We start from the raw sequence: 42,344 nt of genomic DNA, 5'->3' as shown, positions 1-42,344 counted from the left end.
ATGGCGGGAGTGACGGGACTTGAACCCGCGGCCTCCGGCGTGACAGGCCGGCGCTCTAACCAACTGAGCTACACCCCCGTAGCTGGGACGCGGTGATGTACTCCACCGCCCAGCGGGTGTCAAGCAGCGCGAAGCCATGCCGATGCGTATTTTCCCCCTGATTTGCCTAAGGGAATGCGGAACCCGGACGTGACCCTGGGCCAGGGCCGGGAAACCTCCGGTAGCTCGCCCGCCATCCCTTGGCGGCGACTATGCGGCACAAGGTCTTAACGCTTTCGAAAGATTTGCGGCGCCCAGGCGGGAGAGGGCTGCCTGGGCTTGTCCGGGCCCCTGCGGCAAAGGCCGCAAGGGCCGCAGAGGGAGCAGTCGAGGCTCGGGAAAGGTGGTGGTGGGCGGTGACGGGATCGAACCGCCGACACTCGCGGTGTAAACGCGATGCTCTGCCAGCTGAGCTAACCGCCCGAAGAAACTGTGGCAGCGCCGCTGCCCGATCCGAAGGCCGCGGCCCTGCAGGCTTCGACTTCCGCTGCCCTGCCGGAAACCCAGGGTCGCGGCAGGAGCCCAAAATAGCACCGGCCGCCTCCGATGCAAGCGGGGCGGCCGGCAGCTTTTCGCAAGCTTGTGCTGGCGGTTTAGTTCACCGCGTCTTTCAGGCCCTTACCGGCCTTGAACTTCGGCTGCATGGACGCAGCAATCTGAATCGGCTCACCGGTGCGCGGGTTGCGCCCCTGAGAAGCAGCGCGCTTCGTCACGGTAAAGGTGCCAAAGCCGACGAGGCGCACCTCGTTGCCGGACTTCAAAGACTCGGTGATTGCATCGAAGACGCCATCGACCGACTTCGTCGCATCAGCCTTCGACAGACCCGTCTTATCCGCGACAACTGCTACCAGATCATTCTTGTTCACGTGGACCCCCTTCTAAACAGTAGGGATTAGGAAGTGCAGAGAGATAAAGAAAACCGCTCCGAGGAGGCCCAAATTGTAGATCGCTAAATCAGACACAGTCAACGTGAGAAGCGCAGAAATGCAGGGGTTTTAGCCGGTTTTGAGCTAAAGAACCCCCACAAATCAGCAAACGAATCGGCGATTTCCGAGTCGCGTCTAGTGTGTCACGACGCCCGAGCGACCGCCCTCGCCTTCCGGCGCCCGAGTCGCGCCAACGTCCTCGTCCGATTCGTTCCATTCGATCGGCGTGAGTTTTTCGACCAGCGCACGTTCCAGCACTTCGTCGACAGTCGAGGTCGGAATGATCTCCATACCGCGCTTGACGTTGTCGGGAATGTCGGCGAGATCCTTCTCGTTCTCCTTGGGAATGAGAACGGTTTTGATGTTGGCGCGCAGAGCCGCCAGCAGCTTTTCCTTCAAGCCGCCGATCGGCAGCACGCGCCCGCGCAAGGTGACTTCGCCGGTCATGGCGACATCGCGGCGCACCGCGTTGCCGGTAAGCACCGACACGATCGCCGTCACCATGGCCACGCCGGCGGAGGGACCGTCCTTCGGCGTCGCGCCTTCGGGCACGTGCACGTGAATATCCTTGCGCTCGAACAGAGTCGGCTTGATGCCGTAATCGACGGCCCGGCTCTTCACATAGGATTCGGCGGCCTGGATCGACTCTTTCATGACGTCGCCCAGCTTGCCGGTCGCCGTCACCTTGCCCTTGCCGGGCAGCGTGACGGCCTCGATCGACAGCAGTTCACCGCCCACCTCCGTCCAGGCCAGACCGGTGGAGACGCCCACCATATCCTCCTGTTCGGCCTCACCGTGGCGATACCGCGGCACACCGGCGAACTTGGCCAGGTTGCGGCGGTTGACCGCGACAACCTTGGTCTTGCCCATGGCGATCTCCTTGACCGCCTTGCGAACCAGACCGGCAATCTCGCGCTCGAGGTTTCTGACCCCGGCCTCCCGGGTGTAGAGGCGGATGAGGTCGCGCAGCGCCTGCTCTGAGATCGACCATTCCTCCGGCTTGATGCCGTGGTCCTTCATCTGCTTGGGAATCAGGTACCGCACCGCGATCTGCGTTTTCTCGTCCTCGGTATAGCCGGGGATGCGGATCACCTCCATGCGGTCGAGCAGCGGACCCGGCATGCGCAGGGTGTTCGCCGTCGTCACGAACATCACGTCGGAGAGGTCGTAGTCGACCTCCAGATAGTGGTCGTTGAAGCTGCTGTTCTGTTCGGGATCGAGCACCTCGAGCAACGCCGAAGAGGGGTCGCCCCGCCAGTCGGCGCCCAGCTTGTCGACCTCGTCGAGCAGGAACAGCGGGTTCGACGACTTCGCCTTCTTCATGCTCTGGATCACCTTGCCCGGCATCGATCCGATGTAGGTGCGGCGGTGACCCCGCACCTCGGCCTCGTCGCGCACGCCGCCCAGGCTCATGCGCACGAAGTTGCGCCCCGTTGCCTTGGCGATGGACTTGCCCAGCGAGGTCTTGCCGACGCCCGGCGGTCCGACGAGGCAAAGGATCGGGCCCTTCACCTTCTTCATGCGCTGCTGCACGGCCAGGTACTCAAGGATGCGTTCCTTGACCTTCTCCAGGCCATAGTGGTCGGCGTCCAGGATCTCCTGGGCGTTGTTGATGTCGCGCTTGATCTTGGTGCGCTTCTTCCAGGGGATCGAGAGAATCCAGTCCAGATAGTTGCGCACCACGGTGGCTTCCGCCGACATCGGGCTCATGGAGCGCAGCTTCTTCAGCTCCGCCATAGCCTTTTCGTTGGCTTCCTTCGAGAGCTTCGTGGACTTGATGCGCTCCTCGATCTCGGCCAGTTCGTCACGGCCGTCCTCGCCCTCGCCAAGCTCCTTCTGAATGGCCTTCAACTGCTCATTCAGATAGTACTCGCGTTGGGTCTTCTCCATCTGCCGCTTGACGCGGTTGCGGATGCGCTTCTCCACCTGCAGGACGCCGATCTCGCCTTCCATGAAGGCATAGACCTTTTCCAGGCGGTCGCTGACGGTCTCGCTTTCCAGCAGCTCCTGCTTCTCGGGAATCTTCAGCGCCAGGTGGGAGGCGACCGTGTCCGCGAGCTTGCTGAAGTCGTCGATCTGATTGATCGACACCAGCACCTCCGGCGGGATCTTCTTGTTCAGCTTGATGTACTGCTCGAACTGCGAAACCACCGTGCGGGCTAATGCGTCCAGCTCGCGGTCGTCGCCGTCGTCGTCCTGGACAATTTCCGCGTGGGCCTGAAAGAAGTCCTCGGTATCCGCGTACTTGGTGATGCGCGCGCGCTGGCCGCCTTCGACCAGCACCTTCACCGTCCCGTCCGGCAGCTTCAGGAGCTGCAGCACGGTGCCGATGGTGCCGACCGAATAGATATCCGGCGGCGTGGGGTCGTCCTGCGCCGCATTCTTCTGCGTGACCAGCAGGATCTGCTTGTCGTCCTTCATCACGTCTTCGAGGGCGCGCACGGATTTGTCGCGGCCGACGAAGAGCGGCACGATCATGTGTGGAAAGACCACGATGTCCCGCAGGGGCAGGACCGGGAAGAGATTGCCGCGGGCGAGTTCCAACATAATACCTCTTATGAGATTACGAGCCGGACAGGGAGGGTTCCGGCAAACACCCAGAATGAACGGAGTCTACCGCATTTCGATTTAAAAATTGTAGATTCTGACCGGGACTTCAAGGCCCGGCATTAACCATGGTAATTCAGGCGCTTAGGCGCTGGTCCCCAGGTCTTCCCGACGATCGGTGTAGATGTAGAGGGGCTTCGCCCGGCCATCCACCACCTCACGGTTGATGACGATCTCCTCGACCCCTTCCAGGCTCGGCAGGTCGTACATCGGATCGAGAAGAATACTCTCCATGATCGAGCGCAGGCCCCGGGCTCCGGTCTTGCGGGCAATGGCCTTGGCGGCAATCGCGCGCAGCGCGTCCTCGGTAAAGTCGACCCGCACATCCTCCATCTCGAACAGCCGCTCGTACTGCTTGACGAGGGCATTCTTCGGCTGGGTCAGGATCTCGATGAGGGCGTCTTCGTCCAGATCCTCAAGGGTCGCCACCACCGGCAGGCGCCCGACGAACTCGGGAATCAGGCCGAACTTCAGCAGATCTTCCGGCTCCACGTCCTTCAGGACCTCGCCCGTGGCGCGGTCGTCGGGGCCGCGGACATCGGCGCCGAAACCGATGGACGTGCCCTTGCCGCGGCCGGCAATCAGCTTGTCCAGGCCGGCAAAGGCGCCGCCGCAGATGAACAGGATATTGGTCGTATCGACCTGCAGGAACTCCTGCTGCGGATGCTTGCGCCCGCCCTGAGGCGGCACCGAAGCTACGGTCCCTTCCATGATCTTCAACAGCGCCTGCTGCACACCCTCGCCCGACACGTCCCGGGTGATCGAGGGGTTGTCCGACTTGCGGCTGATCTTGTCCACTTCGTCGATGTAGACGATGCCGCGCTGCGCGCGCTCGACGTTATAGTCGGCCGACTGCAGCAGCTTTAGGATGATGTTCTCGACGTCCTCGCCGACGTAGCCCGCCTCGGTCAGCGTGGTCGCATCGGCCATGGTGAAAGGCACATCGAGGATCCGAGCCAGGGTCTGAGCCAGCAGGGTCTTGCCGCAGCCGGTCGGCCCGATCAGCAGAATGTTCGACTTCGCCAACTCGACGTCGGCCGATTTCGCGCCATGCGCGAGACGCTTGTAGTGGTTGTGAACCGCAACCGAAAGCACCCGCTTGGCATGCGCCTGGCCGATCACGTAGTCGTCGAGGACGGTGCAGATGTCCTGTGGAGTCGGCACGCCGTCGCGCGACTTCACGAGCGTCGTCTTATGCTCCTCGCGGATGATATCCATGCACAACTCGACGCATTCATCGCAGATGAACACGGTCGGTCCGGCAATGAGCTTGCGCACCTCGTGCTGGCTCTTGCCGCAGAAGGAGCAATACAGAGTATTCTTGGAATCGCTGCTGCTAGACTTGGTCATACCGCTTTTCTAGAGGCCAGTTCCGCACGGTGCCATGTTAGTCAAACGCCCCGTGCCCGCACAACGACAAAAACCAGCCCTGCCGGCTTCCTCGTACGTGCCGCCCGGCTTTCCGCCAACACGACAATTTGAGCCTAATTGTCAGGGCTCAACAATCCCTTAATGAAAAGGTTAACGTCCCTTCGCGCACCAACAATTTTGCCGATCCCGGCCGGACCAGGGGTCCGGTCTTTCCGGGGATGCCGGCGCGCGGGGCCGCGCCCCTAGTCGATCTTATCGGGATGGGAGGTCGCCTCCAGTTCGTCGCTCGGACGCTGGGAGACCACCTCGTCGATCAGCCCGAATTCCTTGGCCTCTTCCGGCGACATGAAGTTGTCGCGCTCCATCGAGGCCTCGACCGTGGCCAGATCCTGGCCGCAGTGCTTGACGTAGATCTCGTTCAGCCGGCTGCGCGTGCGCAGAATGTCTTCGGCGTGGATCTGGATGTCCGTCACCTGCCCCTGGTAGCCGCCGGAGGGCTGGTGGATCATGATCTTCGAGTTGGGCAGCGCAAAGCGCTTGCCCGCCGCCCCGGCCATCAGCAGCAGCGAGCCGGCGGAGGCGGCCTGGCCGATGCAGACCGTGTGCACGTCCGGGCGCACATACTGCATGGTGTCATACATCGCCAGCCCCGACGTCACGACGCCGCCGGGGGAGTTGATGTAGAAGAAGATGTCCTGGTTCGGGTTCTCGGACTCCAGATAGAGCAGCTGGGCGCAGATCAGGCTCGCCACCGCATCGTGCACCGGCCCGGTCAGAAAGATGATGCGCTCCTTCAACAGGCGCGAGTAGATGTCGTAGGCGCGCTCCCCGCGGCTGGTCTGCTCGACCACCATGGGGACCAGGGTGTTCATCACCGTTTCTTGATGCTTCATGACCGGATCGGACAGATAACTCATGGACCTTCCTCTGATGCGGGTGCGCCTCGGCGCAGCATGAACTCACTTGGGGTCGGCGGGCTGTGACGACAAGCTCACGGCGGGGCGGCGGCGATGCCGGCCCTGCCGCCCGCAGGCCCCGCCTTAAGAGGGTTCCTCGTCTTCCTTCGCCTCGTCGGCCGCATCCTGCGTTTCGGTTTTCTTGGCTTTGCTTTGGGATTTCTTCTGGGCCTTCCCGGCTGCCTTCTTGGCGGGCTTCTTTGCCTCTTCGGCCTGCTTCTCGGCCGCGGCGGCGTCTTTTTCCTCCTCCTCGCGCAGCTGTTCGGGCGAAACCTCCCGCTCCGTGACCTTTGCCAGATCGATGATGAAGTCGATCACCTTGTCTTCAAACAGCGGCGCGCGAAGCTGGGCCAGCGCTTCCGGGTTTGCCTTGTAGAACTCCAGCACCTGCTGCTCCTGCCCGGGATGGCGCTGGGCCTCCTGGAACAGAGCGCGGTTCACCTCTTCCTGGGCGACATCGATCTGATTGAGGCGGCCGACCTCGGACAGCAACAGACCAAGCCGGACGCGCCGCTCGGCGATGGTCCGGTACTCGCCTTTGATGGCGTCCTCGTCCTTGCCTTCGTCGTCCGGATCGACGTTGCCCTTTTCGCGGTCCGCCTCGACCTGGCGCCAGATCGCTTCGAATTCCAGATCGACCATGCTCTCCGGCACGCCGAAGTCGTGCGAGTCGGCGAGCTGGTCCAGGATCTGCCGCTTCAGGCGCATGCGCGAGAGACCTTCGTAGTCGGCACCCAGGCGCTCTTTCACCTTGTCACGCAGGTCCTCGACACTCTCCGCGCCCATGGACTTGGCGAGTTCGTCGTTCATCTCCGCCGGCACGGCCTCGCGGATTTCCTTGATGGTGCACTGGAAGACCGCCGGCTGGCCCGCCAGCTTCTCGTTACCGTAGGCCTCTGGAAAGGTCACGTTGACCTCGCGGGTCTCGCCGGCCTCGGTCCCGATCAGCTGATCCTCGAAGCCCTCGATAAAGCTGCTGGACCCCAGTTCCAGATGATGATCATCGGCAGCCATCCCGGGCAGCGCCTCGCCATGGACCGTGCCCTTGAAGTCCAGCACCAGAATGTCGCCCGCCTCCGCCTTGCGCGGCGTCTCCAGGGGCTTGGACTCCTTGCGCGCCGCAGCCAGCCGCTCCATGGCCGCCTCGAGATCCCCGTCCGGAACCGCAACGCGCAGCCGCTCCAGTTCGATCGTCGAGAAGTCCATCGGCTCGATCTCGGGCAGCAGCTCGATGGCCATGCTGTATTCCAGGTCCTTGCCATCATCGAAGGACACGATTTCGATCTTCGGCTGAACGGCAGGGCGCAGTCCCCGCTCGTTGAGCGCCTGGGCCGAGGAATCGGTCACGGCACGTTCCAGTACCTCGCCCATCACCGAGGGCCCGTAGCGCTGTTTGAGGAGCTTGATCGGCGCCTTACCCGGACGGAACCCGGGGATCTTGACCCGCGCGCTCAGCTCCCGAAGCCGCGCTTCAACTTTCTCGCCTATCTCTTTGGCGCCAATGACAACTTTGAAGTCGCGCTTCAAGCCTTCGCTGCTTACTTCCGTGACCTGCATAATCGGCTAGGCCTTTCCGAGCCTTGTCTTGAGGGGATAAATCCGAGAGGCGCCCGACGTGCCAGGCGGGGCAGTCTTACTCGCCGCCTCCAGCTGCTGGTGCGGGCGGAGGGACTCGAACCCCCACGGATCGCTCCACTGGTACCTAAAACCAGCGCGTCTACCAGTTCCGCCACGCCCGCGCTTTCCGCGGATCGCCGATGTATATCATCGTAGCCGGTCACGCAATAGCAAGCGCACCCCCCCGGCCACACAAAGGGGTGAGATATCCGCCGCTTCGGCGGTGGTGACGGCACCGGAAGGGCGATGTGGAGCAGGCTGATGGTTCGACGGGTGAAACCGGCACCGATAAACCGAAAGCCGGTTGAGGAGGAGCTAGGACTTGATGGGTTCGCAGAAGTGCTCGACGAAGGTCTTCATGCCCAGCACCCGCGGCCCGTCCTCGAAGGGCCGGTGGCCCGGCTGATCGATGCGCAGGTCGTAGCGCACATGCGGCATGCCGAGGATTTCGCAGAGCCCGATGACCGTCGCGGTCTCAGAACGGCCGCTGCCGTCGCTGTGACGGAAGATACGCCCCGCCTTGACGCTGTCCGGATTGGTGCCGCGACGCGAAAACAGGCCCCGCCGATCGCCCCCCAGCGCTCCGGAGAGCTGCTGCCAGAGACTGTTCGGACGAGCCGTCGTCGAGGTCTTATCCTGCCGCGTCGTAAGCATGTAAGGCAGATTAGAGCTAAATCTTTGACGTAGGATTAATGTCGCTCGCAGGCAGCCTTGCGGCATTTGGAACCGCCCGGGCTGATCTCATCAGGCCGATCCCAAGCCCTACCGCTAGGCGTCGTGCTTGACCTTGGTTTTGGCGCCTTTGTCGGCTTTGGGCTGTTCCGCGCTGCCGGCCTCGCCGCCGATCGACTCGCGGAAGCGTTCCGCGAAGCTTTCCAGCCCCAGGGTGCGGCGCTCTTCATACTTGGCGAGCCGGGCGCGCTCGACGGAGACCTCGTAGGTCACGTGCGGAATGCCGAGGGCATCGCGCCCCACGTCGATCACCCGCGCGGTTTCGACGATGTTGCCTTCATGGGCGCGCTTGTAGACGCTGCCGACCTTGATCTCGTCGGTGCGTGCCGGTTGTTTGAACCAATGCGCTGCAAGCATGATCTCAATACCTTTTCAATCAAGGCCACCCCCCGATAAGGCCAATCCTTGACCGTATTAAACCCTATAGTGCGCCCGCAGCCGTGAAGTTTTCGTTAACGAATGAGTCCGAACTATCTCAAATTATTGGATAAATCCCAACGATCCACAGCCGGCGAGGCACTGTAGAGCTCTCCCATCACATCCGGCAGCGCATCAGGCAGGTCTTCGGCGATCATGCCCGGGCCGAAAGTGGAGGCCGCCGCCGCGTGCAACCATACGGCGGCACTGGCTGCCATCACCGGCGCCATGCCTTGGGCCAGCAGGCCGGTAATCAGGCCGGCGAGAACATCGCCCGTGCCGGCCGTTGCCAGCCATGGCGGCGCAGCGCCGTTGATGACGGCCGGGCCCTCCGGCGCTGCCACGACGCTGTCGGGACCCTTCAAGACCACGACCGCGCCGCTGCGCGCCGCCGCTGCGCTGGCCCGCTCGAGCCGATTGCCCGCGAGGTCGGGGAACAGGCGGTGAAACTCCCCATCGTGCGGGGTCAGGACGGCAGCGCCGGCCGAGCCCCCGACAGCCGCAAACAGCCGCTCTGCCCTGCCCTCGAAGGATGACAGGGCATCTGCGTCCAGCACGACCGCGCGGCCCGCGGGCGCGCTCTCCAGCGCCAGCAGCGCGCGATCCGCGGTGTCCTGTGACACCCCGTTACCGGGCCCCAAAAGCACGGCATTTTTCCTCGGATCCGCCAGGATATCGGCGAAGTCCGCGGGATCGGTCAGCGGTTGCGTGATGACAGACGGGTTGGCCAGGGCATAGATCGGCAGGCTGTCCGGCGAGCATACAACCGTAACCAGACCGGCACCGACCCTGAGCGCGGCACGCGAGGCCAGTTGCGCTGCTCCGGTCATGCGCGCGCCGCCACAAATCACCGCATGGCCCGCCTGGTACTTGTGCGCCTCCGCTTTGCGCCAAGGAAAGGCGCGCGCCCACAACGCCGGCCCGTTCGCCCGGCAGCGGGGGGCAATGCCGTCGAGGACCGTCGCCGGGATGCCGATGTCGATGACGTGTACGTCTCCGCAGAAAAAGCGTGATGGCACAAGAAGATGTGCCGGCTTTTTGCGAAAGAACGTGATCGTCTCCAGGGCCTGAAAAGCAAGGCCGCCTAAGGGCGTCGCCGTGTCGCCGGCAATCCCGCTCGGCACGTCGACGGCGAAGACCGGCAGGCTGGCGTCCCGGGCCACCGCGGCCAGCTGCGCCGGCACGCCGCTCAGAGGTCGGTCGAGGCCCGCACCGAACAAGGCGTCCACCACCTGGGCCGCATCGTCCAGGCAGGTCTCCTCCAGGGGCTGGACCGCGCCCTCCCAGGCCGCGGCAGCGGTGCCCGCATCCCCGGACAAACGATCTTTCGCGCCTAGAAGCGCAAGACGTACAGGGACGCCGGCAGCCCGCAGATGGCGCGCCGCGACGAAGCCGTCGCCGCCGTTGTTTCCTGGGCCGCAGAGCACGGCGACAGGGCCGTCACCGGCCTCGTTGCGCCGTGCCAGCACCCTCGCCGCCACGCCGGCGCCCGCCCGTTCCATCAGCGGATAACCGCTGCCGATCTCCGCAATCGCAAGGCGGTCGGCCTCGTACATTTCCTGAACTGTCAAAACCTCCGCCGGTTCCCAGAGGTCAGCGTCCCAGGGGCCGTCATTAGCCGCGGCATCCTGACCCGGCAGCATCATCTCAGGCTCCACCGCGCCCCGCCGCCGCCGTCGCGGCGTCTTTGAGTGCGGCGACCCCGGCCAAGGCCCCCTCGCGCAGCAGGAGAACATCGATATCGGCCAGCACCAGATCGTAGCCGGCCCGATAGAGATCGGCGGGAGAGCGCTCTGGTGTCGGAATGCCGCCGAGCAGCCGCCCCTGCGCCTTGGCCGCCCGCTCGGCGTCTGCAATCGCCTCGCGGACCTGGGGGTGATCGGGTTCACCCATGAAGCCCAGGCTGGCGGAAAGATCGAAAGGACCGATGAACAGCATATCCAGCCCCTCGACCGCGGCAATCCCGTCGAGGGCGCCCAGCGCCGCCCGAGTTTCGATCTGGCAGATGACGAGGGTCGATTCGGCGGCATCCCGGACGTAGGCCTGCCAGTCCTGGCCATAGCGCGAGGCACGTACGATCGGCGCCGCCATGCCACGTACGCCCTTGGGCGGATAGTGGCAGGCCGCCACGGCGGCAGCCGCCTCCTTGGCCGAATTGACCGCCGGCACCATGATGCCCTGAGCTCCCCCGTCAAGCAGGCGCTTTACCCAGGCCGCGTCGTTGGCTGGCACACGCACCAAGGGCGTACAGGCGCTTGCCTGCATGGCCCGCATGATGGCGATCGCCGAGGCCGGGTCACCAGGGCCGTGTTCGCAGTCGATCATCGCGCAGTCATAACCCGCCGCCGCCATGATCTCCGCCGCTGCCGGGCTGAACAACTCCGCCCAGAATCCGCAGACGGCCTGTCCCGAGCGCATCCGCGCCTTCAGCGAAGCATCGCCGCTCATCATCCACTCTCCTGCCATCAGTCCCTACCGGCCAACTGGACTCCGGGACCGGTTCCATCGCGGCCCATCATAGTGACACGGCGGCGCCATCCAAGGACCCGCTTCCCGGTCGGCAGCTTGCCAGGAGAATCGACCGCGGCGCCAAGTATTCCGGTGCACCAGTTACTAAGAACCCCAGATTGCACCAGGCGAAGGCGCCCTTTCCCTGAAGGCGCCCAAATCACCGGGCCCCTCCGAAAGAGTTAACTCCAAAAGTCTGAATTCTTTATCTGGTCACAGCGATACCACAGACCTTATTATTGCCACAGAGCACCGACCGAGTACGTGAATCGACTTGGTTGCTCAGATAAATACTCCATTCCTTCCAATTATTATTATCTGAGTCTCAGTAATATTGATTCTGAGAAGCTTTTGTTTCACGTGAAACGCACTCAAAAAATATGGTTTACGAAATATTAAGAGAATTACTTTATTATTTCTTAACGAAAGGTTACCGGGCCCTTCCCCAGACGATCGGATGTGAGCAAGCCGGATTATGGAGCCACACCTGCCTTCGATCCCGCTGAGGACCTGCATTCCTGCAGGCGCCCTTGCGCTTTTGCTTTTTGGTCTGTCACCGGTTCCATCCCAGGCCGCAGGATTGGACCTGGTCATGGAAGACGGCGGGCTTGCCACCGGCGAGCTCTCGGCAAGAGTCAGCCTGGGCCCGGTCACGTTTTCGCTCGAGCATCGCGAGTACCTGGCTTACCTCAACGATGACGAGACGGCGCCGGACGATCCGGTGGCGCGGCGCAGCCGCCTGAACGCAGCCGGGCACTTCCAGGTGCTCAGCGGGTTCGCTCTGCCGGTCAGTTTCAGCGGCGCCTATGATCAGCATGACTCCGGCGAGCAGGCGCTGGACTTCGCGTTTTCCAGCGGCCTGGACCTTCCGGGCCTGCGGTTCGCGGCGGAACTGGAACTCGGCAACAGCTTCGGGGCCGAGGCCGAGCCGACGCAGAACCTGGAGGGTTCACTCTCGATTGGCTTCGACTGGCTGGGTGGGCGCCATTCCGGCCGTCTCGACTACGGCGTCGTGCCCAGGGGGGAAATCGCGGAACTGGCGCTGTCGTCGCAGCTGCCGATCGCGGCAGGGCTGAAAGCTGCCGTCGATCTGATCCATGATCCCACGGATCAGCTTTCCGAAGCCCGCATCGGCCTGGATCAGCGCCAGGGCCCCTTTGTGCTGTCCACGGAGTTCAGCACCAAAAGCGACGGGGCTTACGCACTCGGTTTCAGCTTCACCGTGGACCTTGCGCCCATCGCCCCGGCGCCGGAGCTGCGCCTTTCGACCTTACTGGCGAACCTGCGCGAGAACGTCCGCCGTGAAGTCGTCTCCGACAGCTTCGGCCTGCTTTCGCTCGGCGAAGGCCCCGACTGATCTCTCCCGGCTGATCTCTCCCGACTGATCACACCCGGCTGGCCTCGTCCAAAGCCGGCGTCTTTATCTCCGGGCTGTGTGCGGCCGCAGGAGCTTTCGTCTTTTGGGTGGCGAATTGGGGTGGCTGATGGGACTTGAACCCACGACCTCCTGGACCACAACCAGGCGCTCTAACCAACTGAGCTACAGCCACCACAGCAAGCTGCGCAGGGACATCGACCGGGGCTGGGGTGCGGCTTCGTCGGCACGTCCGTCATCGATCCCTCGTCTCGGATGCGCGTGTTTAAGCCTTTGACTGGGGGGCGTCAAGAGCACCGAAACGGAGCTGAGCCGCCGCTTGCGGCGCGCCACCGCCCTGCCCTGGAGCGATCCCGGAGAGCAGATCCGGGCGATGGAATTGCCGAAGGCGTTCCATCGGCCCGGTGAATCTGCTCTAACTCTCAAAAACAGGGCGGATTCACACGTCTTGCCGGGGCCATGGAGCGGTTCCGCAAGACACGATCCGCTCTGGTCTGCATCGCAAAAGCCAGACAGGAGAAGCGGAGATGCCCAACTTGGCCGCAGCCGTTACAAGGCTGGGAACGGAAAGCGCATTCGAGGTCCTCGCGCGGGCCAAGCATTTGGAACAGCAGGGGAAGTCCATCATAAATCTGGGCATCGGCCAGCCCGACTTCCAGACGCCCGATCATATCGTCGAGGCCGCCGTGAAGGCGCTGCGCGACGGTCATCACGGCTACACCCCGGCCAACGGCATTCTGGAACTGCGCGAAGCGGTCGCGGAGGACCTCGAGCTGCGCCACCGCGTCAGCGTCGACCCGGGCGAGGTTGTGGTGGTTCCCGGCGGCAAGGTCACCATGTTCTTTGCCGTGCTGATGTTCGGCGAACCGGGCGCCGAGATCCTCTATCCGAACCCGGGGTTTCCCATCTACGAGTCGGTGATCAACTTTTCCGGGGCCAAGGCGGTCCCGATCGCCCTGTCGGAGGACAAGGGTTTCGCCTTCTCCGCCGAAGCCGTGCTGGACTCCATTACCCCGCAAACGCGCCTGATCATCATCAACAGCCCGGCCAACCCCACCGGCGGTGTGACCCCGCGCGAGGAGGTGGACCGCCTGGTGGAGGGGCTGAGCACCCACCCGCAGGTCGCGATCCTGTCCGACGAGATCTACAGCCAGATGCTCTATGACGGGCGCGAGCATGTCAGCCTGCTGCAGTACCCGGAGATCCGCGACCGGGTCATCATGCTTGACGGCTGGAGCAAGACCTACGCGATGACCGGCTGGCGGCTCGGATTTGCAGTCTGGCCAGCCGGCCTCGTCGACGTCGCCACGCGCCTGGCCATCAACTGTCATTCCTGCGTCAACGCCGCCGCTCAGTTCGCCGGCCTGGCGGCGCTGCGCGGACCGCAGGACGCCGTCGCCGAGATGATGGCGGCCTTCGACGTACGCCGGCGCGCCATCCACTCTGCCCTCAACGGCATTCCCGGCGTCTCCTGCGTCGAGCCCGCCGGCGCGTTCTATGCCTTCCCCAACATCTCCGGAACCGGCGTGCCGGCAAAGACGCTGGAAGTCGAGCTCCTCGAAGACGCCGGCGTGGCCACCATCGCCGGAACTTCCTTCGGACGCTTCGGCGAAGGCTACCTGCGGCTGTCCTACGCCAACTCCCTGGAAAATATCCGCCTGGCGCTGGACCGCATCCGCCATCACCTCGAGGCCCGCCAGTCCGGCGCAGCCTGATCAGAAAACTCTCATGCTGCCTATTAATTGGGCAGAAAGGCGTCAATTCCCGCACAAGAATTGACGCGTAGGCCAACAAACCCCTGGGTACGGGCTGACCGTCCCCAATTGGCACGCCTCCTGCTTAAGCCGCGGGAGGGCAGAGGTTTGCCGGAACTTGTTCAGCACAGAGAGTGAGGCCCAATCACGCAATGAAAAAGATCGAAGCGATCATCAAACCCTTCAAACTGGACGAGGTGAAGGAAGCTCTTCACGAGGTCGGGATCAAGGGCATCACGGTCACGGAGGCGAAGGGTTTCGGTCGCCAAAAGGGCCATACGGAACTCTACAGAGGGGCGGAGTACGTCGTCGACTTTCTGCCCAAGGTGAAGGTCGAGGTCGTCTTGGAGGACGACTTGGTCGAACGCGCTGTCGAGGCCATCCAGCAGGCCGCACACACCGGCCGCATCGGTGACGGGAAGATTTTCGTCAGCGGTATAGACGAGTCGATCCGCATTCGCACCGGCGAGCGCGGCGCCGCGGCCGTCTAGCTGCAGCAACGCTGTCGGCCCGGGGGTTTCAGAGGGGCCCGGGCGACCGAATCAACAGTCCATCACAAGACTTCAGGAACGGAAGAACATCCATGTCAGACGTCAAATCCATCCTCGAGATGATCAAGGAAAACAATGTCGCCTATGTCGACTACCGCTTCACCGACCCGCGCGGGAAGTGGCAGCATCTGGCGATGCATGTCGACGCCGTCGATGAGGACGCGCTCTCCGAGGGCGTGATGTTCGACGGCTCTTCGATTGCCGGCTGGAAGGCGATCAACGAGTCGGACATGATCCTGCGGCCGGACCTCAGCACCGCGGTCATGGACCCTTTCTCCAACCTGCCGCAGCTGATTCTGTTTTGTAACATCGTCGAGCCTTCGACGGGCCAGCTCTATAACCGCGACCCGCGTTCCACCGCTGTGCGTGCGGAGAACTACCTGAAGGCCTCGGGCATCGGCGACCAGTGCTTCTGGGGGCCGGAGGCCGAGTTCTTCGTGTTCGACGACGTGCGCTTCGATGTCACGCAGAACCAGACCTACTACTTCCTGGATTCAGAGGAAGGTCCCTACAACACCGGCTCGATCTTCGAGAACGGCAACCTGGGCCACCGCCCGGGGATCAAGGGCGGTTACTTCCCGGTCCCGCCGGTGGACTCGGGCATGGACCTGCGCGCCGAGATGCTGAAGGTCATGGGCGAGATGGGTCTGGACGTCGAGAAGCACCACCACGAAGTGGCGCCGTCCCAGCACGAGCTCGGCATCAAGTTCGCGCCGATCGTCCAGGCTGCCGACGCTTTGCAGATCTACAAGTACGTCGTCCATCAGGTCGCCCATCACTACGGCAAGTCCGCGACCTTCATGCCCAAGCCGGTCGCGGAGGACAACGGCTCGGGCATGCATACCCACCAGTCGATCTGGAAGGACGGCAACCCGCTGTTCGCCGGTGACGGCTACGCCGGGCTTTCCGAGACCTGCCTGCACTACATCGGCGGCATCATCAAGCATGCCAAGACGATCAACGCCTTCACCAATCCCTCGACCAACAGCTACAAGCGCTTGATTCCGGGCTTCGAGGCGCCGGTGCTGCTCGCCTACTCGGCGCGCAACCGCTCGGCCTCCTGCCGCATTCCCTATGGCGACAGCCCCAAGGCAAAGCGTGTCGAGGTGCGCTTCCCGGATCCGACGGCCAATCCCTACCTCGCCTTCTCGGCGATGCTGATGGCCGGCCTGGACGGCATCAAGAACAAGATCCACCCGGGCGACCCCATGGACAAGGATCTCTATGATCTGCCCCCCGAGGAGCTGGCTGACGTTCCGACTGTCTGCGGCTCGCTGAGGGAAGCGGTCGAGGCCCTGGAAGCCGATCACGACTTCCTGCTTGCCGGCGACGTCTTCAGCCAGGACCAGATCGCCGGCTACGCCGAGCTCAAATGGGAAGAGGTGTACCAGTTCGAACACGCCCCTCACCCGGTCGAGTTCAAGATGTACTACTCGGTCTGACCGGCCGAGGATGCATCGCCCCACCCGGCGCCTGCATCAAAGCAAAAAAAGGGCCCCGCCGGAAATCCGGCGGGGCCTTCTCTTTGCCCGCGAAGAAGCGAGAAGTTAAAGAACCGTAAAGCCAATCGCGAAATCACAGAACAGCTTTATTTTCACCATATTTCTGCCGCCGAGAGAACACGCCGCAAGCACAAGAAAGACTGTAAGAAACCCGCAGTGATTTACAGTGCGGTAAAACAGAGATGCCCTCAACAACACCGGTTTGGCGCGGCTGCGTCATCGTCTTCTGTCTGACTCTCGGTCTGTTCGCTTTCCCGCGCTCGGCCCAGGTGCCTTGGATCACCACGGCCGAGGCACGCCCCATTCCGCCGCGCATCGCCATCGCGCCGGAACGCCTGAACCTTGCAGTGAGCGAAGGTCGCGCCGCCGTAGAGAGTGCAGACCGCGATGCTATCGGTCCCTGAGGTCCGCCGACGCGGAAGACAGGAACGCAAGCATGGACTGAGGTTGGCCAACAAGCGCCTCGGACCGCGACGCGCATAGCCAGCTTTCATCGAGAACGGATGCCATGCGCTGTCGCCGGCCCGGCGGCAGGCAGCCGCGCGCGGCCGTCAGAACGTTGGAATATTTATTAAGTAAAAATGAATGAAGACTGTGAATTAACTGTTAAAAACTAAGGAAGTATTAATTTATTCCGGAAATCACTTCTTTCTTTTTTTGATATCATAAAAACAACTTCAATATCGCACGCCCGTAGCACAGTAATTCTCTTACAACTCCGGCAATCGCAATTCCGACCCGGAGTTCACTGTGACACCCCAGACGTCGCTCTCCAGCCCTGCCACGCAGCTTCGCCGACGACAGTTCCTCGGCGTGCTTGGCGGGCTGGCCGCGAGTTGCATGCTGCCTTCAGAAAGCAGTGCCAACCTCACCACCCTGCCGCCGCCGCTGCCATTGTCGACTGCCATGCGCGAAAGCGGCTTCCGGGCCGCCCCGGTCGCCTGGCTGAAGCTGATCGAGCAGCATCCGGATCTGGACCCGGCGGCCCACCCCTTTGCATCGATGACCTTGACGCCGGAACGTGAGGCCCAGCTCTGGCAGGTGCACCAGCAGGTAAACCGTCTCATCCGCTTTCGCCCGGACGGTCCGGACCGCTGGCAGCTTGTGCATTCCGAGGGCGATTGCGAGGACTACGCCATCCGCAAGCTGCATATGCTCTGCAGCGACCACGGCTGGCCGCGCTCGGCTCTCACCCTCGCCGCCTGCCACATCGAGAACGGGCAGGGTCATGCCGTGCTTCTCGTTCACACCACCCAGGGCGTCTATGCGCTCGACAACCGCCGCCGCCGCGTCGAGCCCTGGCATCGCCTGCCATACAAGTGGATCGCACGCGAGGAACCGGGCGCCCCCTTCGGCCTGTGGCGCAAACTGAGCGCCTGATCTGACCGGAACCCGGCAGAGGCGAAGCGGTCAACGCGGCAGGGGTACGCTCAGTTCCGCGCCGCCGTTGCCGTGGACCGAGTCATGCGCACGGATGGTCACCGTATCGACATCCTCGGGGATAATCACGCCGCCGAGGGAGCGGGTGAAAGGCTGCTCGTTTTCATGCGGATGCAGCAAGACCCGCGTCCCCAGCACCCGGCCGTCCGGTGCCACCACTTCCCAGCGGTCGGCGTAGTGGTCCCAGCCCTCGTCGGCATGAGCGACGGTGACCCGGAAGCGCCAGCTGCCGTCGCCTTCCTGCACGGCCTCGGCGGCGACCACATCGGCCTCCCCGGCAGCCGCCTGCCCGAGCCCGCCCAGAAGCAAAACGGTCGCCAGAGTTAGTTTTGCCACGTTCGAAGTCTTCATGCCGCCGGCTCCTCGCTGGTACGTGTCTCTTCCGCAACATCCGGCGCCGGCGGCACCGGCCGCGGCTGGCCCTGATCGTCGATCGCCACAAAGGTGAACGTGCCCTCGGTCACCTTCACCCGTTCGCTCTGCCGTCCTCTCAGCGCCCAGGCCTCGGTATGGATGGCGATGGAGGTGCGGCCGATCCGGATGATGTCGGCGTAGACGCAGAGCACATCGCCCACGAAGACCGGGCGGTGAAAGGTCATGGCATCGACCGCCACGGTGGCAACGCGTCCGGCCGCCCTGGCGCCGGCGGTGATGCCGCCGGCAATGTCCATCTGCGAGAGCACCCAGCCGCCGAAGATGTCGCCGCTGGGGTTGGCGTCCGCCGGCATGGCGAGGGTCCGCGTCGCCAGATCGCCGCGCGGCTCGTCCGGCTCCTTTCCGCCGCTAGCGGCCATGATCGCAAGACATGGGCTTGTCCCTTCCCTTCGACTCGGCTATCTGGACAACTAGATATCGGGGGTTAACTTCAGGTACCATACTTTATAAGCCGATTCCTTCTGCAGACCAGCGCACCTGCCGCCCGAGGGCCCGGAGCGGTCTTCCGGCGGGTCACGGCCAAGCTTCGCGAACCATAGGCCAAGATGGCAGACCTTTTCCAATCCGCACCTAAGAAATCCGAGCGCAACTACTCGGCCAAGGACATCGAGGTCCTGGAGGGCCTGGAGCCGGTGCGCCGCCGCCCGGGCATGTACATCGGCGGCAGCGACGAAAAGGCCATGCACCACCTGGTCGCCGAGGTGCTGGACAACGCCATGGACGAGGCCGTCGCCGGCCACGCCAGCCGCATCGAGCTGCAGTTGGCGAAGGACAACGTTGTTGTGATCACCGACAACGGCCGCGGCATCCCGGTGGACCCGCATCCGAAGTTCAAGCCGAAGTCGGCACTGGAGGTCATCCTCACCACCCTGCATTCCGGTGCCAAGTTCTCGCAGAAAGCCTACGCGACCTCGGGCGGCCTGCACGGGGTCGGCGTCTCCGTCGTCAACGCGCTCTCCGACGAGCTGGTGATCGAGGTAGCCCGGGACCAGAAGCTCTATACACAGACCTACGCCAAGGGGAAGCCGAAGACCAAGCTCTCCAAAGGCAAGCCGGTCAAGAACCGCCGCGGCACGACGATCCAGTTTCATCCGGACCCGCAGATCTTCGGCAAGGAAGCGCAGTTCCGTCCGGCCCAGCTCTACCGCATGGCGCGTTCAAAGGCCTACCTCTATCGCGGCGTCGAGATCCGCTGGAGCTGCGACAAGAGCCTGATCGAAAAAGGCGACGCGACACCCGAGAAGGACAGCCTGCATTTCCCCAACGGCCTCTCCGACTTTCTCGAAGCGACGCTGCAGAAGCGCAAGACCCTGACCCCCGACCCCTTCGTCGGCGAGGCGGCCTTTCCGGACGAGCAGGGCCGGGTCGAATGGGCAATATCCTGGCCTGCCGACGAAAACGGCTTTCTCAATTCCTACTGCAACACCGTGCCGACGCCGGAGGGTGGCAGCCACGAGTCGGGCCTGCGCTCCGGCCTGCTGAAGAGCCTGAAGGCCTACGGCGAGCTGACGGGCAGCAAGAAGACCGGCCAGGTGAACGCCGAGGATATCCTGGGTGGCGGCTGCGCCATGCTCTCGCTGTTCATCCGCGACCCCCAATTCCAGGGCCAGACCAAGGAAAAACTGGCGACCACGGCGGCGACGCGCCTCGTCGAAACCTCCATCAAGGATCACTTCGATCACTGGCTCTCCGGCCACCCCGAGCGGGCCAAGATGCTGTTGGAGCGCTTCATCGAGCGCGCCGAGGAGCGGCAGCGCCGCCGCCAGGAAAAGGAGCAGAGCCGCAAGACCGCGACCCGCAAGCTGCGGCTGCCCGGCAAGCTCTCCGACTGCAGCCGCAGCCGCGCCGAAGGGACGGAGATCTTCCTGGTCGAGGGCGATTCCGCCGGCGGCTCCGCCAAGCAGGCCCGCTCACGCGAGACCCAGGCGGTGCTGCCGCTGCGCGGCAAGATCCTGAACGTCGCCAGCGCCTCGGCCGACAAGCTGAAGGCCAACCAGGAAATCGCCGACATCTCGCAGGCTCTCGGCTGCGGCACGCGCGCCAACTTCGACGTCGACAAGCTGCGCTACGAGCGCATCGTCATCATGACCGACGCCGATGTCGACGGCGCCCACATCGCATCGCTGCTGATCACCTTCTTTTACCGCGAGATGCCGGGCCTGATCGAAAGCGGCCGCCTCTACCTGGCACAGCCGCCGCTCTACCGCCTGACCCAGGGCAGCGACAGCGTCTATGCCATGGACGATGCCGACAAAGACCGCCTCATGAAGTCCCACTTCAAGGGCCGTGGCAAGATCGACGTCAGCCGCTTCAAGGGTCTGGGCGAGATGCCGGCGCGCCAGTTGAAGGAAACCACCATGGACCCCGCCAAGCGCACCCTGCTGCGGGTCACCATCGCCGGCAAGAAGGACAAGAGCCCGGCGGCCGAGGACAAGAAGGCCGCCGATATGATCGAGCGCCTGATGGGCCGCAAGCCCGAGGCGCGCTTCGCCTTCATCCAGGAAAACGCCCGCTTCGTCGCCGATCTGGACGTCTGAGCCGGCCGCACTCCTCGGGCACCCTAAGAGCCACAACGCATCGCCGGCGCGGGATGGACGGTATCGGCTGGGGGCGCCCGTCGCTCGCGTTGCAATTCGATTGCAACGGGCCACGATCTACCGCACAGTGCGCGGCGATGGTTCTGCTGGCTCTTCAGGGGCCGGCGGATGAAAAGGGAACACGGTGCGGTCTGCTCTTGTAGCGCCAATGCCGTGGCTGCCCCCGCAACTGTAAGCGGCGAGCGAGCACCCGGTAAGGCCACTGATCCGGCAGGATCGGGAAGGCGGGTGCGAAGCGATGAGCCGCGAGCCAGGAGACCTGCCATCGCCGCGTTTGAAACCGGGACGGGGTGTTTCCGAGGGTTGGAATGGCCTACAACACTTACTCTGACATCGCTTGCTCTGGTGGTTGTTCGGGTTTAGCCACCCGGCTTTCGCGCTTGTCCTGAGACACGAGCAGGCCATGGCGACCCCTCCTCAACCATCCGATCAAAGCCACCGTATTGCCGTCTGCACAACCTGCCGGCCCGTGCAGTCGGCTTCTGCGCCCGGATGGGAATTGATCAGGCGGTTGCGGGCCGCCTTGGCGTCTGCTGCCGGCGGCGTGGCACAGCGTTTCTCGGGTTTCGGTATCGCCTGCATGGCCGGCTGCGCCAGGCCCTGCACTGTCGCCTTTCAGGCCAGCGGAAAGGCCACCTACTTGTTCGGCGATATCGATCCGGCCGACGACGTCGGTCCCCTTGTCACCTTTGCGCAGCTTTATGAGACCTCGGCCGATGGTTGGACCCGCTCCGGCGAGCGGCCCCCGGCCCTCGCCGGAAAGACGCTCGCCCGCGTACCCGCCCTCAGCAGGGACGCCAATGCCGACGGAGAAATCGCAACATGATGGATTCACCCGGCAATCCGGTCGTGCTTCAGGCCGAAGGGCTCACCTACCGGGCCGGCACCGGGAATGCCCTTGTGGCGGATGCAAGTGCCACCGTCCGGGCCGGCGACATGGTGGCCATCGCAGGCCCCAACGGTGCTGGCAAGTCGACACTGCTGCGCATGCTGGCCGGCCTGCTGGCCCCGACAAAGGGCTCGCTTCACCTCTGCGGCCGGCCTTTCAACGCCTACGCGCCGCTGGAACGCGCCCGCAGGATTGCCTATGTCGGCCAGTTGGACGAACCGGATCGCCGGCTGACTGTCTATGACTACGTCGCCCTTGGCCGCATCCCGCATAGGGCAAGGGCGTCTCGCACCGAAGATCGGCGGATCGTCGAAGAAGCGATCGCGGACCTGCGACTTACCGGGAAGGAACTGAGCCCGCTCGGGCAGATCTCGGGCGGTGAACTGCAACGGGCCTCGGTGGCACGCGCGCTTTGCCAGCAACCGGATGTCCTGTTTCTGGACGAACCGACCAATCACCTCGACCCCAAAGCCAAAGGGACGCTCCTGTCCCTTCTCTGCGCCCGCGGGATCACCAGCCTCTGCGTACTCCACGAGCTGGCGCTGATCCCCAAGCTTGCCAGCCACACGCTCCTCATGAACCGCGGCCAGGTGGTGGCTGCCGGGCGTACCGCAGACGTGCTGACCGCGCAGGCCGTGCATCAGGTCTTTGGTGTCGACTTCCTCCATCTCGCCCATCCGACCGAGGACCGCGTGGTTTCCGTCCTGGATATTCCGGTCGGCAGCAGTCATTCCGCCTCAAACTGAAGGAAGCTCATTCGATGAAGTACCTCCTGCCCACCCTGCTCAGCCTTGCGGTTGCAGGCACCGCTCAGGCCTTCCCGGTGACGGTCGACAACTGCGGGGAGCCTCTGACTTTCGACAAGCCACCGGAGCGCCTGGTCGTCCACGACATCAATATGTCCGAGATGGCCTTTGTCCTCGGCCTTCAGGACAAGATGGTGGGCGTGACCGGGATCTCCGGCTGGTACAAGACAAGCCCGGAGTTCGAAATCAAAAGGGGCGCAATCCCCGAACTGGCGCCCAAGTATCCGACGGTCGAAACCCTGGTCGCGGCCGCTCCGGATGCCTTCCTTGCCGGCTGGTACTATGGCATGAAGCCCGGTGGGGACGTCACCCCCGACACGCTCGCCCCCCACGGCATCAAGACCCTGATTCTCTCCGAAAGCTGCATTCATCTGAACAAGTCCCAGCCGCCGGCCTCCATGGACCTGCTCTACAAGGACGTCCTGCGTCTGGGCGCGGTCTTCGACAAGACCGCGGAGGCCGAAGCGCTGGTGGCGGGCTGGAAAGCGCAGCTTGCCGACATCACGGCCAAGATCGGCGACGCAAAGGGCACCCGGGTGTTCCTCTTCGACTCCGGCGAGGACAAACCCTTCACCGCCGGCAAGTACGCCATCATCAACGCCATGATCGAAGCAGCCGGCGGCGTTAACGTCATGGGCGACATGGAAACCAGTTGGGGGCGATCGTCGTGGGAAGCCGTTGCTGCGGCCAACCCGCAGTTTCTGATCTTGCTCGACTATCAGCAGGGCACCGGTGCCGAAGGCCTTCTCGACTGGCTGAAGTCCCACCCGGCCATGAAGGAAACCGATGCGGTCAAGGCCGAACGCTTCGTGGCGCTGCGCTATGAGGAGCTGACGCCCGGCCCGGCAAACATCGCCGCCATCGCCAAGATTGCGGAGGCGATGAACCCCAAAGCCTTCTGATCGGCTTGTGTTCCGTCTGTCCTTCACGGCCGTAGCGGGGGTGGCGGGGCTTGCCGCCCTCGCGCTGCTGTCGGTCGGCTGGGGGGCCACACCCATCCCCGTCGCTGACCTTCTGGCCGCGTTTGCGCGGGCGCTCGGCCTGGCGGAAAACACAGCCGCAACGCCGGTTGACCGCATCGTCATAGACCTGCGGACACCGCGGGCGCTGCTTGCCATCCTGGTCGGCGGCGGGCTCGGGATGGTGGGCTGCCTGCTGCAGACCGTCACGCGCAACGACCTGGCCGACCCCTTTCTCTTCGGCCTCTCGTCGGGCGCCGCTGCCGGCGCGGTCTTTGTCATTACCGTCACCGGCGACCGGCTCGGCATCTGGACCCTGCCCCTGGCGGCCTTCTGCGGCGGCATGCTGGCGGCGCTGATCGTTCTTGCGCTGGTCCGGCGCATGGGGTTTCAGGGGCCGGAGAAGCTCGTGCTCGCCGGGCTGGCGGTCTCCTTCCTGTTCACCGCGGTGACCAACTACATGGTCTTCGCCGGCGACCAGCGCGCCGCCCACTCCGTCCTGTTCTGGAGCCTCGGCGGCCTCGGCCTGGCGCGTTGGGAGAACCTTCCCCTCGTGCTCTTTGGGTTCACCGCACTCCTGGTCTTCGCTGTGGCCCGCCACCGTCATCTGGACGCCCTTCTGGGCGGTGAACTGACGGCGAACAGCCTGGGCGTGAACGCGGACCGCTTTCGCCTGCAGGTCTTTCTGGCCGCCGCCTTCTCGACGGCAATCTTTGTCTCGGTGACCGGTGTCATCGGCTTCGTCGGGCTGATGGTACCGCACATCGCGCGCGCCTTGGTCGGGCCGCTGCACCGTGCCAGTCTGGTGCTCAGCGCGCTTTTTGGGGCGCTGCTCCTGCTGGCCAGCGACATCGTTTCGCGGGTTTTGCTCGCCCCTCAAGAGCTCCCCATCGGGATCGTGACCGCGTCGATCGGCGCAAGCTTCATCGTGGTATTGCTGCTCCAGCGCCGCCTCGCCTGAGCCGGCCCCTCCCCCTGCTCTTGAACGACTGTCAGCTCTGAAGCCAGCGCCGCATGGCGGCGGTGACCGGCTGCGGGCGTTCCAGCGGGGCCAGATGGCCGCAATCCTCGACCACCACCAATTCGGCATCCGGAATGGCCGCCGCCATGGCCTCATGATCGGCCAGGGGCGTCAGGGCGTCCTGCCGCCCGCAGAGCACAAGGGTCGGCACCGCGATCCCGGGCAGCGTCTCCCGGTGGTCGCGCCGGGTCATGATGGCGTGTTGCTGGGAGAGGAAGGCGTCACGTCCGACCCGCTCGGCCATGCCCATCACCGCCGCGGTCAGCGCCTCATCGTCCATCCGGCTTTCCAGGATGAACAGCGGCAGCAGCCGCGGCGTCACGCCCTTGAACTGACCCTTCTGGGCGAGCTGGATCAGACCGCGTCGGCGCGCCGTCGCTTTCTCCGAATCCCCCTGGGCGCGGGTGTCGATCAGGGCCAGGCGCTCGACCCGCTCCGGCGCGCGGGCCATCAGCTCCAACGCCACATAACCGCCCATGGACAGCCCGGCCAGAGCGAAGCGCGGCGGCATCGCGGCCAGCACGTGGTCGACCATGGCGGCACTGCTGTCCTGGGTGGTGAAATCGGCCACCCAACAGTCGGCAATGTCGGACAGGCCGTTGATCTGGTGCTCCCAGAGGGCTCCGTCGCAGAGCAGCCCCGGCAGAAGCGCAAGCGGGATCTTTTCGGTCATGGAAGGTTTCTTAGCTGGGAAGGATCGTCACATCGCGGCTCAGGCCGATCACTCTAGGCGGTTCCGACGGCCTGCCCAAGCCCCCCGGCCAGGACCAACGCGCTGCTCGTCAGCGTAACCCCACCCGCTGCCATGCGCCGCAGTGCCAGCGCCTTGTTCAGCGGCTCGCGCGATGCAACCGCATCGCTGACCAGGGTGACCTTGATTCTCCTTGCGCGCAGGCAGAGCACGGTCTGGAGCACGCAGACGTGTGCTTCCATGCCGGCCACAAGCCACGCCGTAACCCCGGCATGGCGCTGAAGCGCCGCCTCGAAGGCAGCCTCCCGCGGCGCGCCGAAGGCGGTCTTCTCAATGATCTCTTCCGGCGCCAGGCCGCTGCGCAGAGGCGCAACCGTCGGACCCAGCCCTTTGGAATACTGCTCGGTCGCGAGAACCGGCCGGCCGGCGGCTTTGAAGCCCTGCAGCAGCCGCTGACAGCGCGCGACAACTGCCGGGCTTTCGGCGATTGCCGGCGCAAGGCGCTCCTGAAGATCGACCAAAAGCAGCCCCGCATCGTTACAGTCAACCGGAGGCTGCAGCCCAGTTGTATCGGAAACATTAACCATAATTAGCCCAAGATATAGGAACATTATTTTATTTGGAATGACGACTGTTCGCTACTTCATGAATAGGGCCGCAAATGATTGACATGTTCACGGCAATTCTTATGATCCGCGCAGCCGTGATTGAATCGCATTCAATCGGCGTAGCTACTCCAGAGTGACACACGGATTACATGATTTTTGAAGATCTTGGACTGAGTCCAGAGGTCCTGAAGGCGGTTGAGGAAGTGGGTTATTCCACCCCGACCCCGATCCAGGAAAAAGCGATCCCGGTCGTCCTGATGGGGCGCGACGTCTTGGGCTGTGCGCAAACCGGCACCGGCAAGACGGCGGGCTTCACACTGCCGATGATCGACATCCTCTCCAGCGGCCGCGCCCGGGCCCGCATGCCCCGTTCTCTGATCATTGCACCGACGCGCGAACTGGCCGCCCAGGTGTCCGAGAACTTCGAGCTCTACGGCAAGTACGGCAAGCTTTCCATGGCCCTGCTCATCGGCGGCTCGTCCTTTGTCGAGCAGGAGCAGAAGCTGGACCGCGGCGTCGATGTTCTGATCGCAACGCCCGGACGCCTCATCGATCTCTTCGAGCGCGGCAAGATCCTGCTGGCCGACGTGAAGATCCTAGTCATTGACGAGGCCGACCGCATGCTGGACATGGGCTTCATGCCCGACGTCGAGCGCATCGTCGGCCTGCTGCCGAAGATCCGCCAGACCCTGTTCTTCTCGGCCACCATGCCGCCGGAGATCCGCCGGCTGGCCGACAGCTTCCTGATGAACCCGAAGGAGATCTCCGTCGATCCGCCGGCCTCGGCGGCCGAGACCGTGACCCAGGGCCTTCTCAAGGTCCGCGGCGCGGCGAAGGAGAAGCGGGCCGCGCTGCGGGATCTGATCCGCAGCGAGGAGGTCAAGTCCGCCCTCGTGTTCTGCAACCGCAAGCGCGACGTGGACATCGTCTTCCGCTCCATGCAGCGCCACGGCTTTTCGGTGGCCGCCCTGCACGGCGATATGGCCCAGCCGGTGCGGATGGAGACTCTCCAGACCTTCAAGGACGGCGAGGTGCAATTCCTGGTGTGCTCCGACGTGGCCGCACGCGGTCTGGATATCCCCGCCGTGTCCCACGTCTTCAATTTCGATGTGCCGTCCAACCCCGAAGACTACGTCCACCGGATCGGACGGACGGGGCGCGCCGGACGCAGCGGCAAGGCCTTTACCCTGGCGCTGCCGGAAGAAAACAAATACCTGGCTTCCGTGGTTCGCATGATCGGCAAGGAGATCCCCAAGGTCGCCCTCGAAGGCGCGGAAAGCTGGGACGCCGGCGAGGCCGAGGAACAGGCTGGCCGCCGTCGCCGCGGATCGACGCGCCGGGGCTCCCGCTCCGCCGCGGGCAAGGGTTCCGAGGGCCGGGGCCGCAAGGACCGGAGTGACCGGAACCGGCGCGAGAAGGACGGCGGCGAAAGAAGCCGCGGAGAAAGTGACCGCTCGTCGAAAGATCTCGAGGTTGTTTCCTTCGAGGCTGTGGCCGAGCAGGACGCCGCTAAGAGCAGCGGAACCAAAGCAAAGGGCGAAAAGCGCGAGCCCCGCCGCAGCAGGCAGAAGCAGGGTGACGAAACCTTGGCGCCCGGCGAAACTGCCTTCGGCGACCACATTCCGGCCTTCCTGCTGCGTCCGGCGAAGGTCGCCTGACAGCCTCTTCGTTTACCGCGTCACCACCGCAGCCTCGGGCGCAAAGCCATCGTCAACCGCAGCCAGGATCACGCGGCGTTCGGCCACGCCCTCCGGTAGCGGCAGACCCCGGGCGACCTTGAAGGCGCCGTCATAGGCGCCGATGAAGACGGCCCGCTCATCGGCCAGTGCGCCGAGTTTGGCCGCCTCATCGAAGCTGTGTCCCAGCCCGGAGACCGCGTAGCCCGGCGGTGCCGGCTGCGGTTCCAGATAGCCTTCCACCGACAACCGCTCGAGCGGCCCGGCCAGGCCCCGGAAACGGCCAGCCGTCACACGCTCGGCAATCAACAGATCGCCGCGGCGGCGGCCCACGGCCGTCACAAAGCCACCGGCCTGCGGTTCGGGGGTGCCGGGGGGCAGCACGAGGTCGAGGCCACCAAGGCGCAGCCGGCCCCGTGCGCCGCCCGCCAGGGCGACGCCTGCCACGACATCGTCGAGGCTGACCGCGCTCAAGAGATCGACCCGCGCGGCGACCACTACACCGTTGCCACGCCACAGCCCTGAGACGGCAACCCGCTGACCTGGGGTGGGCCGGAAGATGCCCTCTGGCCCCTTGAGAAGCGCCCCCGGCTCGACCAGCACCTCAACACCGAGACAGCGGAACCCGCCTTCGGTCAGGCTTTCGATCCGACCGATCAGCGGATGCTCGACCGTGACCGCCGCGGCGACCAGGCGCCCATCCTGTCCGGCCGCCGCCTCAACGGTAACGGCATGACCCGCATCAACCGCGTCCAAGGGCAGCGCCCCAAGCGCATGCCGCACGGCGAGGCCCGGCGGCGTCTCCACCGTCAAACCGTTGACCAGCAGGCTGGCCGTGCCGTGCACCAGACCGAAGATGCCGGTGCCGCCGACCCCACCCTCCGACGGGCGGTCGGAAGACCCTCCGGATGATGCCTGCGCGGTGCGTTGCCCGCGCTGTGGGAGGCCCGGCGGACTGCAGGCCGCGAGCGCTGTCAGTCCAAACCCGATGAGGACGGCCCGTCGCTTGGCATCGATCTTCTGTCCCATGATCCTCCCCCGACTCAGCGCTCGTCCTCTGAGGCCTCGTCTTCCCGATAAAAGTACACGCCGAAGCGGAAACGTTCGTTGGCTCCGCCGGCTCCTACATGCTCGTCGTCCGCGCCCTGGCGCTCAAAGCCCAGGCGGTTGAGTTCGGCCAGCACCTCCCCGGCGAGAACGCGCGCACGCTCCTCAATCGCATCCACCGAGTCGGCAGTCAGGTTGTTGTAAAAGACGGCTCTCTCGAGAAAGGGCGCAGGGCCCTCTTCGATCAGAATGTTCTCTACCGCAGCAGACACATGGTCGCCGATGTTTCGGGAGAAGAAGTGGAAACGTTCGGCGCCGCTATCGCGCGCCACCAGGGCGTCGCCGCGCAGGACGACTGTGTCAGCCTCCCTATCGTGGACGACCAAACCGCGGCGCATCAGTTCGTCCAGGATCGTACGCGGACGCACATCCCGGCTGACCGACTCCACCAAGGCCTCGAACGACATCGTGTCCTTGGCCTGCCTGGGCAAGGCACGCGGCGCCCCCTCGCTGGTCGTCGTTTGCGGGTCGGCCAGCCAGCGTCCGACAACCGTCGCCAGCACACTCACGCGTTGGCCGAGGACCGTGTCTTCGGTGCCCGCGCTTTCGCGCAGCGCCCGCACGTCCTTGCGGTGAACCCCGGTGATGACACTGACACGGCTGTCGGTCGGCTGTTCGCCGTTCAGCCGGAAGTCCTCGCGGGCCACCTCCACATAGAGCTCCTTGAGTACCCGGTAGAGCGCCGGTGCGGTGATGCCCTTGGCGATCAGGGCTTTCACCAGAGGCCGCAGGAGCCGCCTGACGGCAGGCCCCAGCCCCGACGCGTCCGGGTCACCAGACTGTGTCATGGGCGTGATATAGAGCCTGGTGGGAAAAAAGACCACAAAAAACCTTGGAGTTCGGCGAGGCTCGCGTATATGGTGAGTCAATAAATGGGATTTTTTCCCACAAACAATCATATGGGGTCTTAACCGCAGTCCTGCAACGTTTTTGAGGAGCTCCCCCCATGTCCTTTCTCTCCGGATTCCTGAGTTTCTTTAGCGGACTTACCCGCTTCGGTAGCAACGATGACGACGTCATTACGCGGTTCCTGGGCAGCCGCACCGTCGCCCGTGACGGCGACGACACGGTTGTCGGCGGTTTCTTCAATGATGTGGTTTACGGCGGCGATGGCAACGACCTGATCCGCGGCCGCACCGGCCACGACCGCCTTTTCGGCGAAGACGGCGACGATGATCTGCGGGCCGGCCGCGGCGACGACACCCTGGTGGGCGGCAGCGGCAACGACCACCTGCGGAGCGGCTTCGGGGCCGACCGCTTCGTGTTCGACCCCTCCAATCCGGATGAAGGCGACGATGTGATAAAGGACCTGGATATCGCCGCCGGCGATCGCCTGGTCCTGAACGCCGCCGACGTGCTGCGCTCCGCCCCGGGCGTCGCCTCCGCCTCGCCCTTCGGCGACCCGGGCGCTGTCGAGGGTGCGGACCTGGATGAAGACCCCGACTGGACCATCAGCGCTTCTCCCGACGGCTTTGTCGTGGTCGGGCATCCCGGCGGCACCATCACCATCGAGGGGCTGGCGTTCTCGGATGCGTTGCGCTTCGAGGACCTTCTGCCCGCCATCGAGATCGCCAACGCCCAGGCCGGCGATGACGGCAACGACCGTCTGCGCGGCGGGCGCGACGACGACTTCCTGAACGGCCTGTCCGGCGACGACAGGCTCTCAGGACGGGCCGGCGACGACGTCATCCTGGGTGGGGAGGGCAACGACACGCTGCGCGGCGGGCGTGACAACGACCTCCTGAACGGAGGCCTCGACGATGACCGTGTCATCGGAAACAGCGGCGACGATACCCTGATCGGCGGCAGCGGCGACGACCATCTGCGCGGCGATGCCGGCATCGACCGCTTCGTCTTCGACCCCAGCAATCCGGACGAAGGCGCCGACGTGGTGCAGGACTTCACCCTGGGCGAAGACCTGCTGGTGCTGTCGGCAGCGGACATTGCCAAGGCGACGCCGGAGATCATCTCGGCGCTGGCCGGCGGCGATACTTCGGCCATCGCCGGGGCCGCCGAACTGCTGACCGCACTGGACAACAGCCCGGAATGGAGCATCACCGGCGCACCGGACAGCAACAATCTGACGGTCGGCCATCCGGGCGGGACCATCGAGTTCGAAGGGCTGGCCTTTGCCGGCCAGAGCTTCGTCGACTTAGCCGGTGCCTTCGATGCCGCGGCGCTCAACCTGCAGAACGGCACCGTTGGCGACGAGACGCTCGCCGGCGGGCGCGGCGACGACCTGCTGAACGGCGGCGCCGGACTGGATCTCCTGATCGGCGACAGCGGCGACGACCTGCTGGTCGGGGGCGGCGATGCAGACCTCTTCCGCTTCGATCCCTCCAATGGCAACGAGGGCGACGACATCATCGCCGACTTCAATCCCGGCGAGGGCGATCTGATCCAGCTTGCAGTCCAGGACGTGATCGACTCCCTGGAGCCGGCGCTGCTGGACGACGGCCTGCAGCTCACCGATCTGGACACCTCCGCCAACTGGGACTTCACCGCCACCCCCGGCGGCGATGCGACCATCACCCATACCGGCGGCACCATTACCCTGGTCGGGCTTGGCGACGCCCTGGGCGGCGTGGCCAGCTTCAACGATCTGAGCGGGTCCCTCGACCTGGTGTAAGGAGAGATTCGCCAAAGCGCCCGCTGTGGAACTGTTGCCTAGACTGCTCCACAGCGGCGCAACGTCTTCACCATGCACACGCGCGGACTGAGGCCGTCCAGCCCACGCGCCTTCTCCCCGGCACGCACAGCCCGGAGGTCGGGGCCAACGTGATCCTCGCTCCTGACGGCGAACTCCAGGATCTCGTAGTAGGGGCGGTTCCAAGGCACATCGCGGAAGGTCGTCAAAAACAGACTCTGAAACCCTTGCTCCAGAGCCCAGGTCTCGACGCAGGCAATCAGACCGCGGCCGAGACCCTGGCGCCCGCGGTCGGGATGCACGGAGACCTCCGCCAGATAGCCTTCCCCATCGACGCTGCCGGCAATGGCCAGGCCAACAGGAATCCCGGCGTCGGTCTCCGCCACCCAGAGACGCCCCTCCTCCGCCAGCGCAAGATACTCCTCAACCGCCGTCGGGCGCCCCTCGGCGATGACGTCCAGGCCGACCGCGCGAAAGCGGGCGGCTGCGGCGCGTTCCACGGCACCGAGTTTCGGGGCGTCCGCTGGACTGCCGCGGCGCAGCCGTGCCGTCACGGTTCCAGTCCTCCGCATCTGCCGCCACCCTTGGCCTTCGGCGCTGAACAGCTATGATGGCGGCTGCGTGTTCGGGGCCAGCCGCAAATCCGGGCATCACCCGAGATCAGAGTCAAAGGCAGGGAAAGACGGGACGGCATGCAGACGATCTTCATCATGATCAAGTGCGACCTTGGAAAGGCCTATCCGGTGGCCGACGCGTTGGTGGAGAACGTGGAACAGGTCTCGGAAGTACACTCGACCTCAGGCGAATACGACCTGCTGGTCAAGTGCTACCTGCAGGACAGTGATGATATCGGCCACTTCGTCAACGAAGAGGTCCAAACCCTGCCCGGCATCAAGGACACCTTCACCCTGATCGCCTTCAAGGCCTTTTCCTGACCGCCTGGCGGCTCGACGAAAGCCCCCGGCTTCAGACGCCGCGAATGGTGACCGGCTCATCACGCTCGCGTGCGGCCCGCAGCCATGAGCCGAGTTCCTGCAGCATTGTGCAGAACTGCTGCCGGCCGACCTCCCAGTCGTCGATGGAGAGGAACTGGGTGTAGCCGTAGCTGGCGGTGAGCGGCCAGACCTGCTTGGGGCTGTCGCTGTGGGAGATGCGCCGCGACGCCTCCTCCAGTTCCTCGACCAACCGATCGATCGCAAAGCCCGTAAGGGTGGTGGTGCTGGTAACCCTGAAGTTGCCCGCAACGAAACAGAGAGCCTCAAAGGCATCGCCGTCCATGTATACGGTGTCGTTCGGGCGCAGAGGCGCGCCGCGCTCCCCCGGATAGAAGGCGGCGTAGTAAGAGCCGACCAGGTCCTCGGCGTTCTTGACCAGCGTCAACTGCATCTGGTCATTCTGCGCCAAGCTGTTGACAGCGGGCAACGACACAGATGCGGCACTAGTCCGCCGTCACGCGGCGCTCCGCCGGAACGAAAAACAGATGGTCCTGGTCCTCCTGCGCCAGGTGACAGGCAATGCAGAACTCTACCCGCTGGGCGCCCTCACCCCCCGTCTCGCCCAGGAACTCGCCGGTCTCTGAGATCATCGAGTAGCGCCAGTCGCCGGTCACGTAGTTGAACCCCGGGGCCATCTTCTCCATCACGAAGAGCGGGCCCAGGGTGATCTCGCCCGCGTCGGTGACCACGAAGCTGTCCTTGACCACCACCGATCCGACAGGCAGTTGCCCGGCCTGCTCATAGCGGCCGTAGTCGCGGGCCTGGGCATTGGCATAGTTGCTGACGTAGCGCCGGCCGTGGGTCATGGATTTGTAGGGGGCGCTGCTGTAGCGCTGCCAGCTCTGATATTCCCCGACGATGCTGCTGCCGCTGCGGGCATAGACGGCGGCCAGTTCGTCGGCGAGGCCGAGGTAGATCTCCACAGCTTCCCGCTCGCTGAGAACAGCGGGATTGGGGACCCTGAAATGCCGGCGTGGTTGTTCGGTGCTGCCGCCGAGACCTTGGGCGGTCTGCAGCGGTTCAGAGACGCTGCCGGCAGACGAAGCGCTCTCCGGCTCGCCCGCCGTGGCACTCTGGGCCAGCGCACCAGCGATCACGGCAGCCATGACGGCGGGGCGTATGGGCATACGCGCATACCTCCTTACAGCGACCCCAACTCTTCCCTTCGGTCCTGCATAAGGAAGATATGGGGTCCCGCCGACTACAAGAAAAGGTTGTAGTGAGCCGCAATGCTCGCCGTAGAACAACAGTTGCAGCGGCGCCGCACTGGCGCTGCGGCCGGCCGCCGCTGCTGCTACTTGGTGCCGAAGATACGGTCGCCCGCATCGCCCAGACCGGGCACGATGTAGCCCTTGTCGTTCAGGCGCTCGTCGACGGCAGCGGTAAAGATCGGCACGTCCGGATGGGCGTCCTGCAGGGTCTTGATCCCTTCCGGGGCCGCGACCAGACAGACAAAGCTGAGCGACCCGGCGTTGTCGCGCTTGAGCAGCTCCAGGGCCGCAACGGCGGTGTGCCCGGTCGCCAGCATCGGGTCGACGACAATGGCAAGCCGCCGGCTCATATCCTGCGGGACCTTGTAATAGTACTCCACCGCCTCGAGGGTCGAGGGATCGCGGTAGAGGCCGACATGGCCCACCGAGGCTGCCGGGATCAGGTCGAGCATGCCGTCGAGGAGACCGTTGCCGGCCCGGAGAATGGTGATAAAGCAGGGCTCGGGCTCCGCCAGCACCGGCAGTTCCGCCTGAGAGACAGGCGTCTCCACCGTGACGGTCTTCAGTTCCAGATGCCGGGTTACCTCATAGGCGAGGAGAAGGCTGATCTCCCGCAACAGGCGGCGGAACTCCGGCAGCGCCGTATCCTTGTCGCGCATCAGCGTCAGTTTGTGCTGGACCAGCGGGTGGTCGACCGTCGTCACCGAGTTCTGCATGGTTCCCCTGCTGTCGGCCCCTGGATGGTCCGGGGCGTTTTCGTTGGCGGTCCGCCCCTTCCCTGCCGGGCCGGCCTTGGGCAGAGTGTTAGAAGACGGGGACGATTCTGTCGAGAGCCAAGGCGGTGGCCGGCCGCCCGAAAGCGGTCCCGTTACGCCTTGTTGGCTGCGGCCTCGGCGCCGGTAACGGCAGAGGCGGCCGCTTTCTCCGCCGCCGCCCGCTCTTCCGGATCCAGTTCCTCGGAACCGGGCACATGAACCGTCACCCGGCGGTCGGCGAACTTGATGCCTTCGCGCGCGAAGGCCTCCTGGACCGCCTGGAACACGGCCCGGCGGATCAGGAACTGACGGCCGGGTTTGGCCATGAACTTGCCGCGCACAACAAAGGCGCTGTCGTCCGTGGCCAGCACCCCCTGGGATTTAAAGGGCTGCAGGAAGTCCGGGCCGATCTCCTCGTGCTTCATCAGGTCCTGACCGATCCGTTTGAAGATCTTGCGCACCTTTTCCAGGTCGGTGTCGAAGGGGACGCGGAACTCCAGCTTCATGATCGCCCAGTCGCGGCTGTAGTTGGTGAGATGCTGGATCTCGCCGAAGGGCACCGTGTGCAGGGCGCCGCGGTGGTGGCGCAGGCGCAGCGAGCGCAGCGAGATCTTCTCGACCGTCCCCTTGACCACCCCCACGTCGATGTATTCGCCAAGGCGGAAGGCGTCGTCCACCAGGAAGAAGACACCGGAGACGATGTCGCGCACCAGTGTCTGTGCGCCAAACCCGACGGCCAGCCCGACAACCCCGGCGCCGGCCAGGAGCGGGCCGATGTTGACGCCGAGTGCGCTCAGCACGAGCATCACGGCCATCACGACGATGGTGATCTGAATGGCGAGACGCATCAGCGGCAGCAGGGTGCGCACCCGCGATGCCCCCTGCCCGCCCTGTTCTCCGGGCTCGGGCTCGCCCTGACCCTCTGCCGCCGCCTGGGCCGCATCCTCCGCCAGCCGGCGGTCGATGGTAATGCGTGCCAGCTCCCACAGCACATAAGCCACCAGGCCGGTGAGGCCGATGTCCACCATGGCGCCGGCCAGGCGGCCGCCGAAGCTCTTCTCGGCCAGGGAGAACAGGTCGACCCCCCAGATGCGCGCCAGAAACAGGGCCACGGCAATGCAGAGCAGGAAGCGCGAAGCCCGGAGCCCGACGATGCGCAGCTGCGCAAAGAGGGTTTCCTCCTGGGCGCTGCGCCGATCCAGACGCTGTGCCGCCCGCTCCAGGATCGCGTCCATGTGAGGAAGGAATATGACCGCAAGGAGGCTGCCGAAGGAGGCAAGGTAGGAAACACTGCCCCCCGTCAGTTCGATGACCACGACGATCACATAGAGCGCGGCCGAGTACAGAATGGTGACCAACGGCCAGTACTGCGCCAGCATGGCCCGGAACGGCGCCGCCCGCTCCGGCTCCCAATTCAGGTCACCGGCAATGGCGTGGCGTGCCCTGGCCAGGCTGTAGATCAGCGTGGCGATGAGCACCAGGCCGACGCTGAAGGTCAGCACCTGGTGGGCGTCATCCGGCATTCCCAGGCTGTGCAGCAGACTGCAGGTCAGGAATCCGAAACCTGCGATGCTCGCCATGATCACGTTCTGGCGGTGAATGGAGCGGGCGTCGTGATCGCTCATATGGGCAAGGCGCAGGCCCGGCAGGCGCGGTGCCAGCAGAAACCGCGAGAAAATGGCGTAGCTGCGCACCACAACGACCGCCGCAACATAGGTCATCACAGCCGTGCGCGTGACTTCATTGCCCTGGGTGAGCGCGAAGAAGACCGCCAGCGCGCCGGCCACGAAGACGCCCAGAAGAACGAACTCCAGGAAGAGCCGCAGCGCGAGGCGTCCGAAACGCGCTGCGGCGGCGTCCGGATGGGCTTCGGCAATCTGGCGAAAGAGCTCCCGCAGGGTCCGCCGCGCCAGCCACTCCGCCAGCCAGCCCACCGCCATCATCAAAGCAAAGCCCGCAGCGATCCACAGCAGGATCCCCGCCGGGCGGCCGTCCCGCAGACGGTCCAGAGCAGCCGGCATCGCGGTCGGCAAGACCGGCACTGCGGCGATCAGCCGGGCAAGGCCATCGCGCAGCGCTTCCGCGCGGTCGCGCGTCTGCATCAGGAGGCCGCCCAGGTCTTCGCTCTCGGCCGCGACCTGCTGCTCTGTCACCGCATCCAGGCGCTCCAGCAGCAGACGGCGCACCTCGGCATCGTCGAGGCGGGCCACCAGGTCGCGGATGGTTGCCTCGGAAAGCCCGGGGTCGGCAGCCTTCAGGGCCTCGATCGCCGGGTCCGGCACGTTCTGCTCCCCCGGCGGCAGCGTTTGCGCCAGCGCGCCGGGGGCCGCGAGGAAGACCATGAAGAGCGCCATAACGAGGCGCCTGAAAGAAGAGCCCACGAGCTGTCCCAGACCTCTCGGTTCAGACAGGCTAAATAAGGTGACTATATACCCAGGTGGCGACAAACCCAAACCGGGCCGGCCGCCTGGCTCGGCACGCCTTTGGATGCAAGACGGAGTTCGGAGGTTTCGGCCTCTGCCGGGGGATCTCAGTAGCCTGCGCGCAGCCGTCGGCTCAGGGCCTCCGCCGCCTCGCGTTGCGCCGCTGTCAGGTCGCTGCGCAGGGCGTCGCGCCGCTCCGCAGCCCATTGGCGCCCCTGCTCGGCTGCCAGAGAGAACCAGGCCAGCGCCTGGACGCGGTCGCGGGCAAGGCCCCAGCCTTGTGCGTACATCTGACCGAGGTTCATCTGGGCCACCGCATCGCCCCGCTCCGCCGCCCGTCGGTACCAGCGCGCCGCGGCGGGCAGATCGCGGACAAGACCGCTTCCGCCGGTCTCCAGGATGCCGGCAAGGGCGACTTGAGCCTGGAGGTTGCCGGCCTCGGCAAGAGGAAGCCACTCGGCATAGGCCGTGCCCAGGTCGCCGGCGTCGTAGGCCTCGACACCTTCTGCGAAGTCCGCAAAAGCAGGCCGCCCCGACCCAAGGGTCGAGGCGGCCATCGCCAGAAGGATCGAGAAGACGACCCGGCCCACGGCGGCGATGCGGCGCCGCCTGGACCGGACAGCCATCGATCCGGCCTATCTCACCCGGTACTCTTCGGGCAGCAGAAGGACATGGTCCTGGTCCGGCGTCACCGACTGATGGCAGCCGATGCAGAAGGCAACGTTGTCCGATCCGGCGCCGTTCGTCGTACCGAAGATGGAGCCGTTCGGCATGATCAGCGTGTAACGCCAGTCGTCGCTGTCCGGGTTGAAGCCGGCCTGCATCTTCTCCATCAGGAACAGCGGCCCGACCGAGACGCCGCCCTTGGCGTTCACCGCAAAGCTGTCCTTGGCCAGCTTGGCGCCCTGCGGGAAGGTGCCGGCGTTCTCGTAGTTGCCGTAGGCCTTCGCCGCCGTGTTGCCCCAGTTCTGGACGTAGCGCCCGCCGTGGGTATCAGACACATAGGCCTGGGTGCTGTAGCGGCGCCAGTTGGTGAAACCGGCGGCATCGCCCTTGTCCGACTTCGCATAGGCGGCCTTCATGGTCTCGAACATGCAATCGTAGGCAGCCAGCGCTTCCGCATCGGTCAGTTCAGGGGCTGCCCCTGCTGCACAGGGATTACAAGGGTTGCAGGGATTACACGGATTGCAGGGGTTGGCCGCTGCGCAGGGATTGCAAGGATTGGCTGCGCAGGGGTTGCAGTGGTTGGCAGCAGCGCGAGGGTTGCACGGGTTCGCCGCGGCGCAGGGGTTGCACGGGTTGCATGGATTAGCAGCCGCACAGGGATTGCACGGATTGGCCGCGCAAGGGTTACAAGGGTTGGCAGCGGCGCAAGGATTGCACGGGTTGCAAGGGTTGCAAGGGTTCTCGGCCGCGCAGGGATTCGCCAGGGCCGCAGCCTGGATGCGCGGGATCGCGCAGGCCGCAACAGTGCCCCCGCCGCCGGCCGCACAAGGATTGCACGGGTTACAGGGGTTGCACGGGTTGGCGGCCGCGCAAGGATTGCAGGGGTTGGCCGCACAGGGATTGCACGGGTTGGCAGCGGCGCAGGGGTTGCACGGATTGGCTGCACAAGGGTTACAGGGGTTCGCCGCAGCGCAGGGATTGCACGGATTCACCGGCTTTTTCGCCGCGCAAGGATTGCAGGGGTTACAGGCAGCCCGGGCCATGGGAACGCCCACCTGCCCTGTAGCAATCAGTTCGCCGGCCGCCACGCCGGCCATGACCACCAAGGGAACCATGGCGGTCGACATGAGTAGGCGTTTCCTGGACTTCATCAGATCACTCCCAGACCGAGATTTTTGGTTTTTCTTTGCTCGCAAAGCCAGCCAAAGCGGCGAGCTTCGGTCCCCTAAGCCTATGACTCCCGTGCGACTCTGTAGAGTCACGGCGACTCACGATATCGTGATGCTTCACAACTGTCTCCGCAGCGGCCTTCATCCAAAAACTGCTCGTGCGGCAGACCTATCGGAGATTGAGAAACTGTACTCGGAACTCCTGCGGCACAAAGAACAGCTGCTGCTGGTCTTCGCCCACGGCTTCATGGCATGTGATGCAGAACTCCACCCTTTCGTTACCCTCGCCATTGGTGGTTCCGAACAGGCTGCCGTCCGGCATGATCATGGTGTAACGCCAGTCGTGCGCCTCGGGCCGGAAGCCCTCGGGCATCTTCTCCATCAGAAACAGCGGACCGGTGAAGACATCGCCGCGCTGCGTCACGGCAAAAGAGTCCTTTGCCAGGATGGAACCGACGGGAAGCTCGGCGGCTTCCTCGTACTGGCCATAGGCCCGCGCAGTGGCGTTGGCGTAATTGTTGACGAACCGCTGACCGTGGGTGGCGGAGCGGTATGGGGCGGAGTTGTAGCGGCGCCACTCCACGAAGCGCTCCGCCGCCGGATCGTGCGACAGCCGGTATCCCGCAGCCATGCGATCGCGCACCTTGTCGTAGATCACCATCGCATCAGCCGGCGACAGCTTCGCTGGACGGTCAACCGAGAAATGATGCTCCGGCCTCGAGAACTCAGAGGATTGCCCATAGGCTGCGATAGGTATGGCGAAGAGCGCTGCTGCAAGGAATCGGCCTAGGAGCGTCAGAAATCCTGGCCTGTAACCAGGACAGCCATCTGGCCACGACATAGGGACCAAGCCAGCCTCCCGCTGAAGTCCGGCACGGGCACCACGCGAGCACCCGCTCTATGTCCATTCTGTGCCTGTTGGGCTTTCCTGGCGCATCAACTCCCGATCACAAGAGGTTGAGGCACAAGAGGTTGAGGCGCCGCAAACGCCAAAGCGGCCGGCCCTTGCCGGGGCCGGCGCTTCACATCAGGGTGGTGGGTGCCTTACTCCGCAGGTTTGAACTGCAGGAGATAGGCGATCACGTCGGCCCTTTCCTCAGGCTTCCTGAGTCCGGCGAACGCCATCTTCGTGCCTTTAACGGCCTTGCGCGGTGCTTCGAGATAAGCGCCCAGGGTCTCAGCGTCCCACACCGCGCCGCCCTCGCCATAAGCGATCATGGCCTTGGAGTACTTGTAGCCCTCAACCGTGCCAACCGCCCGGTCAACAATGTTGTACAGGCTCGGGCCGACCTTGTTCTTGCCCTCTTCAACAGCGTGGCAGGCCTTGCACTTGCGGAAGACCTTCTCGCCGTTGGCGGCATCGCCCTCGGCCAGGGCGGGCATGGTATGGAATGCGGCGGCGGCAAACACCACTGCGACAAGCGAGCTCTTTACTCCCATGAATTCACTCCGGTCTTTGTTTTCTTGGTTTCCCTTGCGGGAAAGGCTCTCCTGAGAATGCGGCAAAGAGCCGCCGTCGCGGGAGAGTATGGAGTTCTGAGCGATTAAGACAAGGTCCGAAGTGTCGCAGGCCGCCCCCCGAAAAGCCCGGAAACCCTGCCGTTCTGAGAAGCTTTCCACGTAAGCGATCATATCGGCCCGGTCCTTCAGCTTCTTGAACCCGAGGTTACAGCTCAACAAAGCATGAGGCCCGCTGACTGGAAGGCGAACCGTTCGCGCGGCCATCCCGACCCAGAGTTAAGCGGCCAATGTCAGCCTGTGTGGGTTCGGACAGAGGCCTAAAGGGTCCTGAACTGAGACTGGAAAGGGATTTCACAATGTCGACGCCGTCTCCGGCAAACACCACAACCTTCGCAGTTGCCGCCGCACTTGCAGTCCTCTTGGCCGGCCCGGCTGCCGTCAAAGCAAACGACACCGCAGCAGGCAATGGCTACGTCCAGGTTGCAGCCCAGCAACTCAAAACACCTCAGCGCGAGACGCTGCCGCCGCGTCCGCCTGCCGGCCCTCACAAACTGACCACGCAGGGCCAACGCGGCACGCTGAACACCTCGGGATGTGATGACGGCGCTGCCAAGCAGTCCTACGAGGGGTCGTGCCATCAGTATCCGGAGTACGAGGCCACCGGCGGCTGTCAAAGCGACACCACCCAGTCGTCGTATCCGGGCAACTGCGCGAACAGCAGCGAGCCCTGATCGCGGACTTAGGTGCGGAGCCGCCCGTCTGAACCACCCAGATCAAACGGAGTTTTCAAGGGGAGGCACCCGGTGCCTCCCCTCTTTTCCTGTGCAGCGCCGCAGCCGCCGGTGAGGCCGCCTGCAAGCGGCCTGGAAACTTTACCAAAATAGTCCGAGTTGCGAGCCGTTATCACTTGATTATCCCGCAATATCTTATATTTAAAATCATACCAGATTAGTATGATTTGAGGCTCACCATGTTCCGGTTGAACCGGCTGACAGACTACGCGGTGGTGGTGATGGCGCAGATGAGCCTGCGCGGAGAGCTGCGCTCGGCGCAACAGATCTCCGAGGACACCGCCGTTCCGCTGCCGACCGTATCCAAGCTGCTGAATCTGTTGGGACGGGCCGGCTTGGTGACCGCGCAGCGGGGCGCCGCGGGCGGCTACACGCTGAGCCGCAGCGCGGAGCAGATCACCGTCGCCCAGATCATTCAGGCGCTCGAAGGGCCGATCGCCCTGACCGCCTGCGTGGATGGCGCCGCGGATTCCTGCGGCGTGGAAGCGCTCTGCCCGATGCATGGCAACTGGAACAAGGTGAACAGCGCAATCCACCAGGCGCTGAACAGCGTCAGCCTGGCGGACATGTCCACCCTACCGGAACCCTTTCGCATTCCGGCCGGCGGCGAGGACAACCCTCGCGAGGCCGCACCCCTAAGCAAAGTCTGATCGCAAGAGTCCCAGGTAAGAACGGGAATGTCAGGAGAATAGTTGGATGGCTGCAACGGTTGAGACAGTCGAACAGGTCCGCGGGATCGAGAAGTACAAGTACGGCTTTGTCACCGAGATCGAAACCGACACCGCGCCCAAGGGCCTGAGTGAGGACATCGTCCGCTTCATCTCCGCCAAGAAAGAAGAGCCGGAGTGGCTGCTGGAGTGGCGCCTCAAGGCCTACCGCCACTGGCTCACCATGCCGGAGCCGGAGTGGGCCAAGGTGCAGTTCCCGCCCATCGACTATCAAGACGCCTACTACTACTCGGCGCCAAAGGCACCGGAGGACCGTCCCCAAAGCCTCGATGAGGTCGATCCCAAGCTGCTTGAAACCTATGAGAAGCTGGGCATCCCGCTGCGCGAGCAGGAGAAGCTGGCCGGCGTGGCCGTGGATGCGGTCTTCGACAGCGTCTCCGTGGCGACCACCTTCAAGAAGAACCTGGAAGAGGTCGGCGTCATCTTCTGCTCGATTTCCGAAGCCGTGCAGAAGCACCCGGAACTGGTCCGCAAGTACATGGGCTCGGTCGTTCCCTACGGCGACAACAAGCACTCCTGTTTGAACTCGGCGGTCTTCACCGACGGCTCCTTCGTCTACATCCCCAAGGGCGTGCGCTGCCCCATGGAGCTCTCGACCTACTTCCGCATCAACGCGGAGAACACGGGCCAGTTCGAGCGCACCCTGATCATCGCCGACGAAGGCTCCTACGTAAGCTACCTGGAGGGCTGCACCGCGCCGATGCGCGACGAGCACCAGCTCCACGCCGCGGTGGTGGAGCTGATCGCTCTCGACGATGCCGAGATCAAGTACTCGACGGTGCAGAACTGGTATCCCGGCGACGAGGACGGCAAGGGCGGCATCTACAACTTCGTCACCAAGCGCGGCGCGTGCCGCGGCCGCAACTCCAAGATCTCCTGGACCCAGGTGGAGACCGGCTCGGCGATTACCTGGA

At 64.5% G+C, this 42,344-nt stretch carries 41 protein-coding genes, 4 tRNA genes and 1 riboswitch; of the genes, 17 read left to right on the top strand and 28 right to left on the bottom strand.

What is annotated here, in order from left to right; translation table 11 throughout:
- Position 1: 1 nt before the first annotated feature.
- The 12 genes from Q0982_RS05165 to Q0982_RS05110 all read right to left on the bottom strand — a co-directional run bounded on the left by Q0982_RS05165 (position 2) and on the right by Q0982_RS05110 (position 11,113).
- A tRNA-Asp gene (locus tag Q0982_RS05165) sits at positions 2-78 on the bottom strand.
- A gap of 308 nt (positions 79-386) precedes the next feature.
- Positions 387-462 (bottom strand) — tRNA-Val (locus Q0982_RS05160).
- 170 nt (positions 463-632) lie between these two features.
- Positions 633-905 carry an HU family DNA-binding protein gene (locus Q0982_RS05155; protein WP_299392523.1) on the bottom strand — a complete coding sequence of 91 codons (273 nt, stop codon included), beginning with the start codon at positions 903-905 and terminating at the stop codon, positions 633-635.
- Between the two features lie 195 nt (positions 906-1,100).
- Positions 1,101-3,512 (bottom strand): endopeptidase La, encoded by a 2,412-nt coding sequence (gene lon / locus Q0982_RS05150; protein WP_299392521.1) that lies wholly within the window; start codon positions 3,510-3,512, stop codon positions 1,101-1,103.
- Between the two features lie 144 nt (positions 3,513-3,656).
- Positions 3,657-4,922, bottom strand: coding sequence for an ATP-dependent Clp protease ATP-binding subunit ClpX (gene clpX, locus Q0982_RS05145; RefSeq protein WP_299392518.1), 1,266 nt, complete (start codon positions 4,920-4,922; stop codon positions 3,657-3,659).
- 263 nt (positions 4,923-5,185) lie between these two features.
- Positions 5,186-5,860, bottom strand: a complete 675-nt coding sequence (locus tag Q0982_RS05140) for an ATP-dependent Clp protease proteolytic subunit (RefSeq protein WP_299392516.1) — start codon at positions 5,858-5,860, stop codon at positions 5,186-5,188.
- Between the two features lie 123 nt (positions 5,861-5,983).
- Positions 5,984-7,456, bottom strand: coding sequence for a trigger factor (gene tig, locus Q0982_RS05135; protein WP_299392514.1), 1,473 nt, complete (start codon positions 7,454-7,456; stop codon positions 5,984-5,986).
- 97 nt (positions 7,457-7,553) lie between these two features.
- Positions 7,554-7,638: transfer RNA gene (locus Q0982_RS05130), tRNA-Leu, on the bottom strand.
- 193 nt (positions 7,639-7,831) lie between these two features.
- Complete coding sequence (locus Q0982_RS05125) at positions 7,832-8,170, bottom strand: hypothetical protein (protein WP_299392512.1); 339 nt, start codon at positions 8,168-8,170, stop codon at positions 7,832-7,834.
- 114 nt (positions 8,171-8,284) lie between these two features.
- Positions 8,285-8,605, bottom strand: a complete 321-nt coding sequence (locus tag Q0982_RS05120; RefSeq protein ID WP_299392509.1) for a hypothetical protein — start codon at positions 8,603-8,605, stop codon at positions 8,285-8,287.
- A gap of 113 nt (positions 8,606-8,718) precedes the next feature.
- Positions 8,719-10,311 (bottom strand): NAD(P)H-hydrate dehydratase, encoded by a 1,593-nt coding sequence (locus Q0982_RS05115; protein WP_322096955.1) that lies wholly within the window; start codon positions 10,309-10,311, stop codon positions 8,719-8,721.
- Between the two features lies 1 nt (position 10,312).
- Entirely contained in the window at positions 10,313-11,113 is an 801-nt protein-coding gene (locus Q0982_RS05110) for an HpcH/HpaI aldolase/citrate lyase family protein (RefSeq protein ID WP_299392507.1), read from the bottom strand.
- A 652-nt stretch (positions 11,114-11,765) separates the two neighbouring features.
- Between Q0982_RS05110 and Q0982_RS05105 the strand changes: the two genes are divergently transcribed.
- Complete coding sequence (locus Q0982_RS05105) at positions 11,766-12,530, top strand: hypothetical protein (RefSeq protein ID WP_299392504.1); 765 nt, start codon at positions 11,766-11,768, stop codon at positions 12,528-12,530.
- Positions 12,531-12,646: 116 nt separating this feature from the next.
- Here Q0982_RS05105 and Q0982_RS05100 read toward each other — a convergent pair.
- A tRNA-His gene (locus tag Q0982_RS05100) sits at positions 12,647-12,723 on the bottom strand.
- A 352-nt stretch (positions 12,724-13,075) separates the two neighbouring features.
- On the opposite strand from Q0982_RS05100, the gene Q0982_RS05095 reads away from it, so the two are divergent.
- From Q0982_RS05095 to Q0982_RS05075, 5 genes are all read left to right on the top strand, one after another.
- Positions 13,076-14,263 carry a pyridoxal phosphate-dependent aminotransferase gene (locus Q0982_RS05095; RefSeq protein ID WP_299392502.1) on the top strand — a complete coding sequence of 396 codons (1,188 nt, stop codon included), beginning with the start codon at positions 13,076-13,078 and terminating at the stop codon, positions 14,261-14,263.
- 191 nt (positions 14,264-14,454) lie between these two features.
- Positions 14,455-14,793 carry a P-II family nitrogen regulator gene (locus Q0982_RS05090; protein ID WP_299392500.1) on the top strand — a complete coding sequence of 113 codons (339 nt, stop codon included), beginning with the start codon at positions 14,455-14,457 and terminating at the stop codon, positions 14,791-14,793.
- Between the two features lie 92 nt (positions 14,794-14,885).
- Positions 14,886-16,295 (top strand): type I glutamate--ammonia ligase, encoded by a 1,410-nt coding sequence (gene glnA, locus Q0982_RS05085; protein ID WP_299392499.1) that lies wholly within the window; start codon positions 14,886-14,888, stop codon positions 16,293-16,295.
- Between the two features lie 242 nt (positions 16,296-16,537).
- Complete coding sequence (locus Q0982_RS05080) at positions 16,538-16,759, top strand: hypothetical protein (protein WP_299392497.1); 222 nt, start codon at positions 16,538-16,540, stop codon at positions 16,757-16,759.
- Positions 16,760-17,105: 346 nt separating this feature from the next.
- A complete protein-coding gene (locus Q0982_RS05075; protein ID WP_299392495.1) occupies positions 17,106-17,735 on the top strand; it encodes a transglutaminase-like cysteine peptidase in 630 nt (209 codons plus the stop codon).
- Positions 17,736-17,765: 30 nt separating this feature from the next.
- On the opposite strand, the gene Q0982_RS05070 is transcribed toward Q0982_RS05075, so the two are convergent.
- A complete protein-coding gene (locus Q0982_RS05070; RefSeq protein ID WP_299392492.1) occupies positions 17,766-18,146 on the bottom strand; it encodes a hypothetical protein in 381 nt (126 codons plus the stop codon).
- The gene (locus tag Q0982_RS05065; RefSeq protein WP_299392491.1) at positions 18,143-18,589 is read right to left on the bottom strand and encodes an acyl-CoA thioesterase; all 447 of its coding nucleotides are present in this window, start codon (positions 18,587-18,589) and stop codon (positions 18,143-18,145) included. Before Q0982_RS05065 ends, Q0982_RS05070 begins: the two co-directional genes overlap by 4 nt.
- Positions 18,590-18,775: 186 nt before the next feature.
- Here Q0982_RS05065 and parE point away from each other — a divergent pair, with 186 nt between their 5' ends.
- The 5 genes from parE (at position 18,776) to Q0982_RS05040 (ending at position 24,442) form a co-directional block, all read left to right on the top strand.
- Entirely contained in the window at positions 18,776-20,767 is a 1,992-nt protein-coding gene (parE, locus tag Q0982_RS05060) for a DNA topoisomerase IV subunit B (protein ID WP_299392489.1), read from the top strand.
- A gap of 121 nt (positions 20,768-20,888) precedes the next feature.
- Positions 20,889-21,109, top strand: a riboswitch (cobalamin riboswitch).
- 121 nt (positions 21,110-21,230) lie between these two features.
- Positions 21,231-21,653 (top strand): DUF1636 family protein, encoded by a 423-nt coding sequence (locus tag Q0982_RS05055; RefSeq protein ID WP_299392488.1) that lies wholly within the window; start codon positions 21,231-21,233, stop codon positions 21,651-21,653.
- Entirely contained in the window at positions 21,650-22,462 is an 813-nt protein-coding gene (locus Q0982_RS05050) for an ABC transporter ATP-binding protein (RefSeq protein ID WP_299392486.1), read from the top strand. Before Q0982_RS05055 ends, Q0982_RS05050 begins: the two co-directional genes overlap by 4 nt.
- Positions 22,463-22,476: 14 nt before the next feature.
- Positions 22,477-23,424, top strand: coding sequence for an ABC transporter substrate-binding protein (locus Q0982_RS05045; RefSeq protein WP_299392484.1), 948 nt, complete (start codon positions 22,477-22,479; stop codon positions 23,422-23,424).
- Between the two features lie 7 nt (positions 23,425-23,431).
- Entirely contained in the window at positions 23,432-24,442 is a 1,011-nt protein-coding gene (locus tag Q0982_RS05040; protein ID WP_299392482.1) for an iron ABC transporter permease, read from the top strand.
- Positions 24,443-24,473: 31 nt separating this feature from the next.
- Here the strand turns inward: Q0982_RS05040 and Q0982_RS05035 are convergent, their stop codons facing one another.
- Complete coding sequence (locus Q0982_RS05035) at positions 24,474-25,175, bottom strand: alpha/beta fold hydrolase (protein WP_299392479.1); 702 nt, start codon at positions 25,173-25,175, stop codon at positions 24,474-24,476.
- 53 nt (positions 25,176-25,228) lie between these two features.
- Positions 25,229-25,714 (bottom strand): isochorismatase family protein, encoded by a 486-nt coding sequence (locus Q0982_RS05030; protein ID WP_299392477.1) that lies wholly within the window; start codon positions 25,712-25,714, stop codon positions 25,229-25,231.
- A gap of 236 nt (positions 25,715-25,950) precedes the next feature.
- Here Q0982_RS05030 and Q0982_RS05025 point away from each other — a divergent pair, with 236 nt between their 5' ends.
- Positions 25,951-27,459 carry a DEAD/DEAH box helicase gene (locus Q0982_RS05025; protein ID WP_299392474.1) on the top strand — a complete coding sequence of 503 codons (1,509 nt, stop codon included), beginning with the start codon at positions 25,951-25,953 and terminating at the stop codon, positions 27,457-27,459.
- Positions 27,460-27,471: 12 nt separating this feature from the next.
- On the opposite strand, the gene Q0982_RS05020 is transcribed toward Q0982_RS05025, so the two are convergent.
- Together Q0982_RS05020 and Q0982_RS05015 are read right to left on the bottom strand one after the other, a co-directional pair.
- Entirely contained in the window at positions 27,472-28,506 is a 1,035-nt protein-coding gene (locus Q0982_RS05020; protein ID WP_299392472.1) for a DUF5666 domain-containing protein, read from the bottom strand.
- Positions 28,507-28,520: 14 nt separating this feature from the next.
- Complete coding sequence (locus Q0982_RS05015; RefSeq protein ID WP_299392469.1) at positions 28,521-29,372, bottom strand: DUF6502 family protein; 852 nt, start codon at positions 29,370-29,372, stop codon at positions 28,521-28,523.
- Between the two features lie 158 nt (positions 29,373-29,530).
- Here Q0982_RS05015 and Q0982_RS05010 point away from each other — a divergent pair, with 158 nt between their 5' ends.
- On the top strand, positions 29,531-31,213 hold the full coding sequence (locus Q0982_RS05010; RefSeq protein WP_299392466.1) for a calcium-binding protein: 1,683 nt from the start codon (positions 29,531-29,533) through the stop codon (positions 31,211-31,213).
- A gap of 38 nt (positions 31,214-31,251) precedes the next feature.
- Here Q0982_RS05010 and Q0982_RS05005 read toward each other — a convergent pair whose 3' ends face one another.
- Positions 31,252-31,803 (bottom strand): GNAT family N-acetyltransferase, encoded by a 552-nt coding sequence (locus Q0982_RS05005; protein ID WP_299392464.1) that lies wholly within the window; start codon positions 31,801-31,803, stop codon positions 31,252-31,254.
- A 120-nt stretch (positions 31,804-31,923) separates the two neighbouring features.
- On the opposite strand from Q0982_RS05005, the gene Q0982_RS05000 reads away from it, so the two are divergent.
- Positions 31,924-32,166: an Lrp/AsnC ligand binding domain-containing protein gene (locus tag Q0982_RS05000; protein ID WP_299392460.1), complete on the top strand. Its 243-nt coding sequence runs from the start codon at positions 31,924-31,926 to the stop codon at positions 32,164-32,166.
- 31 nt (positions 32,167-32,197) lie between these two features.
- Here Q0982_RS05000 and Q0982_RS04995 read toward each other — a convergent pair whose 3' ends face one another.
- The 8 genes from Q0982_RS04995 to Q0982_RS23795 form a co-directional block, all read right to left on the bottom strand.
- Positions 32,198-32,617 (bottom strand): hypothetical protein, encoded by a 420-nt coding sequence (locus tag Q0982_RS04995; RefSeq protein ID WP_299392458.1) that lies wholly within the window; start codon positions 32,615-32,617, stop codon positions 32,198-32,200.
- Positions 32,618-32,669: 52 nt separating this feature from the next.
- Positions 32,670-33,353, bottom strand: a complete 684-nt coding sequence (locus Q0982_RS04990; RefSeq protein WP_299392456.1) for a cytochrome P460 family protein — start codon at positions 33,351-33,353, stop codon at positions 32,670-32,672.
- 167 nt (positions 33,354-33,520) lie between these two features.
- Positions 33,521-34,153, bottom strand: a complete 633-nt coding sequence (gene upp, locus Q0982_RS04985; RefSeq protein WP_299392454.1) for a uracil phosphoribosyltransferase — start codon at positions 34,151-34,153, stop codon at positions 33,521-33,523.
- 152 nt (positions 34,154-34,305) lie between these two features.
- Positions 34,306-36,546, bottom strand: coding sequence for a mechanosensitive ion channel family protein (locus Q0982_RS04980; protein WP_299392452.1), 2,241 nt, complete (start codon positions 36,544-36,546; stop codon positions 34,306-34,308).
- 176 nt (positions 36,547-36,722) lie between these two features.
- Complete coding sequence (locus Q0982_RS04975; protein WP_299392450.1) at positions 36,723-37,241, bottom strand: hypothetical protein; 519 nt, start codon at positions 37,239-37,241, stop codon at positions 36,723-36,725.
- 9 nt (positions 37,242-37,250) lie between these two features.
- Entirely contained in the window at positions 37,251-37,709 is a 459-nt protein-coding gene (locus tag Q0982_RS04970; protein ID WP_299392446.1) for a cytochrome P460 family protein, read from the bottom strand.
- 910 nt (positions 37,710-38,619) lie between these two features.
- Entirely contained in the window at positions 38,620-39,111 is a 492-nt protein-coding gene (locus Q0982_RS04965; RefSeq protein ID WP_299392443.1) for a hypothetical protein, read from the bottom strand.
- 383 nt (positions 39,112-39,494) lie between these two features.
- A complete protein-coding gene (locus tag Q0982_RS23795) occupies positions 39,495-40,082 on the bottom strand; it encodes a cytochrome c family protein (protein ID WP_322096954.1) in 588 nt (195 codons plus the stop codon).
- A gap of 185 nt (positions 40,083-40,267) precedes the next feature.
- Here Q0982_RS23795 and Q0982_RS04955 point away from each other — a divergent pair, with 185 nt between their 5' ends.
- From Q0982_RS04955 to sufB, 3 genes are all read left to right on the top strand, one after another.
- Complete coding sequence (locus Q0982_RS04955) at positions 40,268-40,642, top strand: hypothetical protein (protein ID WP_299392441.1); 375 nt, start codon at positions 40,268-40,270, stop codon at positions 40,640-40,642.
- A gap of 239 nt (positions 40,643-40,881) precedes the next feature.
- Positions 40,882-41,352, top strand: coding sequence for an SUF system Fe-S cluster assembly regulator (locus Q0982_RS04950; RefSeq protein WP_299392438.1), 471 nt, complete (start codon positions 40,882-40,884; stop codon positions 41,350-41,352).
- Positions 41,353-41,398: 46 nt separating this feature from the next.
- A partial coding sequence (sufB, locus tag Q0982_RS04945) for a Fe-S cluster assembly protein SufB (protein WP_299392435.1) occupies positions 41,399-42,344 on the top strand: 946 nt, incomplete at its 3' end.

Origin of the sequence: Pelagibius sp., from assembly GCF_028281305.1 — a bacterium.
Classification (GTDB): Bacteria; Pseudomonadota; Alphaproteobacteria; order Kiloniellales; family Kiloniellaceae; genus Pelagibius.
This window is presented reverse-complemented; position numbering and strand designations above follow the sequence as displayed.

Excerpts from the sequence above, each read along its gene's own strand:
- lon (WP_299392521.1), bottom strand. The coding sequence starts at position 3,512 with ATGTTGGAACTCGCCCGCGGCAATCTCTTCCCGGTCCTGCCCCTGCGG.
- clpX (WP_299392518.1), bottom strand. The coding sequence starts at position 4,922 with ATGACCAAGTCTAGCAGCAGCGATTCCAAGAATACTCTGTATTGCTCC.
- Q0982_RS05140 (WP_299392516.1), bottom strand. The coding sequence starts at position 5,860 with ATGAGTTATCTGTCCGATCCGGTCATGAAGCATCAAGAAACGGTGATG.
- tig (WP_299392514.1), bottom strand. The coding sequence starts at position 7,456 with ATGCAGGTCACGGAAGTAAGCAGCGAAGGCTTGAAGCGCGACTTCAAA.
- Q0982_RS05125 (WP_299392512.1), bottom strand. The coding sequence starts at position 8,170 with ATGCTTACGACGCGGCAGGATAAGACCTCGACGACGGCTCGTCCGAAC.
- Q0982_RS05120 (WP_299392509.1), bottom strand. The coding sequence starts at position 8,605 with ATGCTTGCAGCGCATTGGTTCAAACAACCGGCACGCACCGACGAGATC.
- Q0982_RS05115 (WP_322096955.1), bottom strand. The coding sequence starts at position 10,311 with ATGATGCTGCCGGGTCAGGATGCCGCGGCTAATGACGGCCCCTGGGAC.
- Q0982_RS05110 (WP_299392507.1), bottom strand. The coding sequence starts at position 11,113 with ATGAGCGGCGATGCTTCGCTGAAGGCGCGGATGCGCTCGGGACAGGCC.
- Q0982_RS05105 (WP_299392504.1), top strand. The coding sequence starts at position 11,766 with ATGGAAGACGGCGGGCTTGCCACCGGCGAGCTCTCGGCAAGAGTCAGC.
- Q0982_RS05095 (WP_299392502.1), top strand. The coding sequence starts at position 13,076 with ATGCCCAACTTGGCCGCAGCCGTTACAAGGCTGGGAACGGAAAGCGCA.
- Q0982_RS05090 (WP_299392500.1), top strand. The coding sequence starts at position 14,455 with ATGAAAAAGATCGAAGCGATCATCAAACCCTTCAAACTGGACGAGGTG.
- glnA (WP_299392499.1), top strand. The coding sequence starts at position 14,886 with ATGTCAGACGTCAAATCCATCCTCGAGATGATCAAGGAAAACAATGTC.
- Q0982_RS05080 (WP_299392497.1), top strand. The coding sequence starts at position 16,538 with ATGCCCTCAACAACACCGGTTTGGCGCGGCTGCGTCATCGTCTTCTGT.
- Q0982_RS05070 (WP_299392492.1), bottom strand. The coding sequence starts at position 18,146 with ATGAAGACTTCGAACGTGGCAAAACTAACTCTGGCGACCGTTTTGCTT.
- Q0982_RS05065 (WP_299392491.1), bottom strand. The coding sequence starts at position 18,589 with ATGGCCGCTAGCGGCGGAAAGGAGCCGGACGAGCCGCGCGGCGATCTG.
- parE (WP_299392489.1), top strand. The coding sequence starts at position 18,776 with ATGGCAGACCTTTTCCAATCCGCACCTAAGAAATCCGAGCGCAACTAC.
- Q0982_RS05055 (WP_299392488.1), top strand. The coding sequence starts at position 21,231 with ATGGCGACCCCTCCTCAACCATCCGATCAAAGCCACCGTATTGCCGTC.
- Q0982_RS05050 (WP_299392486.1), top strand. The coding sequence starts at position 21,650 with ATGATGGATTCACCCGGCAATCCGGTCGTGCTTCAGGCCGAAGGGCTC.
- Q0982_RS05045 (WP_299392484.1), top strand. The coding sequence starts at position 22,477 with ATGAAGTACCTCCTGCCCACCCTGCTCAGCCTTGCGGTTGCAGGCACC.
- Q0982_RS05035 (WP_299392479.1), bottom strand. The coding sequence starts at position 25,175 with ATGACCGAAAAGATCCCGCTTGCGCTTCTGCCGGGGCTGCTCTGCGAC.
- Q0982_RS05025 (WP_299392474.1), top strand. The coding sequence starts at position 25,951 with ATGATTTTTGAAGATCTTGGACTGAGTCCAGAGGTCCTGAAGGCGGTT.
- Q0982_RS05020 (WP_299392472.1), bottom strand. The coding sequence starts at position 28,506 with ATGGGACAGAAGATCGATGCCAAGCGACGGGCCGTCCTCATCGGGTTT.
- Q0982_RS05015 (WP_299392469.1), bottom strand. The coding sequence starts at position 29,372 with ATGACACAGTCTGGTGACCCGGACGCGTCGGGGCTGGGGCCTGCCGTC.
- Q0982_RS05010 (WP_299392466.1), top strand. The coding sequence starts at position 29,531 with ATGTCCTTTCTCTCCGGATTCCTGAGTTTCTTTAGCGGACTTACCCGC.
- Q0982_RS05005 (WP_299392464.1), bottom strand. The coding sequence starts at position 31,803 with ATGCGGAGGACTGGAACCGTGACGGCACGGCTGCGCCGCGGCAGTCCA.
- Q0982_RS05000 (WP_299392460.1), top strand. The coding sequence starts at position 31,924 with ATGCAGACGATCTTCATCATGATCAAGTGCGACCTTGGAAAGGCCTAT.
- Q0982_RS04995 (WP_299392458.1), bottom strand. The coding sequence starts at position 32,617 with ATGCAGTTGACGCTGGTCAAGAACGCCGAGGACCTGGTCGGCTCTTAC.
- Q0982_RS04990 (WP_299392456.1), bottom strand. The coding sequence starts at position 33,353 with ATGCCCATACGCCCCGCCGTCATGGCTGCCGTGATCGCTGGTGCGCTG.
- upp (WP_299392454.1), bottom strand. The coding sequence starts at position 34,153 with ATGCAGAACTCGGTGACGACGGTCGACCACCCGCTGGTCCAGCACAAA.
- Q0982_RS04980 (WP_299392452.1), bottom strand. The coding sequence starts at position 36,546 with ATGGCGCTCTTCATGGTCTTCCTCGCGGCCCCCGGCGCGCTGGCGCAA.
- Q0982_RS04975 (WP_299392450.1), bottom strand. The coding sequence starts at position 37,241 with ATGGCTGTCCGGTCCAGGCGGCGCCGCATCGCCGCCGTGGGCCGGGTC.
- Q0982_RS04970 (WP_299392446.1), bottom strand. The coding sequence starts at position 37,709 with ATGTTCGAGACCATGAAGGCCGCCTATGCGAAGTCGGACAAGGGCGAT.
- Q0982_RS04965 (WP_299392443.1), bottom strand. The coding sequence starts at position 39,111 with ATGGTGATCTACGACAAGGTGCGCGATCGCATGGCTGCGGGATACCGG.
- Q0982_RS23795 (WP_322096954.1), bottom strand. The coding sequence starts at position 40,082 with ATGATCGCTTACGTGGAAAGCTTCTCAGAACGGCAGGGTTTCCGGGCT.
- Q0982_RS04955 (WP_299392441.1), top strand. The coding sequence starts at position 40,268 with ATGTCGACGCCGTCTCCGGCAAACACCACAACCTTCGCAGTTGCCGCC.
- Q0982_RS04950 (WP_299392438.1), top strand. The coding sequence starts at position 40,882 with ATGTTCCGGTTGAACCGGCTGACAGACTACGCGGTGGTGGTGATGGCG.